This is a genomic window from Mangrovicoccus algicola, assembly GCF_014903745.1.
GTDB classification, from domain to species: domain Bacteria; phylum Pseudomonadota; class Alphaproteobacteria; order Rhodobacterales; family Rhodobacteraceae; genus Mangrovicoccus; species Mangrovicoccus algicola.
The window spans coordinates 1-56,401 of record NZ_JACVXA010000032.1 but is presented as its reverse complement, the minus strand read 5'-3'; the positions used below and the strand labels follow the sequence as shown (position 1 = coordinate 56,401).

53 protein-coding genes and 3 pseudogenes (1 of these 56 cut by a window edge) are annotated in these 56,401 nt (G+C 67.2%); 20 read left to right on the top strand and 36 right to left on the bottom strand.

Features of this window, described 5'->3' with window-relative positions:
- Window positions 1-299 carry the 5' portion of a riboflavin synthase subunit alpha gene (locus tag ICN82_RS11460; protein WP_193182826.1) on the bottom strand. It extends 331 nt beyond the left edge of the window, so the window shows 299 of its 630 coding nt (coding positions 1-299); the start codon lies at window positions 297-299; its stop codon lies beyond the left edge, outside the window.
- Window positions 300-473: 174 nt separating this feature from the next.
- Between ICN82_RS11460 and ICN82_RS11455 the strand changes: the two genes are divergently transcribed.
- The 4 genes and pseudogenes from ICN82_RS11455 (at window position 474) to ICN82_RS11440 (ending at window position 3,931) form a co-directional block, all read left to right on the top strand.
- A complete protein-coding gene (locus tag ICN82_RS11455) occupies window positions 474-2,429 on the top strand; it encodes a HEAT repeat domain-containing protein (protein WP_193182825.1) in 1,956 nt (651 codons plus the stop codon).
- Window positions 2,430-2,552: 123 nt separating this feature from the next.
- The gene (locus ICN82_RS11450) at window positions 2,553-2,951 is read left to right on the top strand and encodes a 2Fe-2S iron-sulfur cluster-binding protein (protein WP_193182823.1); all 399 of its coding nucleotides are present in this window, start codon (window positions 2,553-2,555) and stop codon (window positions 2,949-2,951) included.
- A pseudogene (locus tag ICN82_RS11445) lies at window positions 2,902-3,171 on the top strand (FAD binding domain-containing protein); the annotation flags it as partial. The gene ICN82_RS11450 and the pseudogene ICN82_RS11445, both read left to right, overlap by 50 nt.
- Before the next feature lie 52 nt (window positions 3,172-3,223).
- A complete protein-coding gene (locus ICN82_RS11440; RefSeq protein ID WP_330998995.1) occupies window positions 3,224-3,931 on the top strand; it encodes an alpha/beta hydrolase in 708 nt (235 codons plus the stop codon).
- 247 nt (window positions 3,932-4,178) lie between these two features.
- Here ICN82_RS11440 and ICN82_RS11435 read toward each other — a convergent pair whose 3' ends face one another.
- A complete protein-coding gene (locus tag ICN82_RS11435) occupies window positions 4,179-4,859 on the bottom strand; it encodes a TetR/AcrR family transcriptional regulator (protein WP_193182821.1) in 681 nt (226 codons plus the stop codon).
- 555 nt (window positions 4,860-5,414) lie between these two features.
- Between ICN82_RS11435 and ICN82_RS11430 the strand changes: the two genes are divergently transcribed.
- Genes ICN82_RS11430 through ICN82_RS11415 form a run of 4 tightly spaced genes read left to right on the top strand, consistent with a single transcriptional unit; the run spans window position 5,415 to window position 10,411 of the window.
- A complete protein-coding gene (locus ICN82_RS11430) occupies window positions 5,415-6,413 on the top strand; it encodes an HlyD family efflux transporter periplasmic adaptor subunit (protein WP_193182819.1) in 999 nt (332 codons plus the stop codon).
- A complete protein-coding gene (locus ICN82_RS11425; RefSeq protein WP_193182817.1) occupies window positions 6,410-8,167 on the top strand; it encodes an ATP-binding cassette domain-containing protein in 1,758 nt (585 codons plus the stop codon). Before ICN82_RS11430 ends, ICN82_RS11425 begins: the two co-directional genes overlap by 4 nt.
- A complete protein-coding gene (locus tag ICN82_RS11420; protein ID WP_193182815.1) occupies window positions 8,164-9,294 on the top strand; it encodes an ABC transporter permease in 1,131 nt (376 codons plus the stop codon). Before ICN82_RS11425 ends, ICN82_RS11420 begins: the two co-directional genes overlap by 4 nt.
- 4 nt (window positions 9,295-9,298) lie before the next feature.
- Window positions 9,299-10,411 (top strand): ABC transporter permease, encoded by a 1,113-nt coding sequence (locus tag ICN82_RS11415; RefSeq protein WP_193182813.1) that lies wholly within the window; start codon window positions 9,299-9,301, stop codon window positions 10,409-10,411.
- A gap of 450 nt (window positions 10,412-10,861) precedes the next feature.
- Here ICN82_RS11415 and ICN82_RS11410 read toward each other — a convergent pair whose 3' ends face one another.
- A complete protein-coding gene (locus ICN82_RS11410) occupies window positions 10,862-11,932 on the bottom strand; it encodes a DUF1254 domain-containing protein (protein WP_193182811.1) in 1,071 nt (356 codons plus the stop codon).
- Window positions 11,933-11,953: 21 nt separating this feature from the next.
- A complete protein-coding gene (locus tag ICN82_RS11405; protein ID WP_193182809.1) occupies window positions 11,954-13,423 on the bottom strand; it encodes a DUF1254 domain-containing protein in 1,470 nt (489 codons plus the stop codon).
- 160 nt (window positions 13,424-13,583) lie between these two features.
- Between ICN82_RS11405 and ICN82_RS11400 the strand changes: the two genes are divergently transcribed.
- On the top strand, window positions 13,584-14,252 hold the full coding sequence (locus tag ICN82_RS11400; RefSeq protein WP_193182807.1) for a Crp/Fnr family transcriptional regulator: 669 nt from the start codon (window positions 13,584-13,586) through the stop codon (window positions 14,250-14,252).
- A gap of 200 nt (window positions 14,253-14,452) precedes the next feature.
- Here ICN82_RS11400 and ICN82_RS11395 read toward each other — a convergent pair whose 3' ends face one another.
- The 9 genes and pseudogenes from ICN82_RS11395 to ICN82_RS11360 form a co-directional block, all read right to left on the bottom strand.
- Entirely contained in the window at window positions 14,453-15,421 is a 969-nt protein-coding gene (locus ICN82_RS11395) for an IS5 family transposase (protein WP_193182805.1), read from the bottom strand.
- Between the two features lie 99 nt (window positions 15,422-15,520).
- The gene (locus tag ICN82_RS11390; RefSeq protein ID WP_193182803.1) at window positions 15,521-16,312 is read right to left on the bottom strand and encodes a ChaN family lipoprotein; all 792 of its coding nucleotides are present in this window, start codon (window positions 16,310-16,312) and stop codon (window positions 15,521-15,523) included.
- A complete protein-coding gene (locus ICN82_RS11385; RefSeq protein ID WP_193182801.1) occupies window positions 16,309-17,019 on the bottom strand; it encodes a hypothetical protein in 711 nt (236 codons plus the stop codon). Before ICN82_RS11385 ends, ICN82_RS11390 begins: the two co-directional genes overlap by 4 nt.
- Window positions 17,016-18,746 (bottom strand): ABC transporter ATP-binding protein/permease, encoded by a 1,731-nt coding sequence (locus ICN82_RS11380; protein WP_226898438.1) that lies wholly within the window; start codon window positions 18,744-18,746, stop codon window positions 17,016-17,018. Before ICN82_RS11380 ends, ICN82_RS11385 begins: the two co-directional genes overlap by 4 nt.
- Before the next feature lies 1 nt (window position 18,747).
- Window positions 18,748-21,039 (bottom strand): TonB-dependent hemoglobin/transferrin/lactoferrin family receptor, encoded by a 2,292-nt coding sequence (locus ICN82_RS11375; RefSeq protein WP_193182800.1) that lies wholly within the window; start codon window positions 21,037-21,039, stop codon window positions 18,748-18,750.
- Between the two features lie 300 nt (window positions 21,040-21,339).
- Entirely contained in the window at window positions 21,340-21,666 is a 327-nt protein-coding gene (locus ICN82_RS21650; protein ID WP_330998994.1) for a LysR substrate-binding domain-containing protein, read from the bottom strand.
- Between the two features lie 205 nt (window positions 21,667-21,871).
- Window positions 21,872-22,129: a LysR family transcriptional regulator gene (locus ICN82_RS21645; RefSeq protein ID WP_330998993.1), complete on the bottom strand. Its 258-nt coding sequence runs from the start codon at window positions 22,127-22,129 to the stop codon at window positions 21,872-21,874.
- Window positions 22,130-22,158: 29 nt separating this feature from the next.
- Window positions 22,159-22,415: pseudogene (locus ICN82_RS11365) on the bottom strand (integrase core domain-containing protein); the annotation flags it as partial.
- Window positions 22,416-22,431: 16 nt separating this feature from the next.
- Window positions 22,432-22,692, bottom strand: a pseudogene (locus tag ICN82_RS11360) (IS110 family transposase); the annotation flags it as partial.
- 286 nt (window positions 22,693-22,978) lie between these two features.
- Here ICN82_RS11360 and ICN82_RS21640 point away from each other — a divergent pair.
- Together ICN82_RS21640 and ICN82_RS21635 are read left to right on the top strand one after the other, a co-directional pair.
- The gene (locus ICN82_RS21640) at window positions 22,979-23,479 is read left to right on the top strand and encodes a cation:proton antiporter domain-containing protein (RefSeq protein ID WP_330998992.1); all 501 of its coding nucleotides are present in this window, start codon (window positions 22,979-22,981) and stop codon (window positions 23,477-23,479) included.
- Window positions 23,464-24,228 carry a cation:proton antiporter domain-containing protein gene (locus tag ICN82_RS21635; RefSeq protein WP_330998991.1) on the top strand — a complete coding sequence of 255 codons (765 nt, stop codon included), beginning with the start codon at window positions 23,464-23,466 and terminating at the stop codon, window positions 24,226-24,228. Before ICN82_RS21640 ends, ICN82_RS21635 begins: the two co-directional genes overlap by 16 nt.
- 51 nt (window positions 24,229-24,279) lie before the next feature.
- Here the strand turns inward: ICN82_RS21635 and ICN82_RS11350 are convergent, their stop codons facing one another.
- The 14 genes from ICN82_RS11350 to ICN82_RS11285 all read right to left on the bottom strand — a co-directional run bounded on the left by ICN82_RS11350 (window position 24,280) and on the right by ICN82_RS11285 (window position 39,641).
- Window positions 24,280-24,609, bottom strand: coding sequence for a PRC-barrel domain-containing protein (locus tag ICN82_RS11350; RefSeq protein ID WP_193182798.1), 330 nt, complete (start codon window positions 24,607-24,609; stop codon window positions 24,280-24,282).
- Between the two features lie 539 nt (window positions 24,610-25,148).
- Window positions 25,149-25,991 carry an alpha/beta fold hydrolase gene (locus tag ICN82_RS11345; RefSeq protein WP_193182796.1) on the bottom strand — a complete coding sequence of 281 codons (843 nt, stop codon included), beginning with the start codon at window positions 25,989-25,991 and terminating at the stop codon, window positions 25,149-25,151.
- A gap of 75 nt (window positions 25,992-26,066) precedes the next feature.
- Window positions 26,067-26,669, bottom strand: a complete 603-nt coding sequence (locus ICN82_RS11340; protein ID WP_193182794.1) for a flavin reductase family protein — start codon at window positions 26,667-26,669, stop codon at window positions 26,067-26,069.
- A 50-nt stretch (window positions 26,670-26,719) separates the two neighbouring features.
- The gene (locus tag ICN82_RS11335; RefSeq protein ID WP_193182792.1) at window positions 26,720-28,201 is read right to left on the bottom strand and encodes a tannase/feruloyl esterase family alpha/beta hydrolase; all 1,482 of its coding nucleotides are present in this window, start codon (window positions 28,199-28,201) and stop codon (window positions 26,720-26,722) included.
- A gap of 172 nt (window positions 28,202-28,373) precedes the next feature.
- A complete protein-coding gene (locus tag ICN82_RS11330) occupies window positions 28,374-29,114 on the bottom strand; it encodes a GntR family transcriptional regulator (RefSeq protein WP_193182790.1) in 741 nt (246 codons plus the stop codon).
- A 91-nt stretch (window positions 29,115-29,205) separates the two neighbouring features.
- Window positions 29,206-29,802: a carboxymuconolactone decarboxylase family protein gene (locus ICN82_RS11325; protein WP_193182788.1), complete on the bottom strand. Its 597-nt coding sequence runs from the start codon at window positions 29,800-29,802 to the stop codon at window positions 29,206-29,208.
- On the bottom strand, window positions 29,799-30,992 hold the full coding sequence (locus tag ICN82_RS11320) for a CaiB/BaiF CoA transferase family protein (RefSeq protein WP_193182786.1): 1,194 nt from the start codon (window positions 30,990-30,992) through the stop codon (window positions 29,799-29,801). Before ICN82_RS11320 ends, ICN82_RS11325 begins: the two co-directional genes overlap by 4 nt.
- Entirely contained in the window at window positions 30,989-31,633 is a 645-nt protein-coding gene (locus ICN82_RS11315) for a glutathione S-transferase (protein ID WP_193182784.1), read from the bottom strand. The genes ICN82_RS11320 and ICN82_RS11315 overlap by 4 nt, the downstream gene beginning before the upstream one ends.
- Window positions 31,630-32,403: an alpha/beta fold hydrolase gene (locus tag ICN82_RS11310; protein WP_193182782.1), complete on the bottom strand. Its 774-nt coding sequence runs from the start codon at window positions 32,401-32,403 to the stop codon at window positions 31,630-31,632. The genes ICN82_RS11315 and ICN82_RS11310 overlap by 4 nt, the downstream gene beginning before the upstream one ends.
- Complete coding sequence (locus ICN82_RS11305) at window positions 32,403-33,164, bottom strand: enoyl-CoA hydratase-related protein (protein ID WP_193182780.1); 762 nt, start codon at window positions 33,162-33,164, stop codon at window positions 32,403-32,405. Before ICN82_RS11305 ends, ICN82_RS11310 begins: the two co-directional genes overlap by 1 nt.
- A gap of 17 nt (window positions 33,165-33,181) precedes the next feature.
- Window positions 33,182-34,378, bottom strand: coding sequence for a 3-oxoadipyl-CoA thiolase (gene pcaF, locus ICN82_RS11300; protein WP_193182778.1), 1,197 nt, complete (start codon window positions 34,376-34,378; stop codon window positions 33,182-33,184).
- A gap of 3 nt (window positions 34,379-34,381) precedes the next feature.
- Entirely contained in the window at window positions 34,382-36,433 is a 2,052-nt protein-coding gene (locus ICN82_RS11295; protein WP_193182776.1) for a 3-hydroxyacyl-CoA dehydrogenase NAD-binding domain-containing protein, read from the bottom strand.
- A gap of 11 nt (window positions 36,434-36,444) precedes the next feature.
- Window positions 36,445-38,358: a TRAP transporter permease gene (locus ICN82_RS11290; protein WP_193182774.1), complete on the bottom strand. Its 1,914-nt coding sequence runs from the start codon at window positions 38,356-38,358 to the stop codon at window positions 36,445-36,447.
- A 152-nt stretch (window positions 38,359-38,510) separates the two neighbouring features.
- The gene (locus ICN82_RS11285) at window positions 38,511-39,641 is read right to left on the bottom strand and encodes a TAXI family TRAP transporter solute-binding subunit (RefSeq protein WP_193182772.1); all 1,131 of its coding nucleotides are present in this window, start codon (window positions 39,639-39,641) and stop codon (window positions 38,511-38,513) included.
- 389 nt (window positions 39,642-40,030) lie between these two features.
- Between ICN82_RS11285 and ICN82_RS11280 the strand changes: the two genes are divergently transcribed.
- From ICN82_RS11280 to ICN82_RS11245, 8 genes are all read left to right on the top strand, one after another.
- Window positions 40,031-40,945: a LysR substrate-binding domain-containing protein gene (locus ICN82_RS11280; RefSeq protein ID WP_193182770.1), complete on the top strand. Its 915-nt coding sequence runs from the start codon at window positions 40,031-40,033 to the stop codon at window positions 40,943-40,945.
- Window positions 40,946-41,132: 187 nt separating this feature from the next.
- Window positions 41,133-42,491 carry an NAD(P)H-dependent oxidoreductase gene (locus ICN82_RS11275; protein ID WP_193182768.1) on the top strand — a complete coding sequence of 453 codons (1,359 nt, stop codon included), beginning with the start codon at window positions 41,133-41,135 and terminating at the stop codon, window positions 42,489-42,491.
- The gene (locus tag ICN82_RS11270) at window positions 42,488-42,781 is read left to right on the top strand and encodes a putative quinol monooxygenase (protein ID WP_193182766.1); all 294 of its coding nucleotides are present in this window, start codon (window positions 42,488-42,490) and stop codon (window positions 42,779-42,781) included. The genes ICN82_RS11275 and ICN82_RS11270 overlap by 4 nt, the downstream gene beginning before the upstream one ends.
- The gene (locus tag ICN82_RS21630) at window positions 42,778-43,659 is read left to right on the top strand and encodes an NAD(P)-dependent oxidoreductase (RefSeq protein ID WP_193182764.1); all 882 of its coding nucleotides are present in this window, start codon (window positions 42,778-42,780) and stop codon (window positions 43,657-43,659) included. Before ICN82_RS11270 ends, ICN82_RS21630 begins: the two co-directional genes overlap by 4 nt.
- A 36-nt stretch (window positions 43,660-43,695) precedes the next feature.
- Entirely contained in the window at window positions 43,696-44,718 is a 1,023-nt protein-coding gene (locus ICN82_RS11260; protein ID WP_193182762.1) for a DctP family TRAP transporter solute-binding subunit, read from the top strand.
- 79 nt (window positions 44,719-44,797) lie between these two features.
- Window positions 44,798-45,310: a TRAP transporter small permease gene (locus ICN82_RS11255; RefSeq protein ID WP_193182760.1), complete on the top strand. Its 513-nt coding sequence runs from the start codon at window positions 44,798-44,800 to the stop codon at window positions 45,308-45,310.
- On the top strand, window positions 45,307-46,578 hold the full coding sequence (locus ICN82_RS11250; protein WP_193182758.1) for a TRAP transporter large permease: 1,272 nt from the start codon (window positions 45,307-45,309) through the stop codon (window positions 46,576-46,578). Before ICN82_RS11255 ends, ICN82_RS11250 begins: the two co-directional genes overlap by 4 nt.
- Before the next feature lie 14 nt (window positions 46,579-46,592).
- Window positions 46,593-46,787, top strand: a complete 195-nt coding sequence (locus ICN82_RS11245; protein ID WP_193182756.1) for an IS66 family transposase — start codon at window positions 46,593-46,595, stop codon at window positions 46,785-46,787.
- A 499-nt stretch (window positions 46,788-47,286) separates the two neighbouring features.
- Here the strand turns inward: ICN82_RS11245 and ICN82_RS11240 are convergent, their stop codons facing one another.
- The 9 genes from ICN82_RS11240 to ICN82_RS11200 form a co-directional block, all read right to left on the bottom strand.
- Window positions 47,287-47,955 (bottom strand): amino acid ABC transporter permease, encoded by a 669-nt coding sequence (locus ICN82_RS11240; RefSeq protein ID WP_193182754.1) that lies wholly within the window; start codon window positions 47,953-47,955, stop codon window positions 47,287-47,289.
- Entirely contained in the window at window positions 47,952-48,635 is a 684-nt protein-coding gene (locus ICN82_RS11235) for an amino acid ABC transporter permease (RefSeq protein WP_193182752.1), read from the bottom strand. The genes ICN82_RS11240 and ICN82_RS11235 overlap by 4 nt, the downstream gene beginning before the upstream one ends.
- Before the next feature lie 3 nt (window positions 48,636-48,638).
- Window positions 48,639-49,367 (bottom strand): amino acid ABC transporter ATP-binding protein, encoded by a 729-nt coding sequence (locus ICN82_RS11230; RefSeq protein WP_226898436.1) that lies wholly within the window; start codon window positions 49,365-49,367, stop codon window positions 48,639-48,641.
- A 57-nt stretch (window positions 49,368-49,424) separates the two neighbouring features.
- On the bottom strand, window positions 49,425-50,261 hold the full coding sequence (locus tag ICN82_RS11225; RefSeq protein ID WP_193182750.1) for a transporter substrate-binding domain-containing protein: 837 nt from the start codon (window positions 50,259-50,261) through the stop codon (window positions 49,425-49,427).
- Between the two features lie 56 nt (window positions 50,262-50,317).
- Window positions 50,318-50,602 (bottom strand): hypothetical protein, encoded by a 285-nt coding sequence (locus ICN82_RS11220; protein WP_193182748.1) that lies wholly within the window; start codon window positions 50,600-50,602, stop codon window positions 50,318-50,320.
- A 3-nt stretch (window positions 50,603-50,605) separates the two neighbouring features.
- Window positions 50,606-52,051, bottom strand: coding sequence for an amidase (locus ICN82_RS11215; RefSeq protein ID WP_193182747.1), 1,446 nt, complete (start codon window positions 52,049-52,051; stop codon window positions 50,606-50,608).
- Window positions 52,052-52,069: 18 nt separating this feature from the next.
- A complete protein-coding gene (locus ICN82_RS11210) occupies window positions 52,070-53,488 on the bottom strand; it encodes an MFS transporter (RefSeq protein ID WP_193182745.1) in 1,419 nt (472 codons plus the stop codon).
- A gap of 88 nt (window positions 53,489-53,576) precedes the next feature.
- Window positions 53,577-54,518, bottom strand: coding sequence for a polysaccharide deacetylase family protein (locus tag ICN82_RS11205; protein WP_193182743.1), 942 nt, complete (start codon window positions 54,516-54,518; stop codon window positions 53,577-53,579).
- A complete protein-coding gene (locus tag ICN82_RS11200; protein ID WP_226898435.1) occupies window positions 54,518-55,459 on the bottom strand; it encodes a polysaccharide deacetylase family protein in 942 nt (313 codons plus the stop codon). The genes ICN82_RS11205 and ICN82_RS11200 overlap by 1 nt, the downstream gene beginning before the upstream one ends.
- A 115-nt stretch (window positions 55,460-55,574) precedes the next feature.
- On the opposite strand from ICN82_RS11200, the gene ICN82_RS11195 reads away from it, so the two are divergent.
- Window positions 55,575-56,288: a TetR/AcrR family transcriptional regulator gene (locus tag ICN82_RS11195; RefSeq protein WP_193182735.1), complete on the top strand. Its 714-nt coding sequence runs from the start codon at window positions 55,575-55,577 to the stop codon at window positions 56,286-56,288.
- Window positions 56,289-56,401: the final 113 nt, after the last annotated feature.

Below are 56,401 nucleotides of genomic sequence, written 5' to 3'. Positions count from 1 at the left end.
GCCACGACATGGCCGCCATTTTCCTCGTCCATGCGCATGGAGCGTTCGACATTGGCCCGCCCCCCCGGTTCCAGCCGCCCCAGATTGGTGCGCTCCAGCGTGGCGGTCATCGCGTCGAAACTGACCTCGGTGCCCTCGATCGCCGTGGCCGAGAGGCAGACGCCCTCCACCGCGACGCTGCCCCCGACCTGCAGGTCAGCGACCCGTGCCTGCGGCAGGTCGAGCGTCAGGCTCACATGGCCCTCGTGACGGCTGAGGCGGGTGACGGGGGCGACGGTCTGGACGATGCCGGTATACATGGGGGACACTCCGATTTGGGCCGGAAGGCGGCGCGCGGCATCCTACGCGCCCGGCCCCGGATGGCAAGCCGTCCCGCGACCCTCTGGCGCAAGCCCATTCTGGCCATGGAAGCCGCCGCCTTTCCCTGACAGGTTGGGCCGAGCCCGCCCGCCAGCCCCAGCCACGGACCCGACATGCGCCCATTCCTGCTGCCTGCCATCCTCCTTGCCTGCCTGGCCGGGACGTTCGCCCGAGCGCAGGCGGAGTCCGGGGGCTATGTCGGCTCTGACAGCTGCACCGGCTGCCACGAGGCGGAGACCGCAGCCTGGGAGCGCTCGCATCACGCCGCGGCCTGGACCGAAGCCAGCGCGGAGAACATCCGCGCCGATTTCGGCGGCACCAGCTTCGATCTGGGCGCGATGCATGCCGCCTTCGGCATCGCCGCCGACGGAACGCGCCAGGTCACGGTGACCGAGCTGGACGGATCGGTGACGCAATACGACGTGCAGTCGGTCGTGGGCATCGAACCGCTGCAGCAATACCTCCTGGAAACCGGGGAGGGGCGGCGGCAGAGCTTCGACGTGGTCTGGGATACCGAGGCGGGCCGATGGTTCCACCTCTATCCCGACCAGTCGCTGGCCCCTGCGGACGCGCTGCACTGGAGCGGCCCCTACAAGAACTGGGACGGGCGCTGCGCGGTGTGCCATGCCACGGATTTCGCCGCCAATTACGACCCCGCCACGCGCAGCTATGCCGCGACGCAATCGGAAATCGGCGTCGGCTGCGAGGCCTGCCACGGTCCCGGACAGGCGCATCTGGACTGGGCCCGGGACTGGGAGACCACGCAGGAGCCCATGCCCGCGGCCGGCGGATTCCCCAACGATCCTTCGGCGCCGGGGGCCTTCATGGATACCTGCGGCGGCTGCCATTCGCGGCGCGAGGCCTACCAAGACAGCTCGCCGCTGCCGGGCACGCCCTATCACGACGCCTACAACCTGGCACAGCTGCGCCCGGGCCTCTACTGGCCCGACGGGCAGATCCGCGACGAGGTCTATGTGCTGGGATCCTTCCTGCAATCGAAGATGCACGAGAAGGGCGTGACCTGCACCAATTGCCACGATGCCCATTCCGGCGAACGCCTGACCGAGGATAACAGCCTGTGCACCCAGTGCCACAGTCCGGCGGGCAACCCGGATTTCCCCAGCCTGCCCCTGCAGGTCTTCGACGCGCCCGAACACCATCACCACCCCGAGGGCAGCCCCGGCGCCCAATGCCGCGCCTGCCACATGCCCGAGCAGGTCTATATGGGCAATGACGCGCGCGCCGACCATTCCTTCCGCGTGCCGCGCCCCGATCTTTCCGCCGAAACCGGCGCGCCGGATGCCTGCACCGCCTGCCATGACGACCGCAGCCCCGCCTGGGCCGCCGATATCCTGGAGGACTGGTTCCCCGACAGCACCCATCGCGGCCCGCATTTCGGACAGATCCTGGCGCGCGGCACGGCGGATCCGGCGGCGGCGGCGGGCGACCTGGCGCTGCTGGCGCGGTCGGAGGAGCCCGGCATCGTGCGGGCCACGGCGCTGTGGATGCTGGGCCAGGGCGGCGGGCAGGCCGCGGCGGATGCCGTCGCGGGACTGCTGCAGGACCCCGATCCGATGGTCCGCGCCGCCGCGGTCGACGCGCAGCGCGGCGCCTCCGCCCAGGCCCAGGCCGAGCGGCTGGCCGGGCTTCTCGACGATCCTTCGCGCAACGTGCGCATCGCGGCGGCCAAGGCGATGCTGGCTTTGCCGGTGGCGCGTTTCCCAGATGCCATCGCGCAGGATCTGCGCCGCGCCCAGGGCGACTGGCAGGCGGCGATGCAGGCGCGGCTGGGCTTCCCCGAGACGCATCTGCAGATCGGCGGCATGGCCCTGACCATGCGCAACTTTCCCGCCGCGCTGCAGGCCTTCGGCGAGGTCACGGATCTCGACCCGCAGCATGTCGATGCCTGGGTGATGCAGGCGCGGCTGGCCGCGGCGCTGGAGGGACCCGAGGCGGCCCGGCATGTCCTGGACCGGGCCGTGAGCGCCAATCCCGGCGACCTGGCCCTGGCCGGCATGCTGTCGCAGCTGGACGGGACCGGGCCGCGCCTGACCCCGCCGCCGCAATAGCACCCGGGCGCGGCACGCCCCCGCGCCCGGACCTGTCTATCGTCTGTACATAATGCGGCCTATGACGTGTCCGGTTGGCATCGGTACATTCTATCCTAGCTTGGGACATCCCCACTATTCTTCGTGAAAACATCAGATTGTCCTCGGAAACACGTCGAGCTCGACCTCAGGGAGCGGCGGATCAACGCCTGTCTCAGCCTCGCGGTGATGCACGAAGGCGACGAGATCGAAACGATCGAGGGCATCGGCACGCCGCAGGCGCTCGATCCGATGCAGGCCGCATTTATCCGCCATGACGGGTTCCAGTGCGGCTACTGCACCCTGGGCCAGATCCAGTCGGCACGCGCCGTTCTGGACGAGATCCGCGCGAACATTCCCAGCCACGTGACCGGTGATCTGACGGCAACGATCCGGATCACCGACGCCGAGATCCGCGTGCGGATGTCGGGCAACATCTGCCGCTGCGGGGCCTATGCCAACATCCTCGCCGCGATCACCGAAGTGGCGGAGGAGCAGGCATGAGGGCGTTTCCTACGAGAAGGCCACCAGCGCCGAGGCCGCCGCCGCCCGCGCCGCGGAATTCGGGGGCGCGAAATTCATCGCCGGCGGCACGAACCTGCTGGACCTGATGAAGCTCGAGATCGAGACGCCGACGCATCTGATCGATGTGAACGGCCTCGGCCTCGACGAGATCGCGCCCACCCCTGACGGCGGGCTGAAGATCGGGACACTGGTGCGCAACACGGCGCTTGCCGCCGATGACAGGATCCGGCGCGACTATCCGGTGCTGACCCGTGCGCTTGCGCCAGCTCGAGAACGCCTACATCCGCACCGAGGATGTCAGCGCGGTCCTCGACCATCTGACCACGCTGGACTACGTCGATGCGGACCGGATCGGCGCCATGGGGATCTGCGCGGGGGCCGGTTACACCGCCAACGCCGCGATCAACGATCACCGGATCAAGGCCGTCGGCACGGTCAGCGCGGTCAATATCGGCGCGATGTTCCGCAATGGCTGGGACAATGACGTGACCGATGCCGACGCGCTGCCCTTCCTCGAGGCCGGCGCCGCCGCCCGCACTGCGGATGCACGGGCATTGGCCACCGGCGGTGATCTGGCGCAGATCCCGATGGCCCCGATGAAGGAAGAGGATGCCCCCAACGAGGAGCTGCGCCAGGCCTGGGAGTATTACCACACTCAACGCGCGCAATGCGCGACCGCCCCGGGCTACGGGCTGGCGCGCAGCCTGACCCAGCTGATCAGCTATGACGCCTACAGCTTCGCCGAGGCCTTCCTGACCCAGCCCCTGCAGATCGTGGTCGGCAGCGTGGCGGGCAGCAAATGGATGAGCGACGACCTCTATGCCCGTGCCGCAAGCGGCGACAAGCCGTTCCACGTCGTCGAGGGCGCCAACCACATGGACCTCTACGACGGCGCGCAATTCATCGGCGAGGCGGTCAGCGTGCTGGCGCCGTTCTTCCGGGAAAAGCTCGGCGCCTGATCCGGCGCAGCCTCTGCCATTTGACACTCAAGGAGTTCACACCATGGGCAGCGTGGCATTTCAAAACCCCTACATGGCCTGGCACATCGCGGCGGACATCCACCTGCCGCCAGCCTTCGAGGCAGACAAGCGCTCCCCGGCGATCCTCAGCATCCACCCTTTCGAAAGCTGCAAGGAGCAGACCTCGGGCAGTGTCTACGGCGAGGCGCTCGCAGCAAAGGGCGGCTGGACTTCCTCAGGCAGAGAGTCATTCGCCGCGAGGCGTGTCCTTCCCGCGGTGCCATCGGCTGACGGCTTCGAGTCCGCCGACAGTGTAGCAGTACAGTTGTTCGACGAGCGCGTCGCGCGGTGCGGAATTCAGCTCTTCGGCAAGAGGGCTGTCGCCGCGTCCCACCAGTGCGATCAAGGCGCAGGGCGCCGCAATCGAGGGCAGGCAGCGCAAGAGCACCGGGTCATCGGCCGGGATGCCGCTGATCTCGCTGAGCAATGGCAGGACAAGCTGCAACTTGGGCAGGATCTCTTCCTGCTGAAGGATGGCGAAATGCGTCGTGGGTGCCAGAATCTCGCGCCCGAGCAGGATGAGCGGCCATTGAAGTTCGCGCGCTGTCCCGCCCAGAAGGAACCGCAGCAGCTCCTTCAGTTTCCCCTGGGCTGACAGGTCGCTGCCGACGATCCGCTCCAGATCGGAGCGGTCAGCGATCCTGCGATGCGCCTCGGTCAGCACGGCCTGATACAGGCCGGCGCGATTGACGAAGTGGTAGTTGATCGACGCGATATCGACCTCCGCCCGTGCCGCGATATCCTTGTTTGTCGTCTCGGCGAGCCCCGCCGAAGAAAACATCTCTCCGGCGGTTTCGAGTATGGTCCGACGGGTCAGATCCCCGTCGGACCTGGAGGTGCGTTTCTTTCTCGGCCGTGCATCGCTCATGACGCGTGTTCCGCTCCGGCGGTTCGGGCTGTGATGGTGGATGACGAGACAATGCGTCCCGCCCTGTCAGGGGACTGACCTCCCGGCCGGCGCGTGTCAATCGGAAGCTTCCGTTCCGCGGCCGTCCGAAGAATGCCGCGCGTTCAGGTCCAACGCGTCCGACCGGCGGTCCGCCAGGCAGAAACATCTCGAAATTCCATGGTTTGCGCTGCCATGACCGTACCTGCCGATCTTGGCGATGCCTGCCTCTTTGCGCGCTCGGCAATTGCGAAGATACGATGGGGCCCAATCTCTGCCTATGGTCTGAAACGGGGGCGCGTCGCATCGGAGCGGATCTTGCGGAGCCCGCCGCAGGGCGCAGCAGAAGGGCGGCAAGGATGGGCCCGGACAGGGCGGCTGCCGGGTTCGCCTTTCGCCGCGTTGGTTCGGAACGCGCATCCTCTTGGCCCCTCCGCGCAAGGACTGACTCGACAGCCGCAATCGCGGTCTCTAAATTCGATTTAGATTCTGCCGCACCGACCTCGCCTCACCTCCGAAACCTGCCAAGGGCCGACCATGAAGAAGTTCCTTCCCCTCGTGTTGATCGCCATCCTCGTCCTGGCCGGCGGCGTCTACTGGTGGCACCAGCGCAACGAGACCGGCAGCGACGGCCTCACCCTCTACGGCAATGTCGACATCCGCCAGGTCGCGCTTGCCTTCGACGGTTCGGGCAGGATCATCGAGCTTCTGGCGGAGGAAGGCGATGTCGTCAGCAAGGGCGCCGTGATCGGCCGACTGGACACCCAGGCCCTCGAATTGCAGGCCAAGGCGCAGGAGGCCGCCGTCGAGGCGCAGCGACAGGCCTTGCTCGAGCTGCGCGACGGCGCGCGGCCGGAGGAAATCGCCCAGGCCCGCGCCAAGCTTGCTTCCGACGAAGCCGCGGCGAAACTGACCAATATCCATCGCGATCGGGTCGCCCGGCTGATCACCAGTTCCAGCAGCGCGGTCAGTCAGCTGGACATGGATCGCGCCGTGGCCGAGGCCGACGCAGCCAATGCGCTGGTCGATCAAAGCAAGGCGGCGCTCGATCTTCTGCTTGCCGGCACGCGCCCCGAGGAGATCGCGGCCGCCGAGGCGCAGTTGCGCGGGGCCGAGGCCCAGCTTGACCACCTGCGCTATCAGATCGGCCAGGGCGCGCTGACCGCGCCCAGCGATGCGGTCGTGCGGTCCCGCCTGCGCGAGCCCGGCGACATCGTGACCTCCCAGTCGCCCGTCTTTGCCCTGGCCCTCACCGAACCGAAATGGATCCGGGTCTATGTCCGCGAGGCGGATCTGGGCCGGATCAAGCCGGGCATGGACGCGCAGGTCACCACCGACAGCCATCCCGACACACCGGTTGCGGGACAGGTGGGCTATATCTCCTCGGTGGCGGAATTCACGCCGAAAGCCGTGCAGACGGAAGAGCTTCGCACCAGCCTGGTCTACGAGGTCCGGATCATCGTCGAAGATGCGGCCGACAGCCTGCGGCTGGGCCAGCCGGTCACGGTCCGGTTGCCGGTCGAGCCGGTGTCATGACCGGGCTGACGGTCTCGGCCGATGCCCTGACGAAGGTTTTCCGGGACGCCGATCTCGGCGACCTGCGCGCCGTGGACGGTCTGTCCCTCTCCATCCGTCAGGGCGAGCTGACGGCGCTGGTCGGCCCGGACGGCGCGGGCAAGACCACCCTGATGCGCATGTTCGCGGGCCTCATGACGCCGGACGAAGGATCGCTGCGCGTGCTCGGCATCGACGTCGCCCGCCACCCCCAGCGGGTGCAGGACCGCATCAGCTACATGCCGCAGCGCTTCGGCCTCTACGAGGACCTGAGCGTGCAGGAAAATCTCGACCTCTATGCCGACCTGCATGGCGTGCCGATCTCCGAGCGCGAGGACAGGTTCGCCCGGATGCTCGAGATGACCGACATGGCGCGGTTCACCGACCGTCCGGCAGGCAAGCTGTCGAGCGGCATGAAGCAGAAGCTGGGGCTCGCCTGCACCCTGGTGCGCTCGCCCGACCTGCTGTTGCTGGATGAACCCAGCGTCGGGGTCGATCCGCTGTCGCGCCGTGACCTTTGGAAGATCGTTCAGCAGCTTGTCGATGACGAGGGCCTGAGCGTCGTCGTCAGCACCTCCTACATGGACGAGGCCGAGCGATGCGCGCAGGTCTTCGTCATGCACAAGGGGCGGGTTCTGGCCGACGGCCCGCCCGGGTCGTTGCGCGAAAAGGCCGGGGGGCTGACCTTCACCGCCGAAACACCGGCGGGCACACCCGCCCGCGATCTTCAGGCCCGGCTGATCGACAGGCCCGATCTGGTGATCGACGCCGTGCCGCAGGGCGGCAATGTGCGCTTCATCCGCCAGCCCGGGGCCGACGAGCCGCGCATGGGCGACCTCCTCGACGGCATCGAAACCTCCGCCCGGCCGGAGGAACTGGAAGACGCCTTCATGATGCTGCTGCGCCAGCAGGAAGACGAAGCCCCGGCCTCGCTGGCGGCGACCCGGCCCGCAGAGGTCGCAACCCCGTCGAAGGACGGCAAACCTGTGATCGCCGTCAGGGATCTGGTGCGCAAGTTCGGCGATTTCACGGCGGTTGCCAGCACGTCCTTCGATGTCGGGCGGGGCGAGATCTTCGGCCTGCTCGGTCCCAACGGCGCGGGCAAGACCACCACCTTCCGGATGCTCTGCGGCCTGCTTCCCGCCACAAGCGGCCATCTCGAGGTCGCGGGACGCGACCTGCGCACGGCCCGGGCGCAGGCGCGGGCGCGCATCGGCTATGTCGCGCAGAAATTCGCGCTCTACGGCAATCTGACGGTGCGGGAGAACCTTCAGTTCTTCGGCAGCGCCTACGGGCTGGGGCGGCGGGCGCTGCGCGACCGCATCGCGGCGATGATCGAACAGTTCGACCTGGATCCCGAGGCGAAGAGCGGGCTCCTGCCCGGCGGCTACAAGCAGCGTCTGGCGATGGCGACGGGGCTGCTGCACCAGCCCGAGATCCTGTTCCTCGACGAGCCGACCAGCGGCATCGATCCCCTGGCGCGCCGGGCCTTCTGGCGCACGATCACCGCGCTGGCGAAAGGGGGCGTGACGATCATCATCACCACCCATTTCATGGAAGAGGCCGAATATTGCGACCGGATCGCCATCCAGGACGCGGGCGAGATGCTGGCCATCGGCACCCCGCGCGAGGTGCGCGACATGGCCGGAACCGCGGGGGCGCGGGACATGAACAGCGCCTTCATCGCCATCGTCGAGTCCGCGCGCGCCGAACGCGGCAGGCGGGCTGCCGCATGAGCCGGTCTGCCGCCCGTGCCCGGCTGGTCGCCCTGATCCGCAAGGAAACGCGGCAGATGCTGCGCGACCGCAGCAACCTGTTTGTCGGGCTGGCCCTGCCGGTCGTGCTGATCCTGCTTTTCGGCTACGGGCTGTCCTTCGACGTCACCGACGCCCGCGTGGCAGTGGTGATGGAGGACAGTTCGGCGGCCACCGTGAACGCCGTCGCGGGGCTGGTCGGATCGGATTATCTCAACCCGGTCTGGACCCGTTCCATGGTCGAGGCGGAGCAGATGATCCGCGCGGGCGAGGCCGATGCGATCCTTCGGGTCCCGGCAGATTTCACCCGCAACCTCGCCGCCGGGGGCGGGCAGTTGCAGCTGATCCTGAATGGCGTCGATTCCGGCACCGCGCAGGCGATCGAGGGCTATGCCAACAGTGCGATCTCGAACGCGCTTCTGCACCTGTCCGACCGCCAGGCCGACACGGCAGCCCAAAGCGCCTCGGTCAGCGTCGTCCAGCGGACATGGTTCAACGAGGCCGGTGACAGCACCTGGTTCTTCGTGCCCGGGCTGATCGCGCTGGTGATGACGCTGATCGGCGCGTTCCTCACCTCGCTCCTGATCGCGCGGGAATGGGAACGCGGCACGCTGGAATCGCTGTTCGTGACCCCGGCCCGCCCGACCGAGATGGTGCTGGCCAAGCTTGCCCCCTATGTCGTGATCGGCATGATCGACCTGGTGATGTGCCTTCTGGCCGCCAAGTTCCTGTTCGGCGTGCCGATGCGCGGGTCGCTGTGGATCATCATCCTGTCCTCGATGCTTTACCTGATGGTATCGCTCGCCCTGGGGCTGGTGATCTCGGGACTGACCCGCAACCAGTTCGCGGCCAGCCAGATGGCGCTGCTGGCCAGTTTCATGCCGGCGATGATGCTGTCGGGCTTCGTCTTCGATCTGCGCAACGTGCCGGTCGCGATCCAGGTCGTCAGCAACCTGCTGCCGGCGACGCATTTCATGGGTCTGATCAAGACGCTGTTCATGGCCGGGGATTACTGGCCGCAGATCCTGCGCGCGAATGCGACGCTCGCGCTTTATGCGACGGTGCTGGTGCTCATCGCCCGCCGCACGCTGGCCAAAAAGCTGGACTGACACCATGCAAGCCATTGTCCTGTATATCAGCCAGACACTCGCCCTGATCCAGAAGGAGCTGCTGGCGCTGCTCAAGGATCCCTCCAGCCGCGCGCTGCTGCTGGCGCCGGCGCTGATGCAGACGCTCTTGTTCGGCTATGGCGCGACCTACGACCTGACCCATGCGCCTTACGCGGTCCTCGACCAGAGCCGCGGCGCCGCCTCGAGAGAGATCACCGCCCGCATCGACGGGACCGGCGTGTTCAAGCGGGTCGCCACGCTGCAGAACGCCAACCAGATCGCCGCGCGGATAGACAGTGGCGACGCGCTTTTGGTGATCGTGTTCCCGCCTGACTTCGAGTCGCGGCTGGCCGCACCGGGCGACGCGCCGATGCAGGTCATCCTCGACGGGCGCAACTCGGCCACGGCAGGGGCTGCGGCGGCGCAGGTAGGGTCAATCGTTGCCGCCTACAACCAGTCCTTGGGCGTGGAGTCCCCGATCAGCATCGTCCGCCGGGCCTGGTTCAACCCGAACTACGAATCCCGCTGGAACCTGATGCCCGCGATGATCGCCTCGCTGAGCATGCTGCAGACGCTGATGCTGGCCGCCCTGTCAGTGGCGCGGGAAAGGGAACAGGGCACTTTCGACCAGTTGCTGGTCACGCCGCTGACGCCATCGCAGATCCTGATCGGCAAGGCGGTGCCCTCGATCCTGATCGGACTTGTGCAATCGACGATCATCTTCCTGATCATCCTGTTCTGGTTCCGGATCCCGATGGCCGGATCGGTCTGGCTGCTCTATCTCGGGCTCGTGACCTTCACGATCGCGGCGGTGGGGATCGGCCTGTCCATCTCCGCCATATCGCTGACGATGCAGCAGGCGATGCTCTACACCTTCATGCTGATCATGCCGCTGATGCTGCTGTCGGGGCTTCTGACGCCGGTGCGGAACATGCCGCAGATCCTGCAGATCGCAACCTATGTGAACCCGCTGCGCTTCGGGATAGACACGGTGCGGCGCGTCTATCTGGAGGGGGCCACCTTCGCCGATGTCGCGCCGAACTTCATCCCGCTGCTCTGCGTCGCCGCTGTCACGCTGCCGCTGGCGGCCTGGCTGTTCCGCCACCGGCTGAGTTGACGACCCGCAGCCGTCGCTTCTGCGCTGCCGCCTGCGCCGCCCGCGATGACGGCGCATCTGGGGCGGGCATCATGCATGGGGCGCGCGATTTCAGGATCTCGTTGCCTCACCCGGACCTGCGATGGGCGGTGCTGGACCCGGGACGCCGACGGCAGCTGGGCGTGAGCAAAGATACCTTCCTGTGCGGGGCTGCGTCAGCTGCGCGGAGCACAGGTCCCGCGCCGCGCGTCATCGGGATCGACGACCGGGCTGGGCGCAAGGGGCAGCGCCATGGACTGCGGACCGGAGCCGATCTGCAGGGCTCGGAGTTTTTCACGCACGGCTGGCAGATTCCGTCCCCCGTGCTTGGTCCATCAGACATCCTCGTGCCCGAGAACCGGACGGGCACCTGTCCGGCTGGTGCCCGTCCCTTCATGATCGTGTTCAGGCCGCGGACGCGTCAGATGACGCCTACTCGATCACCAGCTCGTCCGCATGCTCGTCGATATACTCGATTGCCGAGGCCTTGGAATCGGGCAGGTAGAACCGGAACAGCGCGGCGAAGGGGACCGACGTGTCGAGGTTGTTCTTCGCCCCGGGGCTGTTGAAGTTGATGGTATAGGTGCCGTCCTCGTTCGGCTCGGCCTGGGTGTTGGAAATGGCCGAGACGTCCTTGGCCAGCCAGCCATCCTCGTCATAGATCGTGACCGACCAGAAGCCGCCGCGCTCCTCCTGGATGTCCGGGGGGGTGAAGGTCGCGCTGGAGGGCCGGATCTCGCCATCGGCGATCTCGGTCTTGTTGGCGAAAGGCCAGTAGGCCGCATCCGGCAGGCCCAGCCCGCCCCAGCCATAGGCCGTGCCGTAAAGGTGATCCTGCGGCCGCGAGCTGTAGGGGGTGCCGTTGACCGACCGGGTATGGGTCAGGGCGCCGCCCTTCACGTCCTCGATCAGGGCTGCGCGGATTTCCTCGGTCTTCTCCAGCGGCAGCACGACCTCCGGGCTCTCATAGGGATTGGCGGAATTCGCCTCGATCGTCGCCAGTTTCTGCAGGCGCAGGGTCTCCTCGATCCCGCCCTTCTCCTCGGTCAGGATCGGGACGCGCATGTTCAAGTAGACATGGTCGCCATAGGTCACATCATCGGGGGTGATCGTCAGGCTTTCCCCGGCATAGACCACGCCGGCGACATAGTTCTGCATGTCGATCACCTGGATGATCTGGTAGTGATCCCCCGGCGGAATGGAGAAGGTCGCGCCCTCGCTGATATCCACCACCGCGCTGGCATAGATGCCATCCTGGTTCTCGCGGATGACCTGCTGGGTCTCGACCCGGCTGAGATCGCTCTGATAGGCCCATTCGTTGACGGGCGCCTTGGCGAGGCTGCGCTTGAAGTTGAAATCGCTTTCCGAGACCTTGTAGACATAGTCGGCCACGCCGAAATCGGCCGGGGTCGTGACGTCGAAACCGGGCGCGATATCGGCGGCCGCAGGCACGGCCCAGGCGGCCGCGATGGCAGCGGCCTGCATGAAATTCGGGGTCCTCATTCCTGTTCTCCCTGATGCGGTTCAGTTCACCGGCTCGATGGCCGGCGGGGTCCAGTCGCCGCTGACTATGGCCTCCTGCGGCCAGTAGGCGCGGATATAGAGCGAGAAGTCATCCGCCGGCGCGGGCAGCCAGTTGGCCTCCTTGCCGTCGCCAGGGGGCTCGTTCTGGACATAGATGGTCAGGCTGCCATCGTCATTCGTGACCAGCGACTTGTTCTTCGTGCCCAGCGAGAACCGGTCCAGGTCGTTGGGGTGGAAGAAGTGCTGTTCGTTGTAGAGGGTCAGCGACCAGAAGCCGTCCACCGGCGGCAACTCGCCTGCCGGGAAGGTGACGGTATAGGCCTCGGCGCCGTTCAGCCGGTCTCCGGCGCTGTCGAAATCGGCGCCGAAATACATCGTCTCGTTCGGCACGTTGGAGAACATGTTGCCCTTGGCCGTGGCCGTTCGCTGGAAGACGTCATAGCCGAAGCGGGCCGCGTTCTTCTGCGTGCGCCAGCCATTGCCGGCATCGACCCCGTTATTGCGGAACTCGAACATCCCCGAAATGACATCGGCTTCGGTTTCAAGTGCGGCCTGGTTCAGCGCCTCCATCAGCGCGGGGTCCTCGGCGGCGGCATCCAGCACCTGGCCGACGATGGCGTAGATCGCCTCCTCGCCCGGCAGCGGCGGAGTTTCGGCCAGAACCTCGGGCAGGATGGTGAAGAACTCCTCCGGCACGACCCACTGGGTTTCGCCGTCACCGCCCTCGCTGGGGTTCGGGATGGTCGGGGATTCGGACCAGTCGGTCGTCTGCATCTCGCCGGTATATTCGGATAGCGGATAGGCCATCACCTGATCGATCAGCGGCTGGATCGCCTCGCGGTCCTCGGCCGTGTCATCCATGAAGATGCGGGGGAAGACGGCGCCCAGGTTGGTGGCCGAGCGGTAGACCGCCTTGATGCCCTCGGGCGTCTCCCCGTCCCAGCCGGGACCGACCAGAAGATAGGCGCCGGGCTCCGTGCCGTACTGGATGCCCATTGCCGCGAAGGAGTCCGAGCGCTGATCGACCACCTGGTAGACCCAGAACCGGTCGCCGAAATCCGGCACCTGGACGACCACCGCGTCCTCGTCGAGCGCGAGGAACCCGGCGCCGTAGACGACGTCCTGGTTGGGGGAAGTGACGAAGCGCTGCTCGGGGCGCAGGTAATCCGACAGCATGCTGATCTGGTTCAGCGGCGCGACCGGCAGGACGCCCCCCAGCAGCCCCGGATGGGGCGCGGTCGCGAACAGCGTCTGGCGGTTGTGCATGTTCACCAGCGGCCAGCACCACAGATAGGCCATCCGCCCGATCGCCGCCGCGTAGTCCGGCGACAGCGGCGCGCCGGCCACCGGCGCGGGCACATCCCCGGCCGCCTGCGGTGTCGGGACCTGGCCCGGCTCCTGCGCAAGGGCGGGCGACAGCATGGTGGTGACGAGAGCCGCACCGGTCAGTGATTTCAGGTTGAAGGGCATTCCCGGGCCTCCGATTGGCGGTGCAACTTCACCGCCTTGAGTGATCGCCTTTCGCGGGACAAGGAAACCTCCCGCAAAAATTCTGTTTTCCGGCGACAGGTTACTCAAGGCCTGCTACAAATAAAATGCACTGATGCACTATTGGGTAAGAAAAGTGGCGATGGTCAAGACTACGCCGATGGGATGGCTGGCCGCGATGCCGGCCGGTTTCCGGAACGAGGTTCTGTGCCGCGCGGAGATGCGTCGCGCCGAGGCCGGCCAGCCCCTGTATCTGCTGGGGGAAGATGCCCGCGGGCTTTATGGCCTGACCGAGGGAATCGTCGAGGTCAGCATCGCCGATGCTCCCGGCGTGTCCGGACTGATCTACCTGGCCCGGCGCGGCTGGTGGTTCGGTGCGCTGGAGATCTTCACCACGCGCCCTCGTCGTTTCCACATACAGGCGCGCACCGATTGCGATCTGCTATACGTTCCCGCGGCGCAGGTCAGGAAAATTTGCAGCATGGCCCCGGACTATTGGGAATACTTCGCCAGGCTGATGTGCGGAAATTACGAAGCAATGGCAGATGCCGTCGCGATGATGCGCGACCCCTCGCCCGACCGCCGTGTGGCCACCGCGCTGTTCATCCTCTACCTTCGACAAACCGAGCCATCGCCACGCATCGAAGCCACCCAGCCCGACATTGCGTCGATTGCCAATGTTTCGCTCCGCTCAGCTGCCAGCGCACTGGCACGCATGGAGAAGGACAGGCTCGTCAAGCGCGGATATGGCACGGTGGACATTCTCGATCCGGACCGGTTGTCGCAAAGCATCGGCAGCGACATTCAGTAAGATGGCATCTCCCCCCGCGCCAGCAGGCCATTTCCTATGCGGGCAAGAATGCCTTTCCAGCGGATGTCGTTCATCAGCTCGAGCTTGGAAGACCGGCAGACGGTTCCACGGCAAGTGTCAGGCAGGTTTTGAATTCATCCGTCATTGGCCTTCTTGCACAAATCGGGGGCTGAGCGCGGTTCCCCTTTCCCCGGACGGACTTATCCTACGGCCACAGTGACGGGTATGCCGAGCGCGGTGTAGCCATTTAGCACGGCGATGCGAACTTGCAGCTCCGCGACCTGGCGGTCGAAGTCTCGAGCCATCAGTGACTGACCAAGCAGCGTGATGCAATTCATCTTGCTTTCGACCCGGCTCCGGCGATGGTCGCCGCTCGATCGTCGCCAGATGGCTCGGCCGAGGTGCTTCGAGGCGCGCAGAGCTTCGTTGCGCGCGATGGCACCGGGGCTCGTCGGGTTCCAGGGCTTGGCGTTCTTGCGTGGCGGGATGATTGCGGCGGCACCGCGAGCGGCGATCGCTTCATGACATTTGCGCGTATCGCAGGCGCCATCGGCGGTCACGGAACCGATCTGCTCATCAGCCGCAATCTGGTCCGGAAGTTCGGGCAATATGGGTGCATCGCCGATGTTGCTGCCGGTGACCTCGACAGCCCGGACTTCCAGCGTTTCCTCGTCAACTCCGATGTGTATCTTGCGCAGCGAGCCATGTCCGCCATTGGTCCGAGGACAATGGCGAGCGCGCCGCTTGGAGCCACCATGTTTGCGGGCATTCCGCTCGCCTTCGCCCTCGGCTTTGATCCCTGTGCTGTCGATCAGCAGGTTCAACGGGCCCGCTCCGCCACGGTACGGGATCGCCACATTCAGCGTTCGTTGGCGGCGACACAGGGTACTGAAATCCGGCACCAGCCAATCCAAGCCGACCAGCTTCAGAAGGCTTTGCACGAACCCCGTCATTTGCCGCAACGGCATGCCAAACAGCACCTTCATCGTCAGGCACGTCTGGATCGCTGCGTCGCTGAAGCTCGGCAATCGGCCGCGTTTGCCAGTCGGTGGGGCTCGCCACGTCATGTCTGGATCAAACCAGATCGTCAGCGATCCACGCCGCTTCAACGCGTCATTGTAAGCCGACAAATTCGTGGTCTTGTGCTTCGTAGGGGCCCAACTGCTCATGCCTACCGGCTATCATGCTGGATTCATGAACTGAATCCCTCGCACGATTTGTGCAACAAGGCCTCGCATCACCCTCGTCCGTCGTCTCGGGACGCCTCGTCAGTCAGGGACAGGGAGCGATGTCCAGCTCCAATCACAGCGGTCGGGATCCGGCGAGACGGCCTCTTCCTCCGGGATGGCAACCTTTACCGATGACATGCCCAGATCCCGCAGCTGCCAGGACACGCCGCCTCCATATTGCAGATGCCCCATGCCGATGATGCCGATCACCAGCGGCCCGCCCGGCAGCGCGGCAGCGGCGGCGATGCGGGTGGCGAAGGCGCGGTCCCAGACCTCCTGCGCGCGCAGGAAGCGGTTGAAGGCCGGATCCTCCGCGCTGGTCGCGGCGCGATCGGGACGCGCGCCGCCGGTCAGCTCGAAGATGAAACGGCGATAGGCCGGCGGCGACGGCCCTGCAGGGCTCAGCCCGTCGCGGTCGCTCTCGGGGACGGCCTCCCAGCCGCCCGCGCCCACGGCACGCACGAGACCGCGCGGAACGTTGAGCCCCCGCATCCCGATCCCCATCTCCCGGCAGAACCGGAAGATCGGCAGGTACAGCTCTGCCGGAAAGCCCCAGCAATCGCCCCATCCGACCCGTTCGAGAAAGGCCTCCTCCCCCAGGCTGCCCGCGACCCAGTCGGCAAGGACCGGATCGGCGGAGGCGGGGAACATCTCGAAACCCATGACGACCGGGCGGCGCGCGGCCAGCCCGGCGGCGACATGCAGCTGCCAGCGGTGGTGATCGGCCCGGTCATGCCGTTCGCCCAGCAGCACGACCCGCGCCGCGGCAAGATCGTCGATCACCTCCGCATGGGCCCTCCCCTGCCCTGCCGCGTCCCGCCAGCGGCTCATGCCAGCGCATCCGAAACCACCACCAGTCCGGTCGGCCGACCGTCCCGCCCCAGCGCAACGCGCCGACCCGGTTCCGCCTGCCAGGCGGTGACCGCCCCCGCCTCGACATGCAGGTGAAAGGTACGGGAGATGATGTTGAACCAGCCCATCATCGGCCGGAATTCCGGCAGCTGCCCGGCCCAGCCCTGGGTCATTCCGGGCACGTCCAGCGTGATCGCCACCTCCGCCCCTGCCTCGCGCAGCGGGGTCAGAAGCGCGAGGACCGGATCATCCTCGGCCAGTTCGGGCGCGGCACCGCCCTCCTGCGGCGGATCGCGCTGCAGCGGAGGCAGCCCGGTCTCCGGCAGCCCGGCCAGCGCGGCGTCGAACCCTTCCAGCCCTTCCATCCCGACAATGGAGGCCGTCAGCTGGTCCGCGGCGTCGCGCAGCTCGATGCGGGGCAGCACCCTGTCGCCCATCCGCGTGGTGCGGTCCGCGACCAGCTCGGCCACGCGCGCGGTCTCGATCCGGGCGTCGTGATCGGCCCCGGCCAGGATCAGCGCACTTCCCTCGATCCGAGCCGTCTCGATCGTGCCCAGGCGTTCAAGCAGCATCGAGGGGCTGCGGGCAATGACCATGGCGCGGCCCAGCCGCGGCAGACGGTCCAGAAGCTCGTCCAGCGGAATGTCCAGCCGGGCGCGGAGAGCGGCGTTCGTCGGATCGGTCATGCTAGTGTCCTTTCGAGGTCCGGGAGTCCGAGCGTGATCACCTGATCGACGCTCAGCCCGACAGGGGGGCGATGGGCAACGACGACGAGCGTCGTGCCGGCAAGTTCGGCGCGCAGCCAGGCCAGCAGATCGGCCTCGCTCGCGGGGTCGAGGGCCGAGGTCGCCTCGTCCATCAGCAACCAGTCGGGGCGGTTCAGCACCGCGCGGGCGAGGCCCAGCCGCTGCCTTTCGCCCATGGACAGACCTGCAAGCCCCGCGCCCTGCAGACGGTGCCCGAGGCCGATCCTCTCGATCACCGCGAGCACGCGCGCGCGCTCCAGCGTCTCGGGCCTGGCGGGATAGCAGGCGGCGGATAGCAGGCATTCGCCAAGCACCGGCGCCCCTGCGGGCAGGACCACCGGGGCGACAGCAGGGCGGCGGATCGTGCCCGTGCCGAAGGGCCACAGACCGGCAAGCGCCGACAGGAACGTGGTCTTGCCCTGCCCCGAGGCACCGACGACGAGCATCGTCTGCCCGGATGCCAGCGACAGATCCGGGACCGGCTCCAGCCAGGTGCCGCCGGGCGTGGCCAGATGCAGGCCGCTGACGTCCAGGCCGCGGCCTCCGCCCGTTTCGGTCCGGATCGCCTGCGGCACATCCGGGTCGGGCGCGGGATGGCCTGCCGCCTGCATCAGCCCGTCGAGCCGTTCGCAGACCGCGACGAATTCGGCCAGCTGCTTGTACTTGAAGATGAACCACGACAGCGTCGTGGTGACGCTGGAGAAGGCCGAGGCGACCTGCATCAGCCCGCCCAGCGTGACGGCGCCCGCGAAATACATCGGCAGCGCGAAGAAGGTCGGCAGCCGCAGGACGGTCTGGAAATAGGGCCGTTCGAACAGCCCCAGCACCAGTTCCCGCCGCATCACCCGCCGCCAGTTGCCCGCCACCGCGGCAAAGCGCCTGTCGAGCCTGTGCCGTTCGGCGCGCTCTCCGCCGGCCTGGGCCACGATGTCGGCACGGTCGCGCAGCTGCACCAGCGCGTGGCGGAAATCGGCCTCGACCTTCTCGCGTTCGAAATAGGTGCGGTTCAGCGGCCGGCCCAGAAGATGGGTGACCAGCGAGGCGATCAGCACATAGACCGGCGCCAGCCAGAACATGTAGCGCGGGATCTCGGCGTCGAGGCCGAGGCCGCCCAGCGACAGCGCGAAGGTCGAAACCGACCACAGAACGGCAATGTAGGAGACCAGCCCGACGATTTCGGAAACCAGATCCAGCGTCAGCGTCAGCAGGTTCTGGACATAGAGACGGCAATCCTCGGCGACGCGCTGGTCGGGGTTCTCGACCGCCTGCGCGGAGAAACCCGGGCGCAGCAGCCAGTAGCCGCGCCCGTCGAGCCACAGGTCCAGCGCGCGCGACGTCAGCCGCGCACGCCACAGGATCAGCAGCCGCTTGCGCAGCCAGTCCCCCGCCAGCCAGCTGGCCGCCGAGAGAGAGACGAGCGCGAAGAAGACGCCGACCTGACGCAGCGCGGCGCCGGCATCCATCGCGCCGAGCGCATCGTAGAAGGCCTTGTTCCAGGCGATCAGGCGGACGGAAACCCAGACACCGACAAAGCTGAGGCCCAGCACCGCCAGATACAGGATCCAGCCCTTCCACGCGCCCGGTCCGGAGGCCGCGATCCGGGCCAGGCGGCCCGCCCGGCCGAGAAGGACGCGCAGCCTGGCGGCAGAGGTGCCGGGCTCCGCCATCTCAGAACTCCATCTGCAGCGAGGCCGTGAAGACCCGGCCCGGCCCGGTCTGCAGCTCGATCGGGTTCGCCGCCGCGACCGCGCTCGAGGCCGTCCGACCGTAGGTGGCCGCATTCGCCTCGAAGTAGCGCTTGTCGAAGAGGTTCTTCACCCCCAGGTTCAGCGTGGCATTGCGCGTCACCTGCCAGATGGCGAACACGTCGAACAGCGCATAGCCGTCAGGTTCGAACCGGTCCTCGCTTTCCGTGCGGGTGACGTCATCGGCGAAGATGCCCACCAGGTCGAGCGTCAGCGCATCGGTCGCGGCCCAGGACAGACCGGCGGTCGCGGTCAGCGGCGGCAGGGTATGCGGAACCGACTTGCTGTCCGCGTCGGCCTTCTGGCTGCCCTCCTGCCAGGTGGCCGCCCCGGTCAGGCGCAGCCTGTCGGTCAGCGCGACCTGTCCGTCGAATTCCACCCCCCAGATATGGACCTTGGAGAGGTTGCGATAGGTGATTTGCCCGGTTTCCGGAATCTGCCAGAAGTTCTGGATGAAGTCCTCGTATTTGGCGTCGAATGCCGTGATGCCGAAGGCGTGGCGCGGGGCCTCGTGCCGCAGGCCGATCTCGATGCTCTTGACCGATTCCGGTTTCAGGTCGGGGGCCGGGATCAGGTCGAAGGACGGCAGCGAGGTGTAGTATTGCTGTGCCGTCGGCATCTTGAAGCCTTCGCCGTAATGCCCCCAGACCTGCCAGCCACCGCCGAAGCGGTAGAGCGCGCCGAGGCTGACCAGCACCTCCTCGCTCTTCTTCACTCTTGGTTCGGCCCCCTCGATCTCGGCATAGTCCGAATCCGGACGCGGATCGAGCTTGTAGGTCGCATAGCGCACACCCGGGGTCACCTCGAGCGACCCGCCCAGGAACGACATGCGGTCCTGCAGGTAGAGGTCGGCACGGGTGGTGTCGGCATTGGCGAAGTTGAACCCGCCCGCCGGCGAACGGGTCACGGTGCCGGTCGTCAGGTTGCGCGTGACGTCGAGGCGCTCGTAGTCGGTCTTGGTGAAATCGCCATCGAACCCCCATGTGACCTCGTGCCCGATCCCCGCAAGATCGAAGCGCGATGTCGCCTGGATGTCGAGTTCGTAGAACTTCTCCTGATAGGTCAGGCTGTCGCGGGTGAGTTCCCGAGCGCCGGAGGCCAGGGTCCGGTCACGCAGGCCGGTGCGATCATATTTATGCGGCGTATAGGCCAGCGTGGTGCGCAGCGTGTCCAGCCAGACCAGGCCCGGCGTCCAGGTGTGCTCCACCGCATAACGCGTGCGGTCCAGATCCAGCTCCCGGTCATGGCTCAGCAGCGTCTCGCCGGTCGGCGCGCCGGTGAAGGACGACAGAACCGCACCGAGGCCGTTATTGTACTGCACCTCCGTATTGCGCTTCAGCATGTCGATGGAGAATTCGAGCCGGTGCTCCGCAACCGGGGTCCAGACCGCCTTGGCGAGCACGCGGTCCGTGATCGTGTCCATCGGGTTCAGTTCGCCGCAGGGCGTCGCTCCGGCCTCGACATCTCGCGGGCAGCCATAGATGCCGCCGTCATCGCGGGCATTCGACAGGTCGACCTCGCTCGCGGCGCGGCGCGACAGGCCCAGCATCACCGCCCAGCCCGGACCGAATTGCTGCGCGAAGGCGGCCGAGACACCGGTGCCCTTGTCGAGCCCGTCATATTCGGCGCGGACGAACCCGCCGCGGTCGCGCCCCCGGAGGATGTCGGCGGGATCCAATGTCTGGATCGCCACGACGCCGCCGAGCGCATCGGATCCCCACAGCACCGATGCCGGCCCTTTCACGACCTCGACCTGCTTGGTGAAGTTCAGGTCGACATAGTCGCGCGTGCCGTCGGTGATCCGTTCGGCCACGCGCGATCCGTCGACGACCATCTGCACGCGGTTGCCGCCCACCCCGCGAATGTTGAACCCCCCGAAGCTGGAAAACGGATCCGTCGAGGTGGTCTGGCGCGGCACCGTCACGCCCGGCGTATAGCGCATCAGCTCGTGCATGTCGTCGAGCCCGCGATCGTCGATCTCTTCGCCGGGGATCACCACGACCGAGGCCGCGACATCGTTCGCGGCGGCCTCCCGACGTTCGGCATAGACCGTAATGGGCTCCAGCAGGAGCGGTTTGGTCGGATCGGCCTCCTCGGTCTCCGCCTCCTGCCGAAGCGGTGCCTCCTGGCCGAAGGCGGCCCCGGCCATTGGCAAGACGAGAAGGGCCGCCGCAGTCGCGCGCAGCGCTGCGTTCAGTGAATGTGATTGTATCATGGAGGTCCCTCGACCCAGATGTTTCCGGGCTGGCGGAGGGGCTAGCACTCGCCCGCAATTCCGCGGGAACGGCGGTGTTCGTGCTGCCGCGGGCGGATGAAGTCAATAAAATGAAACGGTTTGTTAAAGAATATTTCAAACTGTGGATTTTCGGCATGCCGGGCGGACCGGCCCGCCCGGGATCCGCAGGACCCCAACCTGACCGCCGTGCGCTCTCGAAGGCTGCCTGTCGAAGAGAAACGCAGGAACCTTGCGGGGGCCGAGATGGCCGCGACCATGACTTGACGCCTGCGTCGCCGGTCAGGCCGTGTCGCAGGCCGGTGCGGTTTCCGTCAGCCACAGCCGGAACCGGCGCATCACCTGGCTTTCCGGGCGCGATTGCGGCCAGGTCAGCCAATAGCTGCCCAGATCGACCGTCAGATCGAAGGGCCGCACCAGTCGGCCGCCCGTTTCCCGGGCGCGAAACATGCGCGCGGGCAGGAGGCCGACGCCCAGCCCCTGCGCCGCCATCTCGGCCAGGACGACGGAACTGTCCGGGACCGGGCCGCGCAGCGCGGGGCAGCGCAGTCCCGCCGCCTCGAACCAGCGGTCCCATTCGGCCCCGCGATAGGAGCGCAGCAGGCGCATTCCCCCCAGATCCGCCGGGCCCCTCAGCAAGGCCGCAGAAGCGGGCGCGCACATCGGCGTCAAGGGGGGCGCCCATGATCCGGCAGGCGGCCAGCCCGTGCCAGGACCCCTCGCCGAAGCGCAGCGCCATGTCCAGCCCGTCACCGGTGATGGTCACGCGGTTTTTGTTGGTGAAGACGCGCAGATCGACCTCCGGATGCGCCGCCTAAAACTGCGCCAGCCGCGGGATCAGCCAGCCGATGGCGAAGGTGCCGACCACGCCCAGGTAAAGCGCCTCGTGGAAACGTCCGCCGGAAAACCGGTCGAGCGTGTCGCCGATACTGTCCAGCGCCGCCGTCACCACCGGCGCCGGCGCCATGCCCTCGTCGGTCAAGACCAGACCGCGCGGCACCCGGCGGAACAGCACAACGCCCAGCCGGTCCTCCAGGGTGCGGATCTGATGGCTCAGCGCGGCCTGGGTCACGCAAGGTTCCACCGCCGCACGGGTCAGCGTCAGGTGGCGGGCGGCTGTCCGCCATGGGCGGCATGGGGCCGCTGGTGGTTGTAGAAGGTGATCCATCGGCCAACGCCGGTCCTGGCTTGCGAGCCGGTCTCCCAAGCGTGCAGATATACGCACTCATACTTCAGGGACCGCCAAAGCCGCTCGATGAAGATGTTGTCGAGGCAGCGCCCCTGCCGTCCGTCGAGATCCGGGTGCCGATCCGTCTCAGCCGGTCGGTCCAAGCGAAGGACGTGAACTGCGGCCCCTGGACGCCCTTCTAAGGGTCAAGCGGCGATCCGGTTCTGATTGATCTCCTTGTGCCGACGCAGGACGGTGCCGAAGAGTTCCCGCGCCATGTAGCGCTTGAGGCGGCGGATGGCCTCGAGCTTCGATCTGCCCGATGCGATACGGCAGGCAATGCAATCCTGCGTTCGCTGATCCAACCTCAGTCGCCCGATTGCAATGATTTGGATCGCACTGTTCGCGGCTCGGTCACCGCCCCTGGTCAGCCTGTGCCGCACGGTCTTCCCCGACGACGCAGGCATGCTTGTCGGCCGCCGTCACCTCGAGGACCTCGACGCCTGCGGTCTGCAGGTGACGCAGCAGTCCGGCACCGTAACTGCCGGAACACTCCATGCTCGCGCGCCGCAGATCCCCACCTATGCCCGCAACGATAGCCGCGGTTTGGCGGGAAGGCAGTTCATCCCATTGGCTCAGCCATGGATGTCAAGCGGACTGCGGCCCTTGCCAAGGTCAGGTTCTGGCGGGATGGATACGAATGAGCTCCTGAGACGTTAGGGACACGACAATGCCCAGGCCAGGACCTCCGTGATGCCCTCAGACCCCTTCTTCGAGCTGTCGCCCTATCACCTCATGCTGGCCGTCGGCGGGCTTGTCGTCATCCTTGCGCAATGGCTGCCCCGTCTTGTCTCTCGGCGGGAACCCGCGGCAGCGCCGCTGATGATCCTCTTCGGTGCCGGGGCTGCGCTGCTGTTCCCCGGCACGGCATTGATGCCTGATCCGCGCCAGACCCCGCTGCCCTGGGAACTGATGAGCGAGATGGCGGTGATCGTCGCGCTTTTCGGCGCGGGCATGCGCATCGACAGGCTTGGCCCCTGGCGGCGCTGGCGCCCCACCTGGCGGCTCCTGGGCATCGCGATGCCGTTGACGATTGCAGCGGTCGCCTGGCTCGGCAGCGGGCTTGTCGGACTGACGCTCGCAGGCGCGATCCTGCTGGGCGCGGTGCTGGCGTCGACCGATCCGGTCCTGGCCTCAGACGTGCAGATCGGCCCCCGCAACAGGGCCGGGAGCACCCCGTGCGCTTCGCCCTGACCACCGAGGCCGGCCTGAATGACGGGCTGGCCTTTCCCTTCGTCTATCTTGGCTTGCTGGTTGCTGCCGAGGGGCTGTCACCCGTGGCCTGGGGGGCCGGGTGGTTCTTGCAAGACGTGCTTTACCGAACCGTGGTCGGGGCGGGGATCGGGTGGCTGGGCGCACGCCTGCTGGGGATCGTCCTGTTTTCCGTGCCGCGGAATGCGGTCCTGGCCGACACCGCTGCGGGGGTGCTGGCCCTGGCGGGCATCGTGCTGTGCTATGGCTCCGCCGAACTGGCAGAGGGATATGGCTTCATCGCCGTGGCCGTCATGGGGCTGACGCTGCGCCGGATCGAGGAGGACCATTCCTTCCACCGCCGCCTTCACGATTTCTCCGAGAGCATCGAGCATGCGCTGACCGCGTTGCTGCTGGTTGCCCTGGGCAGCGTGCTGCCCCGGCTTTTCGCAGACCTGAGCTGGACGCATCTCGCGGTGGCGCTGATCCTGCTGCTGCTCATCCGGCCGCTGGCGGGCTGGCTCGCCTTGCTCGGCACCGGCATCGACAGGCGCGACCGCGCCGTCATGGCCATCTATGGCGTGCGCGGGATCGGCTCGATCTATTACCTCGCCTATGCGTCAAGCCATGTGCAATTCGCCGACGAGGCCGAGATCTGGACGCTTGTGGCGCTGGTGATCCTCCTGTCGACCGTGCTGCACGGCTTCAGCGTCGGCCGGGCCGTGGACCGGCTTGACGAGAACGAAAGCTGACGCTTTGCCATGGGCGGTCCCCCTACGGGAGACCACCCTTCGAGGGGGCGCCTAGATCCAGTAACTCGGTACGCCGTAATAGTCGTGCGTCCGCGCCTCCCAATCGCGATCGCGGTACCAGTCGTCCTTGCGCGCAGGCGCGCCTTCCAGCTGTTCCGAGGTAATATCGGTCACATAGCCTCCAAGGCCTGTGTCATAGCTCAGCTTGCCCCAGGAAATGGGGTGATGATCCTCGCCAAACCCCAGAAAGCCCCCGAACCCCATGACGGCATAGGCGACCTTGCCGGTGGTCTTGTCGATGGACAGGTGGTCGATCGTGCCGATCTGCTCTCCGGCGCGGGAATAGACCGCCGTGCCATTCACCTTGTCGGATGAAATCATGCCCGAGTGCTGTTCCATGGTAACATCTCCTCCTGATGTGTTCAGCGAACCGGAGCGCAGAGGCAATGTTCCGACAGGAACCGTCCTGCCACCAAGGAGAGCGCCTTTCCGCCGGTCCCTTCCGGTCGCAGATCTGGCCGTCTCCGATGCGGTTGGCCGTCCCGGGGAAGGTCGCAGGACCGAAATCGAAACCGGAGGGTCCGGCCATAGCCGGAGCCGCCACCCCGACCCATCCCCATGCGGGGGCCGGATCCGACCAGGACTTCGGTCGCTGCCGCACCGGACATGAGCTCCGGGCGCACGGTCTCTCCTCTGATCCCCGTGGGTCGCCAAGCGCGCCCTGCGGCAGCGCGGTGGTCTGGGCTGGGCATAGATCTTCGACAGGGCAGCACCCTGTCAGCTGGCGCAAGGAACCAGACGGCCGCGCGACGTGTCTTGCGCTCCCAGGTCAGCTCTTTGCCGCCGGCACGCGCGCGACGGCAGCGGTGGCTGTATGCCCGTCCCGACATGGGACGGGCCGTGGCGCCGCAGACGCCGGTTCATTCCTTCAGGAGTGCATCCGCCCAATCTGCGATGGCATCGGCGGTTTCGACGGGTTTCGCTGCCGGAAGCGCGTGGCTGGCACCGTCGATCACCGTGACCGTCACGCGATCGCCCAGCTCGTCGCGCACCTCCATGCGCGAGCTTTCCGGCCGGAACGGATCGGAGCCTGCCTGCAAGTCAAGGATTTGCGCGCTGCCGCCAGACCAGTAATCCTCGCGGTTGGTCAGCTTGCGCGCCGCCCTCTGACTGACGGTGACATCTTGATGCCAACCCTCGAGCCAGGGTTCCGCGCTCTGCTCGTCGGTGAAAAAGGCCAGCAGCAGCCCTTCCATTTTCTGGTCGCGGCTCGACTCCGGATCGTTGATCATCGTGATCGCCTCGGAAAGCTCCGCGGGCCAGGACTTTGCACCGCCCGCGATCAGCGCAAGCCCGGACACCATCTCGGGATGATCCGCGGCGATCGTCTTGGCGATCCACTGTCCGTAGGCATGGCCCGCGACGATGGCCTTCCCGCCCTCCTGCGCGATCACCGCGGCGAAATCGTCGCCGAAGTCGTGGAAAGACACCTCGGTCATCTTGCCGGTGCTGGCCCCGATACCGCGCGGCTCCGGCAAAGCGACACGGTAGCCCCGTTCCGAGAGCCGGTCAGCCAGCGGCGCAAGCTCACCGGAGCTGCGGCCCGTCGAAGCGATCACCACCACCAAAGGCCCCTCCCCGCGGACCGAATAGCCCACCTGCGCATCACCATTCATTGCCGTCTTCTCCTCGACCTGCGCTTGCGCAAGACACGGCATAGCCAAGGCGAGGGCAAAGCCCATCACCGCAAATCTCGTCTTCATCTCGGTACTCCTCCAAAGGCCCCACTCGCTGTCCGCGATCAGGCCCGGCGTGGGGTCAACCGGGCCCGGATCCTCTCAGGACCCGGGGCGCGGAATTTCGAACGTCTGCTCCGTTACTGCGTAATCGAGGTAGCCAAGCCGCGAGACAGGACGGATCAGATCCGTACGGACCCGGCCGTCGCGCATGACGTGATCCGCGATCTCGATGCCCGTGACCTCACCGAGGACGATATGCGTGTCGCAAGGCAGCCCGCTCTTGGGCGCAAGGGAGATCACCCGGTTCAGGATACACTCGATGACCACCGTGCTCTCCGCAACGCAGGGCGCGTCAATGCTGCGGCACGGACGCTCCGTCACGCCGGCAATGCTGAACTCGTTGACCTCGGGCGGCACCGGCGCAGAGCTCCGGCTCATCGCTTCGGCCAGCTCGGCACCAACGATATTGATCGCAAAGACACCCGTGGTTTCAATGTTGGTCAGACTATCCTTGCGCGGCGTCGAGGACAGCATGACGAAGGGCGGATGCGTCGCTGCAGCATTGAAGAAGCTGTAGGGTGCGAGATTGGGCAGATCGGTTGCACTGCGGCTTGAGACCCAGCCGATGGGCCGGGGTGTCACCAGCGCAGTCCAAGGGTTATGCGGCAAGCCGTGCGTGCCGGTCCGCGGATCGTAGAACATCGTCTTCTCCCTCTGCCATCGCACCAGGACGCGGTGCAATGGCCTTGCATTCACTGGCAGACAAAGCTCGCGGCCTCGTCCTCGCGGCCCGCGCCGTCGTAGGTCGCGATCGTCGGCCAGGGGCACAGCGGACGGGTCCGCCCGCCCAGTTCCCCACCCGTCGCGATCAGCCGCTCCGGGGCCTGTCCGTCCTCGACCCAGGCGACGATGGCGTCGAGCACGTCGAAACTGTCTGCCCCCGGACCGCCGCGGCAATGCCCCATGCCCGGCACCGGGAAATAGCGGGCGAAGGTGTCGACCTCGCCCATGTCCTCGGTCAGCTCCGCCATGTAGCGCGCCGTGTCATTGGCCGAGATCGCCGCATCACCGGTGCCGTGATAGAACAGGATTTTCCCGCCCCGGTCGCGATAGGCCGCAAGGTCCGTCGAGGTCGCGTCCGCGAAGGCGGCCGATGCCTCCATCCGCTGCGGATCGCTGTCAAAATCGAAACCGATGATGTCGAAATCCGGGTCCGGCGGCGTCAGGAAGACATACTTGATCCCGTTGTTGGACAGCCCCGCCTTGATGGCATTCGGGACCGGCGTGTCCGAGGTGCCGAGGCGCCACCGGCCCCAACTGTCAGGGCCGTCGCTTCCAATGGCTGGATCGTAGCTCCATTCGACATAGAACCGGTTGCCCTTGCTGTCGCGGGAGCCTTCGTGCAGCGCGGTCAGCGTCTCTACCTGGCGGTCCGACAGGCAGGCGCCGTCCTGGCCCGGCCCGCACCGCAGGGCCGTCACGTCATAGTCGCAACCCGCAGGGTCGAGCACGAGTCCATCCGACAGGCCATCCCGCGCATCGCATTGCCGCACGATGTCCCCGGCCAGAAGATCCAGCTCCGCATCGGAGAAGGCCTTCGACAGGATCGGATTCCCGCCGGCGTCCTCGGGCGCGATCGCGGTCAGTTTCTGCAGGCCCCAGGCCGAGTCGATATGGCTGCGCGACAGGCGGAACACCGGAGCACCCGCAACAATGCCGTCAAACAGCTCCGGGAAACGCTGGCTCGCCATCATGCCCTGCCGCCCGCCATTCGAGCAGCCGATGAGATAGCTGTGATGCGGTGCCGTGCCGTAATAGGCCTCGGTCAAGGCCTTCCCGGTCAGCGTGACGTCATGCAGCGACTGGTAGCCCCAATCCTCGCGCGCCTGCGGGTCGAGGCCGAAGGAGCTGTCCTTGTCCTCGTGGCCCGCGTCGGTGGAGATGACGGCGTAACCCTCGGCCACGGCCGCCGTCTGCCCCATGGGCTGCGACCCGCCATAGGCCGGGCGCACCCGCCCGTCTAGGCCGCCGCCGCCCTGGAAATAGAACCGGCCGTTCCAGCCTTCGGGCAGCCGCAGCTCGAATTTCGACCCGAAGGGCAGGTCGTTCGCACCGGTCCGGGCATTAATTATGCCGGTCACCTTGCAATAGGCCGGCAGGTCCTGTTCCGCGTCCTCGTCCGGGCCTGCGGCGACCCATGTACTGCGGTAGATTTCGACGGTTTCGTCAGGCAACGCCAGAGACGTGCAGCCCGCCTCGTCCGCTTGCGCCACAGCCGCATGGAACGCAGCCGCAGCGACACCCATGCAGATGTGCGCCTTCATGATATCCCCCCAAAAACTCCTCGGGAGAATCATTAAAGCAAAAGACTAGCTTTGTCACTTAATGGATGCATTGCCGCCGCAATCAGGTGAGCAGCTTCATGTCGATACGCACCTTGTCCCCGCGGTATATCCCGTTTGCCACGAGGATCAGCTGACCAGCATCGTCGATGGCCAGCCGCTGCACCATGACGATCGGATCATTCAGCGACACCTGCAGGAAATCCGCCGTTTCCACGTCGGCAGAGGCAACCGAAAGGATCTGCCGCGCATCTGCGACACGCACACCCGGCAGATCCGAGACAAGCCGCATCGCGGTGGTCGTGGTGAAGTTCTTCCGAGGGATCAGCGCCTCGATCCGTTCGTCGACATAGACATCGGCCACGAGGAACGGCACTTCCTGCCGCCGGTGCAGGCGACGCAGGTGGCGGTAGGATGGTGCGACGGTTCCGTGATCGAAATCGGCCTGTTGCAGGGTCGCCCCCACCTCGTCGGACAGCACGGAAATTTCTGCGTCGGCCCGCGACATGAGCATGCCGTTCCAGTCGGTCTGCACCTCGCACCACAGATCGCGTTCCGGGCGCGCCTTGACGAAGGTGCCCTTCGCCCGGAACCGTTCGATCAGGCCTTCCTTCTCGATCTGGTCCAACGCCTGACGGATCGTCATGCCCGCCACGCCGAACTCCTTCGACAGCTGTTCGACCGTGGAAATACGTTCGCCGATAGGCCAGTCACCGCGCTCGATCCGTCCGCGGAAGACGGATGCGAGCTGGATGTAGCGGGCGACATTGCTTTTCTCGAGCAGGTCCGTGCGGCTGGCGGCCATGATGCAATTCCCTCTGACGGACGAAGCGCGTCGCTTCGAAAGTGATTTGCCAGTTTTATATCATTTTGGGCCGATCTAAGGGAACATCGCTTCAGCCGCGTTCCGGCAGGTCGCACAGCCGCCCGGGGGTGACGGGAAGATCCGCGCGCACGCCTTCGGGCACCGGAATCTCGTGCGCATTCAGGGTCATGGCCACCATCGAGTAATACCCCACCACGGCAGTCAGCTCGACCACGCCCACTTCGCCCCAGCGCGCGCGGATCGGGTCATAGACGGCCTGTTCCGGCTTGCCTCTGGTCAACAGCTGACAGACGTAGTCATAGATTTCCCCGGCTGCCAGATCGTCCTCGAAACCAGGCACCCGGCCCTCGCGCAGGTCGTCGATGACCCCTTGCCCGAGCCCGGCCGCCAATCCGTCGCGTTCATGGATCGCCCATTCCAGGAGGCTGTTCCAGCGCCGTGCGGTGATCAGGATCGCCAGTTCATTCAGATGGCCCGGCAAGGTGGTTTCAAACCGCAGGACACGTCCGAACTGCTGCCAGCGATCGGCCAGCACCGGGTTGTGCAGCGCCGCGCGCAGCGGCCCCACCAGCGCGCCCCGAGGGCCCGATACGATTTCGTCGAACACCGCCTTCTGCGCGGGCGACATGGTTTCGGGGGCAGGAAAGCTGATACGTCCCATGGTCATCCCTTCACCTTTGCCGCGTCGATGCGGGCGCGGATCTCGCCGGTATGTGCGCCGAGCAACGGCGGCGCGGCCTCGAAGCGCAGAGGGCTATCCGCGAACCGCATGGGCGACACGACCTGCGGCACGCTGCCCGCCAGCGGATGCGGCAGGTGCTGCAGCATCTGCCTGTGCTGCACCTGCGGTTCCGCCAGCACCCCCGGCACGGTGTTGATCGGCGCACAGGGCACCTTGACCGCGACCAGATCGGCGCGCCAGTCACCCAGATTGCGGGTCCGCAGCGTCTTGCAGATCATCGGGTGCAGCGTGTCGAGATTCTCGACCCGCGCGGCATTGGTGGCAAAACGCGGGTCATCAGCCCATTCGGGATGGCCAAGCGCCTGCGCGAAGCGGACGAACTGTTCATCGTTGCCGACCGCGATGACGATATGTCCGTCTGCCACCGGGAAGATGTCCTGCGGCTGGATGTTGGGGTGCTTGTTCCCCTTCCGCGTGGGCGTGGCCCCGGACACCAGATGGTTCATTGCCTGATTGGCCAGCATGGCGGTTGCCACGTCCAGCATGGCGATGTCGATGTAATCGCCCTTGCCGGTCTCGTTGCGCCGCGCCAGCGCGGCCAGCACGGCGACGGTGGCATACATGCCGGTCATGATGTCGATCACCGGCACGCCGACCTTCTGCGGCCCAGCCCCCGGTTCACCATCCGGCACGCCCGTGACCGACAGCAGCCCGCCCATGGCCTGGATCATGAAGTCATAGGCCACGTCCTGGGCCATCGGGCCGTCCTGCCCGAACCCGGTGATCGAGCAGTAGATCAGTTTCGGATTGATGGCGCGCAGGGTCTCTTCATCCAGCCCGTAACGCTTCAGGGTGCCGACCTTGAAATTTTCCAGCACGATGTCGCTGTCGCGGGCCAGATCGCGGATCATCTCCTGCCCCTCGGGCGAGGCGATGTCGACCTCGACCGATTTCTTGCCGCGGTTCACCGACAGATAGTAGCCCGACTCCTTCGTCGGATTGCCTTGCGTGTCCTTCATGAACGGGGGGCCCCAGCGGCGGGTGTCATCGCCGACGCCCGCGCGTTCCACCTTGATGACCTCGGCCCCGAGGTCGGCGAGGATCTGACCGGACCACGGGCCGGCCATGATGCGGCTCAGGTCAAGGACCCGTACGTGGGAAAGAGGTCCGCTCATGTTGTCTCCTTTGCGAATGTCAGGATGCCTGCGGTCAGGGCGTTGTCGCCCGTGCCGTCGTCGACCACGGCAGTGGCCGCGACGGATGGGCGCGCGGCCCAGTCGGCGGCCAGCGCGGCCAGGCCGGGGAAATGGTCGCGCCAGGCGCAATCGGGCCAGCGGAAGTCCAGCTGCCCAAGGAAGCAGACCAGCGCCACATGACCGGGGCCGAAGGGCGCGGCGGTCAGGCTGCCGACTTCGGCTTCCAGATGCGCCATGACGGCGCGGATCTTGACCAAGTAGCTGCCGGTGATCGCCGCCCACGGGCCGATCGGACGCGACAGTTCGGTCCGCCATGCCAGCAGGATGTCGGTTGCCCCATCGGCCAGGGCGGCCCAGGTCTGCGCCCGCGGCCCGTCGGGCAGCACCTCGTCACGGTCGAGATAGGCACAGATCACGCGGCTGTCGAAGAGCACACCGTCATCCGTGACCAGTGCCGGGATCTTTCCCAGCGGATTGTCGGCCAGAACCGCCGGGTTCGGCGGCAGGTGGGCGGCAACGACGTTGCGCATCAGCTCGACCTCGTCAAGCCGGCCCGTTTCGTGCAGCGTGATCATGACCTTGCGTACGAAAGGCGATCGGGGGGACCAGTGCAGCTTCATGGCGCGACCTCTGCAAGGAAGTCGGCCAGCAGGGCGGCGGTGGCCTCGGGCTGTTCGAAACAAGGGACGTGGCCTGCGTTCTCCACCCCTTCGAACCGGGCGCCAAGGGTGTCGGCCAGGCCGCGCAGGGTCTCGGGGATCTTGCCGTCCGACAGCCCCGCGACCAGCAGCACCGGCACCGAGATCCGCGGCAGCACGGCCGTTTCGTCATAGCCCTGCAATGCCGTGGCGCAGGCGCGGAACCCCTCGAAGGGGGTGGACGCGATCATGGCAATCAGCGCCTCGGCCTTCGCATCCGAGGTCAGCCAGCGCTCGGCGGTGACTTTCGCGTAGCCCGCCATGCCCAGGCTGCGGCCTTCCTCGATCCGGGCGCCCCAGGTCTCGACCGCGGCGGGGGCGGATTTCGCCATGCCGTCCATCAGGACCAGACCGGCGAAGCGATCCGCGGCCTTTCCGAAGGCCGCGAGCGTCGTGGGCACGCCCATCGACAGGCCCACGCAGACCGCGCGCCTGACATCGGCGTGATCCATCACCGCCAACAAGTCATCCGACAGGATGTCGAAATCCACCGCGCCTGTCGGCACGTCCGAGGCGCCATGCCCGCGCTGATCGTAACGCAGCACGTTCCAGCCCGACAGCCGCGCCACCACCCCGTCCCAGACCGAGAGGTCGGTGACGAGAGAATTGGAAAACACCACCCAGGGCGCGTCAGGGGCGACCCGGTCGATGCGGACGTTCAGTGTGGTGCCGTTGATCGGGGCGCGTTCCATCACTTGCCCTTCCAGACCGGCTTGCGCTTCTCGACCACGGCGGCGGTGGCCTCGCGGGCGTCTTCGGTCTTCATCAGCTGAGTGCTGAACTGCTGTTCGATCTGGTAGCCCTCGTCGACGGGCAGGAATTCGATCTGGTTCAGGGACTGCTTGCCGATCCGCAGGCCCAGAGGTGCCTTGGCGGCGATCTTCGCGGCCAGCGCGCGGGCCTCGGCCATCAGCTGATCGGGCGCGTAGATGTCCTGCACGAAGCCGAAACGCCATGCCTCCTGCGCGTCGATCGGTTCACCGGTGAAGAACATCTTGCGCAACAGCCCCTGCGGCAGGTGGCGCCCCATATGGGCCATGCCGCCACAGCGGCCGATGTTGACCTCGGGCGTGCCGAACTTCGCCGTTTCGGACGCCAGCCGGATGTCACAGACCGAGGCCAGCACGGTGCCCGCCCCAAGCGCGGGACCGTTCACCGCCGCGATGGTCGGCAGGGCGCAGTCGCGGATCGATTTGAAACAGCGTCGCACGATGCGGGCGCGTGCAGGGTCCTCGGCCACCGTGGCGGCTAGGAATTCCTTCAGGTCGAGGCCGGCACAGAAGGCACGGGTGCCCGCACCGGTGAGGATGATGCAGTTGATCCCCTCCCATGTGTCGGCGGCATCGAAGGCCTCTCCGATCTCGGCGTAATTGGCCAGTGTAATGGCATTGACCGGGGCCACGTCGATGGTGATCTCCGCGACCTGTCCGGTGAAGCTGATGTCGATACCCATGTCCTTGGTCCTCTCGTTCAGGCAGCCGCAAGCGACAGCGCAATGCCCTGCCCCACGCCGATGCACATGGTTGCCAGCGCGGTCCGCGCTTCGCCGCGTGCGATCATCCGCGCGGCCGTTCCGGTGATGCGGGCCCCCGACATGCCCAGCGGATGCCCGAGGGCAATCGCCCCGCCATGGGGGTTCACCCGCGGATCGTCGTCCGACAGTCCCAGCCTGCGCAGCACGGCCAGCGCCTGTGCCGCAAAGGCCTCGTTCAGTTCGATCCGGTCGAAACTGTCAGGCGCCACGCCCAGTTGTGCGCAAAGCCGTTCGGTCGCGGGCGCAGGCCCCATGCCCATGATGCGCGGCGCCACGCCGGCGGTCGCCCCGCCGGTCACCCGCGCCAGCGGCGTCAGCCCATGGCGCTTCATCCCGGCCTGCGTGGCAAGGATCAGCGCCGCCGCCCCGTCATTCACGCCGGAGGCATTGCCCGCCGTCACGCTGCCGCCCGCACGAAACGGTGCCTTCAGTGCCGCGAGCTTTTCGGCCGTGGTGGCGCGGGGATGTTCATCGGCGTCAAAGATCACCGGCGCGCCCTTGCGTTGCGGCACGGCAACGGGGACGATCTCCTCGGCCAGAACAGCGCGAGAGGCTGCGGCCCTTTCCTGGCTGCGCAGGGCAAAGGCATCCTGGTCCTCACGGGAGATGTTGAAATCCGCCGCCACGTTTTCTGCCGTCTCCGGCATGGAGTCGGTGCCGTAGCGGGCCTGCATCGCGGGGTTGATGAAACGCCAGCCGATGGTCGTGTCCTCGACCGAATTGGCGCGGGAGAAGGCCTGGGTTGCCTTGGGCATCACGAAGGGCGCGCGCGACATGCTTTCGACGCCGCCCGCGATGGCAAGATCGCCTTCGCCCAGGGCGAGGCGGCGATAGGCGGCCAGCACCGCGTCCATACCCGACCCGCAGAGCCGGTTGATCGTGGTGCCCGACACCGTCTCCGGCAGGCCCGCCAGCAGCAGCGCCATGCGTGCCACGGATCGGTTGTCCTCGCCCGCCTGGTTGGCGCAGCCGTAGATCACGTCCACCGTGTCGGCCCAGTCCAGATCCGGGTGCCGGTCCTGCAGCGCCAGCAGCGGCAGCGCGCCAAGATCGTCGGCCCGGATGCCGGACAGGCTGCCGCCGTATCGGCCGATGGGGGTGCGGATGTAGTCGCAGATGTAGACGTCCTGCATCGGTCAGTCCTTCAGTGCGGCAAGTGTTTCGGCGACGGGACCCCGGGCGAACCCGTGGCCGATGGCCTGTTCCAGCTGATCAAGGTCGGCGGCAATCGCGGCAGGATCCTCCTGTGCGGCCCACCATAGCGGCCCCCCCTTCCAGCGCGGAAAGCCGTAGCCGTTGGCCAGCGTCACATCGATGTCCGAGGGGCGTTGCGCGACCCCTTCAGCCAGAAGCAGCGCGGCCTCGTTGACCATGGCGATCAGCAATTGCCGCTGGATCGTTGCGGCATCGAAAGGCTGCGGGGTGATCCCGGCATCGGCCCGCGCATTCGCGATGACCGCATCCACCACGGGCGAAGGCCGGGTTTCGGGGTAGTCATACCAGCCCGCGCCGGTCTTGCGCCCCAGTCGTCCCGCCTCGCACAGCCGGTCGGGGATCGTGACGTAGCGGGCCTTTGGATCGCGCGTGGCCGCCTGCCGTTTCCGCATGGCCCATGCGATGTCCAGCCCGCTCATGTCCGACACGGCAAAGGGTCCCATGGCGAAACCGAACGCCTGGGCGGCGGCATCCACGTCTTGCGGCGCGGCCCCGTCCAGCATCAGAAGCTCGGCGCGGCGGCGATAGGCGGCGTAGATCCGGTTGCCGATGAACCCTTCGGCGACGCGGGCGACCACGGGTTGCTTGCCCAGCCGTTTCGCCAGCGCAAGGCCGGTGACCAGCACATCGTCGGCGGTCGCCTCGGCCCGGACAACCTCGAGCAGTTTCATCACGTCCGCCGGGCTGAAGAAATGCAGGCCCAGGATGCGGGACCTGCCCGGAAGATCCGCCACCATCGCGTTGATGTCGAGGTAGGAGGTATTGGTGCCGATCACGACGTTTTCGGGCAGCAGCCGGTCGAGCTGTTCCAGCAGGGGCACCTTGACCGAAAGCTCTTCGAAGACGGCTTCGATCACCAGATCGCAGCCCGTCAGGTCGGCCACATCCGTTGCCCCCCGCAGCGCGGCCTTCTGGGCGGCCAGCGCGGCATCGCCCAGACGGCCCCGCGCATGGCGGGCGTCCAGAGCGTCGCACAGGGCAGAAAGGCTGCGGTCGAGTGCGGCGGCATCGCGTTCCACCAGCGTGACCGGCAGGCCCGCGCCAAGGCAGGCCCGCGCAATCCCCTGCCCCATGGTGCCGCCACCGATCACCCCGACAGACGCCAGCGCACGCGGTTTGGCGTCCAACCCATCAACAGACCCCGCCCGCCGTTCGGCGAAGAACAGGTGCCGCAGCGCGGAGGCGTCAGGCTCGAGCCGCAGGCGCTGGAACACGGCGCGCTCATCGGCCAGCACCGCCGCCACGTCCGCATCGGCGCTGGCCTGCACCAGGCGGATCGCCTCGGCCACGTTGGGCCGCCCGCGCCCTTTCTTCAGGGCCTTGTCACAGGCGGCCTGCAACGCGGCGGGGTCTTCATCAGGCACCGTCATTTGCGCAACCACCCGCTTGGGCCGGTCCTGCGCAAGGAAGGTCAGCGCGGCGTCCAGCAGATCACCTTCGGCCAGCGCGTCGACAAGGCCAAGCGACGCGGCGCGGGTACCGGTGATGCGGGTCGAGCCACAGACCATTTCCACGGCGGCGATCCGGCCCGTCAGGCGCGGCAGGCGCTGCGTGCCACCGGCCCCCGGCACCATGCCAAGCGACACCTCGGGCAGGCCCAGTCTGGCGTCCTCCGTGGCGATGCGGTAGTCGCAGCCCAGTGCCAGTTCCAGCCCGCCGCCAAGAGCGACACCGTGGATTGCGGCCACCACCGGAAAAGGCGCCTCCTCGCAGGCGGAGATCACGTCGGGCAGTTCGGGCCAGGCCAGCGGCGCGCCGAATTCACGCAGGTCGGAGCCTGCGATGAAACTGCGCCCCGCGCCGATCAGGATGGCGCCGCGCAGATCTCCCGCGGCCTGCAGCGCCTCGATCAGACCCTTGCGGATTGCGTGGGAGCCTGCGTTGACCGGCGGATTGTCGATGGTCAGGATGGCGATACGATCGCGGATCTCGCTGCGCACTGTCCCGTGCGAAGGAGAGGTGTGGGTGTTCATGATGGCCTCCGTCAGTCGGTGTTGTGGATGGGATCGCGGACGGGTCCGGCCGGGCTGAAGCGGTTGACCACGATCGCGGCCCCCAGCAGCACCAGCCCGATCACGTCGGACAGCGATCCGGGCACCACCAGCGCCACGGCGCCGGCCCCGAGGACGATCCGCGCCGGGATCGAAATGCGGCCCACGAAGTGCAGCCAGCCCTCGGCGGCCGCCGACATGAACCATACCGCAAGGATCGCGCTGCCCACGTCATGGGCAATGGCCAGCGGTTCCCCCTGCAGCACCAGCGTCGGGTTCAGGACGAAGATGAAAGGCAGCACGAAGTTCACGGCCCCCAGCCGCATCGCCAGCACGCCGGTGCGCATGCCGTCGGATTTGGCGATCACGGCGGCGGCGAAGGCGGCCAGTGCCACGGGCGGCGTGATGTAGCTCAGCATGCCCCAGTAGAGGATGAACAGGTGCCCCGCGATCGGGTTCAGCCCGGCCCCCGCCATGGCCGGCCCCAGCACGATGGCCAGGAAGATGTAGCAGGCGCTGACGGTCATCCCCATGCCCAGCACGAAGGAGGTGAGCGCGCCGAAGATCAGCAGCAGATAGACGTTGTCGCCCGCGAACTGCAGCAGCTCGCGCGAGAACGCTCCGCCCACGCCGGTGTAGCTGAGCGCGCCGACGATCAGCCCGACACCCGCAAGGATGCCCACGATGTTCGCGATGTTGCGCACCGCGTCTTCCAGCAGATCCACCAGCAGGCGCAGCGTCACGCGGTTCTCGCCGCGGATCATCCCGTTGAGCGTGGAGGTCGCCAGCAGCACCAGCGTGGCCCAGAACGGCGCCTGCGCCTCGATCCCCTGGGCGACGATGAGGTAGACCAGCACGACAAGCGACAGCAGGAAGTGCCAGCCCGATTTCAGCACCGGCCAGACCTTCGGCAGATCCGCCGGGTCCTGCCCCTTCAGCCCGCGGCGTGCCGCGTAGCAGTCGGTCTGCAGCATCAGCGCGAAGTAGAACAGCGCCGCCGGCACGATCGCCGCGATCATCACGGTGGAATAGGGGACGTTCAGGTTTTCCGCCATGATGAAGGCCACGGCCCCCATCACGGGCGGCATCAGGGCCCCGCCGGTCGACGCGCAGGCCTCGATCGCGGCGGCATAGCGCGCGGGATAGCCGACCTTCTTCATTGTCGGGATGGTCATCTGGCCGGTGGTCACGATGTTGGAAATCACCGACCCCGAGAGCGAGCCGAAAAAGCCCGATGACAGGATCGCCACCTTGGACGGGCCGCCGCGGGTGCGGCCCAGAAGCGCCTCGGCGAAGGCCATGAAAAAGGCGCCGCCGCCGGTCACGACGAGGGCCGATCCGAAGACAAGGAAGCCGATCAGCAGCCCGGCGACCACGCGCATCGGCACGCCGATGATGGATTCCGAGCCAAGCGCATGCATCATCACCAGCCCCGGAACGTCCGTGCCCGGCCCCCAGAGGAACCCCGGCATCCGTTCCGCAAAGAGCGGGAACAGGAAGAAGGTGCCGCAGATCAGCAGCAGCACAAGGCCGCCCGTCCGCCGCAGCGCCTCGAGCGTCAGAAGGCAGAAGATGCCCGCGATGACCTGCGCGGTTTCGGGTGCGACGAGATCCCAGCCTTCCATCAGGATGCGTTCACCGTTCCAGGCGAAATAACACGCGCAGCCAAGGACCAGGACGGAACCGGTCACGTCCAGCGCACGCCCCATGGCACCGAACCGTGTCTGCGGCAATGGATAGACCTGAAACACGACCGACAGGAAAAGCCCCGCAAGCAGGTAGAAATACGACGTGTCGAGCAGGACGTAGCCAACCAGCATCTGGGTATTGAACAGACGGTCGACGTTCAGCAACAGCGCGATCAGCCCGAGGATCAGGACCACCACGCGGGTCGGACCATCCAGCATCCCCGCCCCGGACGGAGACGCCGCCTGATCTGCGGTCGTCTGGGGATCGGATACAGGACTGGAATGCGGATCGCTCATTGCGGACCTCGCTTGCTTCGATTGGGGAAAATCAGTGGGGGACGGGCCCGCTGCCGGACCCGTCAAAGCGGCGTTCAGTCCGTCAGATGCTCGGCGCGCCAGTCATTCCAGAAGGCCGACCAGTCATCGTCGCTGCCATCATGGGCGGCGCGGGCCTCGGCCCAAGCTGCTTCGACGGCGTCCTCGCGGGCAAGCCGTTCGTCCTGCCAGGCCTGTGCTTCTTCAGTCCAGTAGCCCATTTCCTTGGCGTAACGGATCGCGCCTTCGTGGAAGGGGGCATCCGCCGGCGGAAGGATCGCATGATCGACGGACCAATTCTTTGCATCCGCCGTCGCGTCCTTGAAACCGTCAAAGCTCTGATCGATGGCCTTCACGAGGTTGTAGACCGCGTCTTCATCCGTCTCGGAGTAGGTGGCCAGCATCGGGTATCGATAGCCAAGCAGCCAGACGGGGTTCTCTTCGGAGATCCCGGCGCCGGTGGTCTGTTTATAAGGCTCTGCAAAGCTGATGACGTCCGTCGCATTTTTCCAACCCTGCTCGTTCCCGGGGTCGAAGCTGAGCCAGGTCAGCCCGCGTGCGCTGGCCTCGATCTCCCGCGCGAAGGAGGAGGTCGGCACCATACCCATAGCGTCGAGCTGGTTCGAGATAATGGCATCCTTCAGCGCGCCGTAGCTGCCGAACCACACCTGTTCAACGTCGTCTCGGGTCAGGCCACCGAAGGCAAGATAGGCATCCGTCTTGATGTTCAGCGCCGGGTTGCCCTTCACGAATCCCACACGTTTGCCGCGCAGATCCTCGACGCTTTCGGCGTTCACGTCCGCCGCCGCGATGATGCCCACCGAAGCGGGCCGGCCAAGGATCACGCGAACCTCCTGCGGGCCCCAGTCAGGCGCTGCGAACTCTTCCATGCCCTCGTTCGCAAAGAAAAGCTCATTGGAGAGGAACCCGTAGTCTGCTTTCCCCTCCCGCAACGGCAGAAGACGCCCGATCGAGGTTCCCGACGGCAGCACGCGCACGCGTGTGTCGAAATTGCCCTGAACCGCGTTGGCGATGGCCGAGGCTTCGGTATAGCCGCCCGAGCCCACGTCATAGGCGCTCCAGATCATCGAGCGCGGCAACTCCACCGCATCCTGCGCCACGGCCGGGACGGCACCGACCGCCAAAGTTGCGGCCACAGGGGCCGCGATGACGAATCTTCCTAGCATGAAGGTCTCCTCTCCCTAGAACTTGGCACGCCGGACCACCGGTCGGCGCTTCCCTCCGGCGGGAGACATAGCGCACCTTAAATCATATTTCTAGCTTTTTAATTATACCGCAGACATTGAGCGACCCTGACGGAATACACTTGCCCGGGTCATCCGCTCAAAAAACATATCGCGGACACGTCTTCCTCGAGACGTTCAACGAGCGCTTCGGCCCCTTGCCCTGCGCCATCCAAAGTGTCACTTATGCTTGTGGAGCCGATCCAGACGATGTCGAACTGCGCCGCCCTATAGAACAGCAGCGACCGGAGCCGGGCATAGTCCCGGACGCAGGCAAGACGCAGGGTCATCAGGGCTTGCAGGCCGCCAACCACAGGATACTCATCCTCGCCGTGCCCCCATTCCGATCCATCGCCGTCTTCTACTATGTCGCCCGCCACAATTCGATCGTGGCCGCGGCAGAGGAACTGAACGTCACGCCCTCGGCCGTCAGCCAGCAGATCAAGTCGCTGGAAGAACAGATCGGCACCAAGCTGGTGTCCCGCACCGGCCGCAGCATCCGGCTGACCGAGGCCGGGGAAAGATATTTCGAGCTCATCTCCGACAAGGTCGAGGGCGTGGCCCTGGCGACGGAGCAGATGCGCGCCGCGCGGCATACAGCGAACATGGTCATCCGCACGACGCCGACGATCGCCACCAAATGGCTGCTGCCGAGGCTCGGGCGGTTTCTGGAACTGGTTCCCGACACGAACATCCGCATCGACGGCAGCAACGAACCCGTCGATTTCAACCGGGACAATGTCGATCTGGAAATCCGGCACGGGCTCGGCGGGTGGCCGGGCCTCTATGCCGAGCCGCTGACCGAGGAACGCTTCATTCCCGTCTGCGCGCCCGCACTGGCCCCGGCCGGCGCGCTGAAGCCGGCGGAGGTGCTCGAACTGCCGGTGATCCGCTCCGTCAAGGCCCAGGTCCAATGGAGCGACTGGAGCGAGGCGCAGGCCCTGCACGCACGGCCCGGGCGCGGAACCCTGTCGTTCGACCGGTCGCACATGGCCGTCGATGCCGCGGTCCTGGGGCTGGGCGTGGCGCTGGAAAGCGAATTGATGATGGAAGCCGAACTGCGCGCGGGCCGCCTGGTCATGCCGGTGGAGCGGACCCCGCGCCTGCAGATCGCCACCCAGTGGCTGGTCTGCCCGCGCTCGAACCTGAGGCGCCACCGGGTGACACAGCTCATCGAATGGCTGCGTGGGGAGGCCGCGACATGGCGCGAAGGCAGCCCGGCAAATACGTTAGAATATCTACAATGAAAAAGATAAAAGTTAATTTTTCTTTCCCGTGATTTTGATGGATTCTGCCCCTGTCCACGGGAGGAAGGACCAGCTCGACCGGAGCGGCGCATCGCGCCGCCCCCGGGAGGCGGCGCGATGCTAGCGCGCCGGGGCTTTCCCTGCCCGAGTATCAGGGCCGAGCGCCCATCCTGGAAAGGGAAAAGTCATGAGCTTGTCTTCGATGCTTGCCAAACGAAATGCCGCCGGCAAGCCGGTCCGCGTCGGTCTGATCGGCGCCGGAAAATTCGGATCCATGGTCCTCGCCCAGGCCCGCAAGATCGAGGGCTATCACGTCGTCGCGGTGGCCGACCTGGATGTCGGAAAGGTCCGCACGTCGCTCGAGCGGACCGGCTGGGAAGATGGCGAATATTCCGCGACCTCCCTCGGCGACGCGATGGACAGCGGCCGCACCTTCATCACCGACGATGCCGCCGCGCTCTGCGCCTTCGACGGGATCGAATGCATCATCGAGGCCACGGGTCATCCGCTTGCCGGTGTGCGCCATGCGCTGAAGGCGATCGACGGGGGCAAGCATGTCGTCATGGTCAATGTCGAGGCCGACGTGATGTGCGGTCCGATCCTGGCGCAGAAGGCCCGGGAGAAGGGGGTCGTCTACTCGATGGCCTATGGCGACCAGCCGGCCTTCTGCTGCGAACTGGTCGACTGGGTGAAATCCTGCGGCTTCGAACTGGTCGCCTCGGGCAAGGGCATGAATTTCTGCCCAGGATACCGCTATTCGACGCCCGACACCGTCTGGGACTATTTCGACTTCACCCCCGAGCAGGTGAAGGCGGGCGACTTCAATCCCAAGATGTATAATTCCTTCACCGACGGCACGAAGGCCGCGATCGAGATGGCCGCGGTTGCCAATGCCACCGGCCTCGACTGCCCCGAGGACGGCCTGGCCTTCCACCCCGCGGGGCTTCAGGACCTCGCCGAGGTGTTCAAACCCGTCAGCGAGGGGGGACGGCTGGAAAAGAACGGCATCGTCGACATTGCCGCCAGCCGCGAGCCGGACGGGCGGACCGTGCTCAACAACATCCAGTACGGCATGTTCGTGACCTTCAAGGCCCCCAACGAATACACCCGCCAGTGCTTCAACCAGTATGGCCTCCTGACCGACAAGTCGGGCTGGTACGGGTCGATGTGGCGGCCGTTCCACCTGATCGGCCTGGAGACCTCGGTCTCGGTGCTCTCGGCCGTCCTGCGCGGGGAGCCGACCGGAACCTCGGTCGAATTCCGCGGCGATGCCGTCGCCACCGCCAAGAGCGATCTCAAGGCGGGCGAGTGGCTGGACGGCGAAGGCGGTTTCGCCACATGGGCCAAGGCGGTCCCGGCGGTGCTGTCGACGCGGATCAACGCGCTGCCCATCGGCCTGGCGCACAAGGTCCGGCTCAAGCGCGACGTGGGCCGCGACCAGATCGTGACCCTGGAGGATGTCGACCTGGTGGACGATCTCGACGTGATCGCCGTGCGGCAGGAGCAGATGGACACGATGGGCCCGAAGGAGCCGGCGGACGCATGAGCTTCGTCGTCCTTCCCAGTTTCGAGGTGCCGCAGGACAATCTCGAGGCCTTCCTCGACGCGGCGCGCGACGATGCGGAATCCTCGCTGGCCAGCGAACCCGGCTGCCGACAGTTCGATGTCTGCGTCGACCGCAGCGCCAGCCCCGTCCGGGTGACCTTCTACGAGGTCTATCGCGACCGCGCGGCCTTCGAGAGCCATCTGCAGACGGCGCATCTGGACGCCTTCCGCGGCAAGCTGCATCTGTGCAGCGAGGGCCCGGTGCAGGTCTTCGACAGGGTCGTGCCGTGACCGGGCCTGTCGCCTTTCTCGGCACCGGTCTGATGGGCGGACCGATGTGCGCCAACCTGGCGCGGTCCGGCGTGACGGTCCGCGCCTGGAACCGCAGCCCGCAGAAGGTCCGGGCCCTTGGCGGCGGCATCGCCGCGGCCGCCTCGCCCGCGGCGGCCGCGGCACAGGCCCGCGCCTGCATCGTCATGCTGTCCGACGGACCGGCCTGCCGCAAGGTTCTGTTCGACGACGGCGCTGCCGAGGCCCTGGCCCCGGGCGCGCTGCTGATCGTCATGTCCTCCATCGGGCACGGCGAGGCGCTGGAGCTTGCGGCCTCGGCCGAGGCGCTCGGGCTGCGCTGGGTCGATGCGCCTGTCTCGGGCGGCACCGCCGCCGCCGCCGCCGGAACCCTGTCCATCATGGCCGGGGGCCGGGAGGAGGACATCGCCGCGGCGCAGCCGCTGCTGGCGCCGATGGGGACCACCGTCCATATCGGTCCCGCGGGCACCGGCGCGTTGACGAAGCTGATCAACCAGATCACCGTCGCCTCGACCATCGCGGCGGTCTCAGAGGCGCTGCTGCTGGCCGAGGCGGGCGGGGCTGAACCCGCCAGGGTCCGCGAGGCGCTGATGGGCGGATTCGCCAGTTCGCGCATCCTCGAGCTGCACGGCAAACGCATGATCGACCGGCATTACGTCCCGGGCGGACCGGCAAAGTACCAGCTCAAGGACACCCGGGCCGCGCGCGCTGTCGCCGCGAGTCTCGGGCTGGAGTTGCCGGTGCTCGATCTGGTGGACGGGCTCTTCGACGAACTCGTCGCCCATAGAGGCGGAGACCTTGACCACGCCGCGCTGATGATCGAGCTGGAAAGACGAAACGGGATCGCCGGGAGGGCGTAACCCGCTGCAACGACTATTGAAAGGGAGGAGGAACCCATGAAAGTGGCTCTCACACGGCGGGCCCTGGCCCGCAGCTTCGCCGCTGTGGCGATCGCGACGACCGCACTGTCCGGCCTGGCCACCCGCGCCCCGGCCGACACCGCGCTGCGCATGGCGGTGCCAGATCCCGTCGGCAGTTCCGTCGGCCGCGCCGCGACGCGCTTTGCCGAGCTGGTCGCGGAAAAGACCGGCGGAGAGGTGACGATCGAGGTCTTTCCCGACGGCGTCCTGTTCGGTGGCGACCAGAATGCCGCCGTCAACCAGCTGGGCTCGGGCTCCCTCGACGGGCTGATCCTTGCCAGCTCCGTCTATGCCGCGTTCGAGCCGCGCATGAATGCGATCGCGCTGCCCTACCTGTTTTCGGATTACGGGCAGCTGCAGGCCTATCTCGCCGGTGCCCCGGGCGAGGAGCTTCTGGCGTCGCTGGAGCGGTTCGGGATCCATGGTCTCGGGTTCTTCCTGCGGACGTTCCGCAACGTGACGACGACGGACCGGCCGATCACCGCCCTCGAGGATTTCGAGGGGCTCACGCTGCGGACCCCCAACAATCCTCTCTTCGTCGCCCTGTTCCAGGAACTCGGGGCCAACCCGACCCCGATGGCCTTCTCCGAGGTCTACACCGCGCTCCAGCTGGGCGCGATCGAAGGGCAGGAGAACCCCGTAGAGGTCCCCTACAACAACAAGTTCGCCGAGGTGCAGGGCCAGCTGAACATCACGCGGCACCTGGCCGACAGCTTCCTGGTGGCCCTGTCGAACCGTGCCTGGGAGCGCATTCCCGACGCGCACCGGGACGCCGTCACCGAGGCCGCCGCGGAGATGATCGCCGAACATGACGCCGAGGAGATCGAGGCCGAACAGGGCATCATCGCCAAACTGCGGGAGCAGGGCATGCAGGTGAACCATTTCGCCGAGGGCGAGCTGGAGCGCGTGCAGGAGGTCGCCCGCGGCATCTATCCGCAGTTCGAGGACAAGATCGGGGCGGAATTCATGAAGAAGAGCATGGACTTCGTGAGCAACTGACGCTCTGGGCTCTCCGCATGCCGGTGCGGGGAGCGACCCCCCCGGCCACCGGCCGGAGCAGACCCTGGGAGAGGAAGATATGGATAGGCTTGATCGCCTGTTGTGGCGCTGCGTGGATTTCGCGATCCTGCTGGCCGTTCTGGGGATGGTGTGCCTGATCACCCTGCAGGTCGGCTCGCGGCTGTTCGGCGCCTCGGTGCCTTGGACGGAGGAGCTGTCTAGGTTTCTCTTCATCTGGACCGTCTGGTTCGGGATGGCGGCATCGTTCCGCATGAAGACCCACCCGTCCCTCGACATCCTGCCGGCCCTCGCGACCGGTCGGCTGCACCGGATCCTGAGGGTCGTGCCGGTCCTGGCGACGATCCTGCTGTTCTCTGCCGTGAGCTATCACGGCTACCGCCTGGTGCGACAGCAGATGCTCTTTGGCGAGACCTCCCCCATTCTCGGCGTCGGGATGTACTGGGCGACCCTGCCGCTGGTCATCGGGTCCGCCCTCTCCATCATCGCCGCGCTGGCGGATGCCCTGCGGGGCGACCCGGTCTCCGGCGTCCCGCGCCCCCCCGCCACGGAACATGAAAGGCCTGCGCCATGAGCCTGACGCTTCTGGGACTGTTCTTCGTCCTCGCCCTCCTGGGGGTGCCCCTGGCCGTCGCGCTCGGGCTCAGCACGCTGTCGGTGCTCTGGTGGTTCGACCTTCCGGTGGCCATGATCACCCAGACGATGGCCAGCTCGATCAACTCCTTCCTGCTGATCGCGGTGCCCCTGTTCATCATGGCCGGGCTGATCATGGAGCGCGGCGGGCTGTCCGAACGCATCTTCGATGCCGCCGAGGCCCTGATCGGACGCTTCCGCGGCGGGCTCGGGCAGGTGAACATCGCGTCCTCCTTCGTCTTCGGCGGCATTTCCGGATCCTCCGTGGCGGATATTGCCAGTCTCGGCCCCATCACCATCCGCTCGATGACCTCGCGGGGCTATCCGCTGCCCTATTCCGCGGCGCTGACATTGATCACCGCCACGCTCGCGACGCTCGTGCCGCCGTCGATCCTGATCATCATCGCGGCGGCCGCCTCGGGCCAGTCCGTCGGCGGCGCGCTGGCCGGGGGGCTCGGGCCGGGCGTTCTTCTGGCGGCGAGCCTGGCGGCCTATAACTACTGGATCTCGCGGCGCCACGGCTATGGCAAGCAGGTGGCCTTCGACCCGGGACGGACCGCGCGCGCCCTGCTGAGGGCCCTGCCCTCCGTCGGCGCACCGGTGATCATCCTGACCGGCATGTTCTCGGGCATCGTCACGCCGACCGAGGCGGCGGGCCTGGCCGTCCTCTACACGCTGGTCATCGCCGGGCTCCTCCATCGCGAGATCGGATGGCGCGACGTGGTCGAGCTGGCCATCCAGGCCGGGCGGACGGCGGGTGCGGTCCTGCTGATCCTGATGGTCGCCAGCGCCGCGACCTATGTCTTCACCATCGACCAGCTGCCGCACAAGGCATCGGGCCTTCTGGAGATGGTCGGCGGCTCGGGGTTCCTAATCCTGATCCTGATGGGCGTGATCTTCCTCATCGTCGGGATGCTGATGGATATCGTGGCCGCCGCGCTGATGCTGATCCCGGTCCTCATGCCGTCGGCGGTGCAGGCGGGGGTTCACCCGATGCATTTCCTGATCTTCATGACCGCCTCGCTGGCCATCGGGCTCGCCACGCCTCCCGTGGGGACCTGTCTTTTCGCGACGGCCTATGTCTCGAAAGTGCCGATCCCGACGCTGATCAGGGCGGCGCTGCCCTTCTACGCCATCAACCTCCTGGTGCTGGTCCTGGTCGCGGCCTTCCCGCAAATCGTGCTCTGGCCGATGGAACTGCTCACCTGAATCTCCCGACCGGTTTGCGCGCCGCGCCCATCGACGCGCTGTTCGACATCGAGCGAGAGATCGACGACATGCCTGCAGACGAGCGCCTGGCCGCGCGACGGGACCGTGCCCGACCTCTGGTTACGGGCCTGCACAACTGGCCGGCATCGGAACGCGGGCGAATGTCCCGGCGCGCGCCCGTCTCTCAGGCCACGCGCGCCGCGTCCTAGCTGGTCCCGTTTCTCAGGTGAGCCATGTGGTCGCCATGGTTCGAGGCCCATGGCGAACGCCCGGACGGTTCTCGCCATGCGGTTCGCCAGGGCGATTGCGGCCTGCTTCGGGGTCTTGCGCTGCAGGAGCCGCCACAGCCAGTCGTCGCCGGGCTGCCCGCGCCGCCGGGCACAGATTACGCACAGGCGCCCATACAAGGTCGCGCGGTCGCCGTCGCCAACAAGCTCGCCCGGATAGCATGGGCCCTCATGGGATGCGCGGAAGCGAGTGCAGCACCATGATGAATGCAAGGAATCGGCATTCGCTTCCGCGCATCCCATGAGGGCCCCCAGTGCGAAAGCTGCAGATGGAGGCCGGACACATGACCGCACCGCTCAAAGGCAGACATCAACAACGCGCGCCTTGACCCGCAGGGGCATCCACTCATGACGGACGCCCTCCGGGAAGGGAAATCGCGGCCGCCGACCGGACTGCGCAGCGGCGCCCGGGATCCGGGCCTCAGGCGCCCCGGCGGCGGCGTTCGAGCCAGCCGGTCAGCCGCACCGAGGGCAGAAGGAAGGCCAGGTACATCAGCGCGGCCAGCGTGATCGGCGAGGCATTGTAGACCACCGAGCGCGCATTGCTGGCCATGTGCAGCAGCTCGCTCACCCCGATGATCGAGGCCAGCGACGTGCCCTTGACCAGCTCGATCGTGTTCGAGGCCAGGTCGGGCAGGACGTTGCGCACCGCCTGCGGCAGAACGACGTCGCGCAGCGCCTGGGCGCGGCCCAGACCGGTGGCGCGCGCGGCCTCCATCTGCCCCGCGGGAACCGAGCCGAGCCCGGCGCGCAGGATCTCGCAGTAATAGGCGGAGCTGTTGAGCCAGAGCGCGATCACCACGGCCATCAGCGGCGGCGTGCGCAGCCCGAGGAAGGGCAGCGCCGAATAGACGATGATGATCAGCACCAGAGGCGGCAGTCCGCGGAACCCGTTGACCCAGATCCTGACCGCGCGCCGCAGCCCGCGATGGCGCGCAGAGGAGCCGAGCGCCAGCGCAAGGCCGAGCGCCAGCCCCAGCGGCGTCAGCAGCAGCGTCAGCAGGATCGTCACCCCCAGCCCCTTCAGCAGGAACGGGAAGGCCTGCGCCATCACCTCGAGATTGAAGAACTGCTCGATCAGCGCATTCATGCCGTTTTGCCCCAGCTCATGCTGCGCTCGAGATAGCCCGCGAGGGCCATGAGCGGCAGGAAGATGATCAGATACCCGATGGCGGCCATGATGAGCGGCGTGGCATTGCCGGAAAAGCTCAGCGCCGTCTGCGCCTCGTTCAACAGCTCCGGCATGCCGATGGCGGTGCCAAGCGCGGTGTTCTTGGTGATGCCGATGGTGCGGTTGGTCAGCTGCGGCACGCAGATCTTGAAGGCCTGCGGCAGCACCACATCGGCCAGCGTCTGGCGCTGGGTCATGCCGGTGGAGCGCGCGGCCTCCCACTGGCCCGCGGGAATGGCCTCGAGCCCGGCCCAGAAGATCTCCTCGGCGAAGGCCGACAGGATCAGCGTCAGGGTGATCCAGATGACCCAGAAGGCGCTGATCGACAGGCCGACGCTGGGCAGGCCGAAATACAGCAGGAGGATCACGGCCAGCGGCGGCACCGCGCGCAGGCAGTCGACCCAGAGCCGCATGACCTCGACGCCCCAGCGCGGCAGCACCAGCCGCAGGAGCGCCATGGCCAGGCCCAGCACAAGCCCCGCGGCAATGACCAGCACCGACAGCGACACCGTCACCCAGGCGCCGTGCAGCAGATCCGGCAGGTAGGTCCAGGCGACCCCGGCATTGAAATAGACCTCGATCAGGCGCGACAGGTCCATGGCTCAGTGTTCCCCGCCCAGAAACGCGCGGGCACGGCCGCCCTCGCGGGCCAGGAGCTCGGCCGGGGTGCCGTATTCGACGATCTCGCCGGCCTGCATGAAGGCGACGCGATCCGCCGCCTCGCGGGCAAAGCGCATCTCGTGGCTGACCACCAGCATGGTCATGCCCGCCGCCTTCATCTCGCGCATGGCCTCGAGCACGCCGCCCACCAGTTCCGGGTCGAGCGCCGAGGTCGGTTCATCCATCAGCATGACGCGCGGCCCCAGCGCCAGCGAGCGGGCGATGGCGACGCGCTGCTGCTGCCCGCCGGAGAGCTGCGAGGGATAGTGGCCGAAGCGTTCGGCCAGCCCCATGCGGTCCAGTTCGCGCCGCGCGATCTCGCGCGCCTCGGCCTCGGATTTCCCCTGAACCCGCCTGAGCGCAAGCATCACGTTCTGCTCGGCGGTCATGTGCGGATAAAGGTTGAACCCCTGGAACACCATGCCGATGCGCTGGCGCATCCGGTTGATGTCGGTATCGCCCGCCAGGAGGTTGGTATTGTCCATCCAGATCGCGCCGGATGTCGGCTCTTCCAGACGGTTGCAGCAGCGCAGCAGGGTCGACTTGCCCGAGCCAGAGGGCCCGATCAGGAAGACCATCTCGCCTTCCCCGACCTTGAGGTTGATGTTCTTCAGCACCTCGGCATCGCCGAAGGATTTGTAAAGCGCCTGGATGTCGAGGATGGGACGCATGGAAGTCTCCGTCAGGGTATGCGCGCCCTCCGGGGGCGCGCATCGGGGGATCATCGGTCAGCCGCAGGACGGCGCATGTTCGGTGGCATCGTAATTGCCGAACCCCTCGGGGCCGAAGCCGGGCTGCGGCGTCACGTCGAGCGAGCCTTCGGCGGGGGCGGTGCCCAGCCATTTCTCGTAGATCGCCGCGGCGGTGCCGTCGGCCTTGATGCATTCGATCGCGGCCTCGACCTCGTTGCGCAGCGCCTCGGAGCCCTTGGGGAAGGGATAGGTGAGGTAGATGCCGCGATCCTCGCGCATCGTGGCCAGCTTCAGCCCGCCCATCTTCTGCGCGATGCTGAGCCCGGTGACGCTGTTGACCAGCGCGGCATCGGCGCGCCCGGCCTTGACCGCCTGCGCCGCATCGGAGAGCGAGCCGTAGGATTCCACGGTGAAGCCCAGCTCCCCGGCATTCTCGCGCGCCCACTGGTCGTCGACATTGCCCTTGTTGGTCGCCATGACCTTGCCGTCCAGATCGGCCGTGGTGGCGAGGTCGGCCGCGTCGTCGCGCATCAGATAGGCCATGTCGATCGCCCAGATCCCCTCGGTCAGAAGGAAGGCGTCGGAACGCTCCTGGCTGACCGTGAAGGGCACCGACAGCATGTCGAACGTGCCCGCCTGCAGCGCCGGGATCAGGGCCGAGAAGCTCATCGCCTCGATGGAGATCTCGCGGCCGATGCGCTTGGCGATCTCGTTGGTCATGTCGACGGTCATGCCCTCGACCGAGCCGTCCATGCGCGGCTGGGCGAAGGGCGGGGCATTGCCGTCGAGCGCGGAGCGCAGCGCATCGGCGGCAAAGCCCGGCAGGGCCGCGGTGGAGGCCAGGGCGGCGGCAAGAAGGAGGGAGCGTGTCATTCTGCGGAATCCTCGCGGTTGGTCTGCGGCCAAGGTGCCAGTTTGAAACGTACGTTTCAATCGGTTGATTGGTCTGCGGCAGGGCGCATCGCAGGGCTGCCTGCATTTTGTGCGGATTCGCGGCGGCTGCCTGCCTCGATATCACATCTTGCACCGACCATCGGCTGGATCGTCTTGTCATCGCCGCGGCGGATGGCGCGGCCCGCGGCCAGCGTCTCCGAATAGAGCCGCGCCGAACGGGCCAGCGCCGCGCCCTCGGGCGGGACGAGCCCCTGGCTCGTCCAGATCAGCGCCACCGCGGCGTCGTGGGCATCGGTCGCGGGACGGGTGGGATCTGCCATGGCTCAGGCCTCCTGGGTGGCAAGCGAAAGGGTCAGCGCGGGATCGACGCGGGCGGGGGCGTCGCCGCGCAGCCGGGGCTCCAGCGCCGCGGCGGCGCGCAGCAGCCGCGCCTCGTCGCGGAACCCCGCCGCCAGCTGCACCGCCACCGGCATCCCCCGGGCATCCCGGCCCGCAGGCAGCGACAGCGCCGGATGGCCAGTCAGCGAGAAGGGGCTGCCCGCCGAGGTCGCGGTGAAGGCGACGACCTCCTCCTCCTCCTCGAAGCGCGGCGCGGTGACATAGGTCATCGGCAGAAGCAGGATGTCGACCTCGTCGAAGATCGCGTCGGTCCGCCGGGTCAGTTCGCCCCGCTCGCGCAGCGCGGCGATGTAATCGGCGGCCCGCATATACATGCCCGCCTCCATCTTGGTGCGCAGCGCCTCGCCCATCAGGTCGCGATGCTCGAGGAAATCGCGCTCGTGGATGGCGAAGCTCTCGCTGCGGTTGATCGGCGCGGCCACGCGGCGGTAATCGGCCGGGGCGACCGGCATCGCGATGTCGCGGATCTCGGCGCCCAGATCGGCCAGCGCCGCCGCCGCCTTCTCCAGCGCGGCGAGGATCGCGGGCTGCGGCACCAGATCGCCGAGCGCCAGGTTGCGCACATGGCCCACGCGCAGCCCCTCGACCCCCGCCCCGAGGCCCGCGCGAACCGAAAGGACCTCGCTGCGCAACGTCGTGTGGTCGCGCGGGTCGCGGCCTGCGAGAAGGTCGTAGATCAGCGCCGCATCGGCGACGCTGGCGGTCAGCGGCCCCACCGTGTCGAAGCTCCAGCAATTGGGCATCATGCCGTGTCTGCTGAGCCGCCCGAAAGTGGGTTTCAGCCCGACGACGCCGCAGCCCGCCGCCGGCAGCCGCACAGAGCCGCCGGTATCGGTGCCGAGCGCGAAGGCCGCCATCCCCGCCGCCACCGCGACGCCCGAGCCGGAAGAGGAGCCGCCGGTGAAATGCCCGGGGTTCCAGGGATTGCGCGCCGGCGGGGCGGGCAGGTCGAAACTGGCCTTGCCGTTGCCGGTCCCGTATTCCCAGGTGTTCAGCTTGCCCATCAGGATCGCCCCCTGCGCGCGCAGCCGCTCCACCATGGCCGAATCCAGTGCCGGATCGTGGCGCTGCGGCACCGCCGATCCGGCGGTGGTGGCGAAATCGGCGGTGTAGAAGTTGTCCTTCACCGCATAGGGGATCCCGTCGAGCGGCCCCAGGCGCCGCCCCGCCGCCAGCCGCGCATCGGCGGCCGCCGCCTGCGCCCGGGCCGCGGCGAAATCATGGCGCAGATAGGCATGCACCACCGGATCCAGCGTCTCGATCCGGGCGATCGTCGCCTCCACCAGCGCCGATGGCAGCAGCGCGCCCGCCTCGAAGGCGGCGATGATCTCGGTGACGCTCAGCGCGGCGGGATCGGGGATGGGTGTCATGGTCTGGCCTTTCGGTCTTCAGGAGGGGCGCGCGCGGCGTCGGCTGACGGCCGCCCCGTCCTGCGCGGTGAGGGAAAAGAGGAAGAGCGCGCCCGACAGCGCGGTCAGAAGCGCCACGACGATCATCGCGGCCGAGATCGCGCTCTGCGGCGGGGCGAGCCCCGCGGCTTCGAACTGCGCCACCAGGATCGCCGCGACCGAGATGCCGAGCGCCATGGAGACCTGTTGCCCGACGCCGCCGAGCGCGGTGGAGGCGCTCTGCCGCTCGGCGGGCACATCGGCGTAAAGCAGCGTGTTGACCGCGTTGAACTGCAGCGAGCGCGCGACGCCGTAGGCCAGCACGACCACCAGCAGCAGCGCCTGCGGCGTCTGCGGGCCGAGAAGCGCCAGCACGCCGGTGAGGACCGCGCCGAGCAGCCCGTTCCAGAACAGCGTGGCGCGGAAGCCCAGCCAGCCCAGTACGCGGCGCATCAGCGGTTTCAGCACCAGCGCCCCGGCCGCGACGGCAAAGACCGTGGTGCCCGCCCGCGCCGCCGACCAGCCGAAGCCCAGCTGCAGCTGCAGCTGCAGCAGGAAGGGCACCGCGTTCAGCCCCAGCCGCGACAGCCCGCCCGCGAAGAACCCGATGCGGAACAGCCGGAGCCGCCACAGCGTCAGATCGAGCGCCGGGCGCGCCGCCCGCGCGGCATGGCGCCAGTAGCCCAGGGCGGCCAGCGGCACCAGCGCCGCCAGGCCCCAGCGCGCCCAGGCGGGCAGGAAGGGATGCACCAGCTGATCCAGCAGCAGCTGCGCCGCCGCCAGCACCGCCGCGCAGAGAAGAAAGCCGCGCAGGTCGAAGGACCGCCGCTCGGTCCCGGCATCGGCGGGCAGGATGCGCGGCACGATCAGGAGCGCGGCCGCCCCGATCGGCAGGTTGACGAGGAAGATCCAGGGCCAGGAGGCATAGGTCACCAGCCAGCCGCCCAGCATCGGTCCCAGCACCGGGCCGATCAGCACCGGCATCGACATCCAGGCGATGGCATTGGCCAGCTCGTCCTTCGGCGCCGCGCGGATCAGCAGGAGCCGCCCGACCGGCGTCATCATCGCCCCGGCCGTGGCCTGCAGCACCCGCATGACGACCAGCATCGTCAGCGAGCTCGACAGCGCCGCCCCGACCGAGGTGACCATGAAGCCGAAGATCGCCCAGAGGAACACGCGCCTGGCGCCGAAGCGGTCGGCAAGCCAGCTCGAGGCCGGGATCATCGCCGCCAGCGTCACCAGGTAGATGGTCACCGCCAGGTTCACCCGCAGCGGCGCCACCCCGAAATCGGCCGCGACCGCGGGCAGCGCGGCGATCAGGATCGTGCTGTCCAGCGTCTCCATCAGGAAGGCGCAGGAAATGACGAGCGCGGTCAGCACGAGGCTGCGCCCCTCGGCGGTGCGCGGAGCTTTGGTCATGGTCGGGTCTTTCCTGGAGGCGGCCGGATGGGCCGCCGGATGGCACCGGGGGCGGGCCGCGCCTGCCCCCGGCAAGGACGGGCCGGGGTCAGGCGAGCGTCGTGGTGGCGGCGCGGATCTGCGGCACGGTGACGAAACCCGCGCCCGGCATCGCCGCCAGCGCATCGAGCAGCCTTTCGAACCCGGCGATCCGGTAGGGCTGGCCCATCAGCCAGCTGGTGACATGCAGCGGCAGGATCCGCCCGGACCCGCTCTGCTCCGCCTCGGCCAGCAGCCGCCGCGCGGCGCGCAGGATCGCGGCTTCGTATTCGTGGAGCCGCGCCTTGGACCGGCCGATCATCTCCTTGTCGGTCAGCTCGATCAGGTTGGGCAGCGCCACGATGGAGCCCTGCCCGGTGGCGAAGTCATAGGGCACCTCGTCATTGCACCAGTCGGCCATGGCGGTGATCCCCGCCTGGCTCAGCAGCGCGGGCGTGCGGCTGCTCTGGCTCCAGCCCGGCGAATGCCAGGCCGAGGGGGCGATGCCGTATCCCGCGAGGATCTCCAGCGCCTCGGCGATCATCGCGCGCTCGTCGGCCTCGGACAGCCCCTCGTGATGGATCGCGCCCATGTCGAGCCCTGCCGCCACGATGTCATGGCCCGAGGCCAGGACATGGCGCATCAGCTCGGGATAGCGCGACGCGACGCGGGCATTGAGAAACAGCGAGGCCTCCAGACCGCGCGCCGCCAGGGCGTCGAGCAGCCGGTAGATGCCGATGCGCAGCCCGTAATCGCGCTGCGTGTAGACCTGGCTGTCGGGCCAGGGCCGGTGCGGCGCGCCGAGGGGCAGGAAGGGCTGGCCGGTCGTGTCCATAGGAAACCATTCGGCCGCCAGCTGAACCCAGATGCCGAGCTTGACGCCGCCGCCGAACTCCAGATGCGCCGCGCCATGGGTGTCGCGCCAGTCGTAGAACCCGTGATCCATCCGCGCGGCGCGGCGCATCGGGGTGACGAGGTAGTCGGGGCCGGTGGGGCGGATCGGTGCGGACATCAGGCCTCTCCCTCCAGCGTCCCGAGCCAGGCCGAGACGCGGTCATATTGGGTTTCGTAATACCATTCGGCGATCTCGCGGCCGGTCGGGTACCAGACATCCGCATGCGCCTTCACGTAATCTAGGAACTCGGCAAAGAGGTCGATCCGGTGCGGCTGGCCCAGCACGAAGGGATGGATGGCAAAGCACATGACCCGCGGGTTCTGCGCGCCTTCGGCATACATCCGGTCGAACTGCGCCTTCAGCGAGGCCAGAATCTCCTCGCCCGACATCAGGTGCCAGGCAGCCATCGGCGTGTCGTTCATCTCGATCGAATAGGGCACCGAGATCAGCCGGCCGGTCTTCAGCGACAGGGGCATCGGCTGGTCGTCGTGGAAATAGTCGAGCGTGTAGCGCACGCCTTCCTGCGCCAGGATCTCCTGCGTCTCGAGGCTGGGCGTTATCGCCGGGGTCAGCCAGCCATCCAGGCTCTGCCCCACCCGCGCCAGCGTCTCGCGGCTGTCGATCACCACCCGGCGCTGTTCCTCCAGCGTCATGCCGTAGAAATAGCGGGTGTTGTAGATGCCGTGGCTGAACAGTTCCCAGCCCAGGTCGTTGCAGCGCGCGATGATCTCGGGGAAATGATCGACCACCGTCACCGACAGCGAGACCGAGCCGCGGATGTCGCGCCGCGCCATTTCCTCGGCAATGCGGCGGAAGCCGATGCGGTTGCCGTAGTCGCGCATCGAGTAGTTCATCACGTCGGGCATCACCCGCGGATTGGGATGGCGGTTGGGATTGACCGGCGGCATCCATTCGTAATGCTCGATATTCGGCGCGATCCAGAAGGCCATCCGCGCCCCGCCCGGCATCTCCAGCCGGGGCCGCCCGCGCAGCGGCGCATGGCGATACTGGCCGGTGTCGCGCGGCCGATTCTCGTCGAGGAAGGAGGTTTCCTGCATCTCATCACCCGTTTCAATCAGGCATTTCAAACATCTGCTTGTATAACGCTATTGAAACTCCCGTTCGAATGCAAGAGAGTTCATGCAGGCCCCAGACGCGGCCGGGAGAAAGTGCATGAGCGACGCCGAAACCAGCCAGCCCCTCCGGGACGGGGACACGCCCCCCGCCCGCGGCCGCCGCAGGCAGACCCGCGAGAGCATCCTTGCGGCGACCAAGGATCTGGTGGCCCGCAAGGGGCCGCATGCCACGACCGTGCGCGACATCACCCAGGCCTCGGGCGCCAATGTCGCGGCGGTGAACTACTATTTCCAGAGCAAGGACAACCTCGTCGCCATTGCCACCCGCGAGATCGGCGCCGAGATCAACGACGAGCGCGTCCGCCGCCTCGAGAGCCTCCTGCAGGCCTCCGGCGGCGCGCCGCTGGCGCCTGCCGAGATCGTCCGCGCGCTGGTCCTGCCGATCGGCGAGACCTCCCGCGCCGCGGATGGCGGCTCTCTCTACGTGCGCAATGTCTACCAGATGCGCACCGTCCCCTATGCCGAGGAGAACCGGCAGCATGTGATGCTGCAGGGCAGCGTCGCGCAGAAATTCATCACCGAGATCCGGCGCAGTCTGCCCCGCCTCTCCCGCGCCGAGGCGGTCTGGCGCTACGAACTGGTGCGCGGCGGCGCGCTGCACATGGCCGCCAATGTCGATCCGCTCTGGCGGCGTTTCGAGATCCTGGAGCTCGGCCCCTCCGGCAGCCTCCCCGAGGAGCCCGCGATCCGGCTCGACGACGCCTTTCTCGAACGGCTGGTCGAGGCGCTGGTCCCGATCCTGACCCGCTGAGCCGCGCGGCCGCGATCGGTGCGGCAGCATCGTGAAGTGGTCCCGAAAATGGGACACTTTGCTAATGACCTTGCCCCCGGATCCCGGACTGGGAGTTAGATTACTCGCAGACA

Coding starts and splice junctions, on each gene's coding strand:
- ICN82_RS11455 (WP_193182825.1), top strand. CDS start 474: ATGCGCCCATTCCTGCTGCCTGCCATCCTCCTTGCCTGCCTGGCCGGG.
- ICN82_RS11435 (WP_193182821.1), bottom strand. CDS start 4,859: ATGAGCGATGCACGGCCGAGAAAGAAACGCACCTCCAGGTCCGACGGG.
- ICN82_RS11430 (WP_193182819.1), top strand. CDS start 5,415: ATGAAGAAGTTCCTTCCCCTCGTGTTGATCGCCATCCTCGTCCTGGCC.
- ICN82_RS11425 (WP_193182817.1), top strand. CDS start 6,410: ATGACCGGGCTGACGGTCTCGGCCGATGCCCTGACGAAGGTTTTCCGG.
- ICN82_RS11420 (WP_193182815.1), top strand. CDS start 8,164: ATGAGCCGGTCTGCCGCCCGTGCCCGGCTGGTCGCCCTGATCCGCAAG.
- ICN82_RS11415 (WP_193182813.1), top strand. CDS start 9,299: ATGCAAGCCATTGTCCTGTATATCAGCCAGACACTCGCCCTGATCCAG.
- ICN82_RS11410 (WP_193182811.1), bottom strand. CDS start 11,932: ATGAGGACCCCGAATTTCATGCAGGCCGCTGCCATCGCGGCCGCCTGG.
- ICN82_RS11405 (WP_193182809.1), bottom strand. CDS start 13,423: ATGCCCTTCAACCTGAAATCACTGACCGGTGCGGCTCTCGTCACCACC.
- ICN82_RS11400 (WP_193182807.1), top strand. CDS start 13,584: ATGGTCAAGACTACGCCGATGGGATGGCTGGCCGCGATGCCGGCCGGT.
- ICN82_RS11395 (WP_193182805.1), bottom strand. CDS start 15,421: ATGAGCAGTTGGGCCCCTACGAAGCACAAGACCACGAATTTGTCGGCT.
- ICN82_RS11390 (WP_193182803.1), bottom strand. CDS start 16,312: ATGAGCCGCTGGCGGGACGCGGCAGGGCAGGGGAGGGCCCATGCGGAG.
- ICN82_RS11385 (WP_193182801.1), bottom strand. CDS start 17,019: ATGACCGATCCGACGAACGCCGCTCTCCGCGCCCGGCTGGACATTCCG.
- ICN82_RS11380 (WP_226898438.1), bottom strand. CDS start 18,746: ATGGCGGAGCCCGGCACCTCTGCCGCCAGGCTGCGCGTCCTTCTCGGC.
- ICN82_RS11375 (WP_193182800.1), bottom strand. CDS start 21,039: ATGATACAATCACATTCACTGAACGCAGCGCTGCGCGCGACTGCGGCG.
- ICN82_RS21650 (WP_330998994.1), bottom strand. CDS start 21,666: ATGCGCCTGCTGCGCTCCTATCGCGGGGCCGAATGGGACCGCTGGTTC.
- ICN82_RS21640 (WP_330998992.1), top strand. CDS start 22,979: ATGCCCTCAGACCCCTTCTTCGAGCTGTCGCCCTATCACCTCATGCTG.
- ICN82_RS11350 (WP_193182798.1), bottom strand. CDS start 24,609: ATGATTTCATCCGACAAGGTGAATGGCACGGCGGTCTATTCCCGCGCC.
- ICN82_RS11345 (WP_193182796.1), bottom strand. CDS start 25,991: ATGAAGACGAGATTTGCGGTGATGGGCTTTGCCCTCGCCTTGGCTATG.
- ICN82_RS11340 (WP_193182794.1), bottom strand. CDS start 26,669: ATGTTCTACGATCCGCGGACCGGCACGCACGGCTTGCCGCATAACCCT.
- ICN82_RS11330 (WP_193182790.1), bottom strand. CDS start 29,114: ATGGCCGCCAGCCGCACGGACCTGCTCGAGAAAAGCAATGTCGCCCGC.
- ICN82_RS11325 (WP_193182788.1), bottom strand. CDS start 29,802: ATGACCATGGGACGTATCAGCTTTCCTGCCCCCGAAACCATGTCGCCC.
- ICN82_RS11320 (WP_193182786.1), bottom strand. CDS start 30,992: ATGAGCGGACCTCTTTCCCACGTACGGGTCCTTGACCTGAGCCGCATC.
- ICN82_RS11315 (WP_193182784.1), bottom strand. CDS start 31,633: ATGAAGCTGCACTGGTCCCCCCGATCGCCTTTCGTACGCAAGGTCATG.
- ICN82_RS11310 (WP_193182782.1), bottom strand. CDS start 32,403: ATGGAACGCGCCCCGATCAACGGCACCACACTGAACGTCCGCATCGAC.
- ICN82_RS11305 (WP_193182780.1), bottom strand. CDS start 33,164: ATGGGTATCGACATCAGCTTCACCGGACAGGTCGCGGAGATCACCATC.
- pcaF (WP_193182778.1), bottom strand. CDS start 34,378: ATGCAGGACGTCTACATCTGCGACTACATCCGCACCCCCATCGGCCGA.
- ICN82_RS11295 (WP_193182776.1), bottom strand. CDS start 36,433: ATGAACACCCACACCTCTCCTTCGCACGGGACAGTGCGCAGCGAGATC.
- ICN82_RS11290 (WP_193182774.1), bottom strand. CDS start 38,358: ATGCTGGATGGTCCGACCCGCGTGGTGGTCCTGATCCTCGGGCTGATC.
- ICN82_RS11285 (WP_193182772.1), bottom strand. CDS start 39,641: ATGCTAGGAAGATTCGTCATCGCGGCCCCTGTGGCCGCAACTTTGGCG.
- ICN82_RS11275 (WP_193182768.1), top strand. CDS start 41,133: ATGAGCTTGTCTTCGATGCTTGCCAAACGAAATGCCGCCGGCAAGCCG.
- ICN82_RS11270 (WP_193182766.1), top strand. CDS start 42,488: ATGAGCTTCGTCGTCCTTCCCAGTTTCGAGGTGCCGCAGGACAATCTC.
- ICN82_RS11260 (WP_193182762.1), top strand. CDS start 43,696: ATGAAAGTGGCTCTCACACGGCGGGCCCTGGCCCGCAGCTTCGCCGCT.
- ICN82_RS11255 (WP_193182760.1), top strand. CDS start 44,798: ATGGATAGGCTTGATCGCCTGTTGTGGCGCTGCGTGGATTTCGCGATC.
- ICN82_RS11250 (WP_193182758.1), top strand. CDS start 45,307: ATGAGCCTGACGCTTCTGGGACTGTTCTTCGTCCTCGCCCTCCTGGGG.
- ICN82_RS11240 (WP_193182754.1), bottom strand. CDS start 47,955: ATGAATGCGCTGATCGAGCAGTTCTTCAATCTCGAGGTGATGGCGCAG.
- ICN82_RS11235 (WP_193182752.1), bottom strand. CDS start 48,635: ATGGACCTGTCGCGCCTGATCGAGGTCTATTTCAATGCCGGGGTCGCC.
- ICN82_RS11230 (WP_226898436.1), bottom strand. CDS start 49,367: ATGCGTCCCATCCTCGACATCCAGGCGCTTTACAAATCCTTCGGCGAT.
- ICN82_RS11225 (WP_193182750.1), bottom strand. CDS start 50,261: ATGACACGCTCCCTCCTTCTTGCCGCCGCCCTGGCCTCCACCGCGGCC.
- ICN82_RS11220 (WP_193182748.1), bottom strand. CDS start 50,602: ATGGCAGATCCCACCCGTCCCGCGACCGATGCCCACGACGCCGCGGTG.
- ICN82_RS11215 (WP_193182747.1), bottom strand. CDS start 52,051: ATGACACCCATCCCCGATCCCGCCGCGCTGAGCGTCACCGAGATCATC.
- ICN82_RS11210 (WP_193182745.1), bottom strand. CDS start 53,488: ATGACCAAAGCTCCGCGCACCGCCGAGGGGCGCAGCCTCGTGCTGACC.
- ICN82_RS11205 (WP_193182743.1), bottom strand. CDS start 54,518: ATGTCCGCACCGATCCGCCCCACCGGCCCCGACTACCTCGTCACCCCG.
- ICN82_RS11200 (WP_226898435.1), bottom strand. CDS start 55,459: ATGCAGGAAACCTCCTTCCTCGACGAGAATCGGCCGCGCGACACCGGC.
- ICN82_RS11195 (WP_193182735.1), top strand. CDS start 55,575: ATGAGCGACGCCGAAACCAGCCAGCCCCTCCGGGACGGGGACACGCCC.